Origin of the sequence: Pseudomonas sp. LAMO17WK12:I10 (assembly GCF_900215185.1) — a bacterium.
Classification (GTDB): domain Bacteria; phylum Pseudomonadota; class Gammaproteobacteria; order Pseudomonadales; family Pseudomonadaceae; genus Aquipseudomonas; species Aquipseudomonas chlororaphis.
Genome location: NZ_OBDX01000012.1, coordinates 1 through 55,352 on the forward strand (window position 1 = coordinate 1; position 55,352 = coordinate 55,352).

The window sequence follows — 55,352 nt, forward strand, 5'->3', positions numbered from 1 at the left end:
GCGGTAATCGCGGGCGGGCGTCCGATTCTAGGCATGACTTCGAGGCTGTCCAGGCAGAAGAAATGGTAACTTTAGTTTATTTTGTCTACACCTTCCTAGGCTCTGTACGAAATTCTTTGAAACCTCATTGCAGCCCTTCAAGCACCACCATCCAGTAGAGTCCGCGTCCATCAAAGGCAGGAGCCCACGATGGTCAAACGGTACGAACTTTCCGACGCAGCCTGGGATTTGGTTGCAGATATCTTCAGTGAAACCCGCCGCAACGGACGCCCACGGGCAGATGACCGGCTGATGCTCAACGGCGTGCTATGGGGGCTCTGTTCAGGGGCTGCCTGGCGTGACATGCCCGAGCGCTTCGGCCCTTGGTCAACGGTGTATCAACGCTTTCGCGACTGGCGTAATCACGGGGCTTTCGACCAGATGCTCAAACGACTTCATATCCGGTTGAACGAGCAAGGCCTGATCGACTTGGAAACCTGGATGATCGACTCCACTGCCGTGCGTGCAACCCGAGCCTCATCAGGCGCCGGGAAAAAAGAGGGCCTGAAGAACCGCAAGACCATGCACTCGGGCGCAGTCGGGGCGGTCTGGCGACCAAGATTCACATGTTGTGCGATGCCAATGGCGTGCCGCTGCGCTTTCTATTATCAGGCGGGCAAGCAAGTGATATTGCTTATGCCCAACTGCTGCTGGATGAGGCTTACATCCCAAGCCTGCGCGGTCGCCCCCGTAAGCGCTGTCGCTGGCTGCTGGCCGACAAGGGCTATGACGCCGAAGTCCTGCGCCGCTACTGTGATCGTTCCCGGATGCAGCCAGTGATCCCGTTGCGCAGCATGAAGCGCAAGCCTCGGCCGGGTTTACCCAGACTGTTTGATCGCCCCAAATACCGCCAGCGCAACATCATCGAGCGCATGTTCGGATGGCTGAAGGAGAACCGCCGCATCGTTACGCGCTTCGACAAGCTCGCGAAAAGTTTTGCGGCAATGCTCTCATTGGCCTGTGCCATGCGGTGTTTGCGACAATATTTTTCGTACAGAGCCTAGTGCGCATTTTAAAGGTGTGCTTAATTCTTACTCCAAGTGCTTTATAACCGCTGGGCCAGGTCGGACAAGAATTGATGCGGGCCGTATTTTTGAATCTGATGAGGTCTGTCTAGAGAAGCATAATAGGCTCATAAATTTGCGCAACAAATACGTTGCGTATAGTGATGTTAATGAGTTTGAGTCAGTGACAATTTTAGAAGTGGAAACTTTCGAAGAGTTGGGGCTTAAACTTCAATATGAGATGACTTTTCCTTTTGATCGTCTTTATGAGCTAAAAGAGCTTATTCGACTAGTTGAGATGCATGTTATTGAGCGTCAACAATCCCATCTTGCAGCAGTTCAGGCCGAGGTTGGGAAACCTGTGCGTGTTCTAGAAGGGAGGTAGCTCCTAATCGCCTCCAGCGGCGAAAGACGAAACCAGACGCCTAGTCAGAAAAAGGGGCCTCCAGCGCCAAGTCACCAAGATACGCCAGCGAACGGAAATGTGGGGCTACAGGAGTCGTGTATTTTGATTATCTTTCGGGCAACCCAGGGAAACGAAGCCGACCTTGGGGTTGGCTGGCGCGGTAGGGGTGGACATGTCTAACCTCGGTATAGGTGTCGGGTCGCTCGGCGATCTGGATAAAACCGCTGGCGACGAACGGGCGCTAGGGGCGCCTCTGATCAAAAAGTGCGCAATTCTAGCGATGGCCGACGCACTTGACCAGCTTTATGCAGGGAAATACGACGAGTGCTGCGCTATGCTTCGCGCCGTTGCGCCCAGGTGAATTCTTATAGTCAACAGAACGTCTGTAACTATAAGTAAAAGGGCGCATGCTGCATTGGCATTCACGAGAGTCTTGCAAGCTTGGCGTTGTCTTGAATGTCATGCCTTTTATAAGAAGCCCCGATCTGGGTAGTAGGAGTGGTGGATGGGTCAGGCAAGTAGTCAGGCGGTAGGCAGCGAGCATTCCAGGGCCAGGCCCCTGGGGATGCTGGTGGCGGCAGTCGGGGTGGTTTATGGCGACATCGGGACCAGCCCGCTTTATACCTTGAAGGAGGTATTCGCGGGGCATTACGGGGTTCCGGTCAACCACGACGGTGTATTCGGCATCCTTGCATTGATCTTCTGGTCGCTGATCTGGGTGGTCTCGATCAAGTACGTGTTGTTCATCCTGCGGGCCGACAACCAGGGCGAGGGCGGCATCATGGCCTTGACCGCCCTGGCCCGGCGGGCGTCGACGCCCTATCCGAGGCTGCGGGTGGTCCTGGTCATCCTGGGCCTGATCGGTGCGGCCTTGTTCTACGGCGACAGCATGATCACCCCGGCGATTTCCGTATTGTCGGCGGTGGAGGGGCTGGAGATTGCCTTCGACGGGCTCGAGCACTGGGTCGTACCGATGGCGCTGATCGTGCTGGTGGCGCTGTTTCTGATCCAGAAACACGGTACCGATCGCATCGGCAAGCTGTTCGGACCGGTAATGGTCCTGTGGTTCGTGACCCTGGGCGGGCTGGGGATCTACGGCATCGCCCAGCATCCGGAAGTGCTGCAGGCGCTGAACCCGGTCTGGGGCGTGCGGTTTTTCATCGTGCATCCGGGCATGGGCGTGGCCATTCTCGGCGCGGTAGTGCTGGCATTGACGGGTGCCGAAGCGCTGTACGCCGACATGGGCCACTTCGGGCGCAAGCCGATCGCCCGCGCCTGGTTCGCCCTGGTGCTGCCGGCGCTGGTACTCAACTATTTCGGCCAGGGCGCCTTGCTCCTGGAGAACCCGGAAGCGGCGCGTAACCCGTTCTATCTGCTGGCACCGAGCTGGGCCCTGATCCCGCTGGTGGTCCTGGCGACCCTGGCTACCGTGATCGCCTCCCAGGCGGTGATCTCCGGCGCGTTCTCCCTGACCCGCCAGGCGATCCAGCTGGGTTATATCCCGCGCATGTACATCCAGCACACCTCCAGCGCGGAGCAGGGGCAGATCTACATCGGCGCGGTGAACTGGGCGCTGATGGTCGGGGTGATCCTGCTGGTGCTGGGCTTCGAGTCTTCCGGCGCACTGGCTTCGGCCTACGGCGTGGCGGTGACCGGGACCATGCTGATCACCAGCATCCTGGTGTCGGCGGTGATGCTGTTGTTGTGGAAATGGTCGCCGGTGCTGACGGTGCCGATCCTGCTGGGCTTCCTGCTGGTGGACGGGCTGTTCTTCGCCGCCAACGTGCCGAAAATCTTCCAGGGCGGTGCTTTCCCGGTATTGGCGGGGATTGTGCTGTTCGCCCTGATGACCACTTGGAAACGCGGCAAGGAACTGCTGATGGACCGCCTCGGCGAGGGCGCGTTGCCGCTGCCGATCTTTATCAACAGCATCCGTGTGCAGCCGCCGCATCGGGTCCAGGGCACCGCGGTGTTCCTCACTGCGCGCTCCGACGCCGTGCCCCATGCGCTGTTGCACAACCTGCTGCATAACCAGGTGCTGCACGAGCAAGTGGTGCTGCTGACCGTGGTCTATGAGGATATCCCGCGGGTGCCGAGCCAGCGTCGCTTCGAGGTGGATTCCTATGGCGAAGGCTTCTTCCGGGTGATCCTGCACTTCGGTTTCACCGACGAGCCGGACGTGCCTGAAGCGCTGAAGCTGTGCCATCTGGACGAGCTGGACTTCAGCCCGATGCGCACCACCTATTTCCTCAGCCGCGAGACGGTCATCACCTCCAAGATCGTCGGCATGGCGCGCTGGCGCGAGACGCTGTTCGCCTTCATGCTCAAGAACGCCAACGGCAACCTGCGCTTCTTCAAGCTGCCGGTGAACCGCGTGATCGAGCTGGGTACGCAGATCGAGATGTAAGCGGGCGCGATAGCAGAAGCCCTCGTCACCTTAGCGGTGACGGGGGCTTTTTTGTTGGGGGAAGGTTCTCTTACCGCTGCCTGCCGGGGTGGGTTGGCTGATGCTCCTGCGTGTCTTTGAACTCACTGCAAGCGCGTTTCCAAGGGCATGAAAAAGCCCCCGGTGCCGGTTGGCAGCGGGGGCCTTGTCTGGGCATTCAGATCACTCTTCGGCGACCTTGTCCTTGCCCTGGCGTTTCTCGATGACGTTGACCAGGCGCTGGGCCAGGGCCGGGTAGTTTTCGTCGAAGTGATGGCCGCCCGGCAGTTTCATAGCTTCGCCGACGGCGGTCTTGTCGGTGCAACCGCTTTCGTCGACTTCTTCCTCGCCGTAGATGCACACCACTTTGGCGGCTGGCAGCTTGGCCATTTCCGGGCCGGTGGCGGCTTCCTTGCCGGCGTTGCCCAGCCAGCCTTCGACTTCGATCTCGAAGCTGCCGGTGCGGGCGAAGGCCAGCAGGATAATGGCGTCGACCCGCTGCTGCTCGGCTTCCGGCAGGCGGTTGTAAATGGCCGGCAACACGTCGGCGCCGAACGAATAGCCGGTCAGCACGAAGCGCTTGGTGCCCCATTTCTGCCGGTAGTGCTGCATCAGTTCGGTCAGGTCGGTGGCGCTCTGTTCCGGGGTCTTGTGCTGCCAGTAGTAGCGCAGGGTGTCGATGCCGACCACCGGGTAGCCGATCTTGGCCATCTCGCCGGCTACGTCACGGTCCAGGTCGCGCCAGCCGCCGTCACCGGAGAGGAACAGGGTCACGGTGTCCTTGGCCTGGCCGGCCGGCACTTCGACCACCGGGATGTTCAGGCCGCCATTGTCCGAACCCACCAGCAGCTTGCGCAGCTCGTTGTTCAGCACCTGGGGCAGGTGAATGTCGTAGTCGCTGATGCTGGTGCTGGCATTGGGGGTGTCACGCACGAAGCCGGCGCTTTCGTCATCCGGGTTGTCGTTCCAGGCCACCAGCCAGTGGCCGTGGGCCAGGGTCTTGGGCAACGGGTCGGTGCAGCCCGGGGCCGGGTTGATGGTAAAACCCACCGACACGGCCTGGGCCTTGTCGTTGTTCTGGGTGGCGATCCAGCGCCAGGCCAGGGCGGCGCCAGGGCCTATGCCGCTGACCAGGGTCGCCGGGCCCGCGAGTTGGCCGAGGGCGGTCTGCAGGGCTTGTTCCTGCAGCTTGCAGTCGTCCTTGGGCAGGATCACCTGGACGATCTGCGCCGCGCCGCCGCGGCTCAAGGCCTGGAGTTGGGTATCGGTCAGGGCTTCGTCGGCAAGGACGGCCACGGCGACCCGGGCCTTGGCCTGGGCGGCCGGGGTGACGCGGGTCAGGGTCGAGCCATCGGTCTGGGCCAGGTGTTCCAGGGTCGGTTGTGGTGCCGGACGATTCCAGTACCAATAGCCGCCTCCCGCTATCAGGGCAAACACCACCAGAGTGGCTAATACATACCGCCAGGAGCGTTGAATCATCAGCGTTTCACCAATCCAGTCAGGCCGCCCGCAATCAGGGCGGCGGTATCGGCCAGTGCCACCAGCGGATCCAGTCCGGCGGGCACGGCCATGTAACGAGGTTCCCAGTCAGGCTGGAATTTGTCTTTGAAACGGCGCAACCCTTGGAAGTTGTACAGCTGCTCACCCCGACGGAAAACCATCGATCCAAGGCGCTGGGTCAGTGGCGCGCCACGCCGGGGTTGCAGACCCGACAACGGCACCATGCCCAGACTGAAGCGGGCATACCCATGGTTTTTATAATGCTGGATCAGGCCGACCATCATGAATTCCATGGTCAGCTTGGGAGCCTCCGGGTGGGCGCGCATCAGGTCGAGGCTGGCCAGGTCATGGCTGTAGGTCTCGAGCAGGTTGGCGAAGGCCACCGGACGTCCTTCAAAGCGGATGATCGCGATACGGAAATGCTTGAGGTAGTCCTCGCTGAAACGCCCGAGGGAGAAACCTTTCTCGCGGACATTCTTGCCGGTCAGCCAGGCATCGGAAATGACTTTCAGCTCGTCCATCGGCGCCTGCCCGGCTTCATGGATTTCCAGCGACAGACCGTCGCGGGTACCGCGGTTCCAGGTGTAGCGCAGGTCCTTCATTTCCTTGCCCTTGGCTTCGAGGTCAAAGCGGTTCAGGTCGACCCGGGCTTCTTCGCCAAGCTTGATCGCGGTCAGGCCGATGTCCATGTAGTACGGCAGGTTTTCCGCGCGCACCTGGTAGAACACCGGACGCGCATGGTGGACGTCGCACAGGTCGCGGAACTGCCAGATCATCTCGGCCCGTTGCTGGGTCGGCCCGACCGGGTCGTACAGCGCCACCAGGCTGCGGCCGCGCCGGGCATACATGAGGAAGGCGTCGTCGTTGGGATGGAACAGCAGGGCCTTGTCGCCGGTCAGGGACAGGCCGCCGTCGGGCTGGGAAGAGGCCATGAGGATCTTCGCCGCGCGGTCCAGCTCCTCGCCATTGGGCAGGTGAATCACCGGGCGCGCGGTGCGCAGCAGCCAGGTCAGGGACACCACCACCAGCAGCACCGCGGCCCCCAGCAGCGAGCGCAGGCCCCGTGGGGCATCGGCGTCGAGGGTGAACTGCCACCACAGCTGATGGCTGTAGGGCACGTCCTGATAGGCGAACAGCAGCAGCCAGATCGATGCGCCCAGCACACAGACGCTGGCCACCAGGTACAGCGGCGAGAATGGCAGTTCGGTGAGGCGACTCGGCCGGTAGAAGGAGCGCCGGAAGACCGCCAGCAGGCTGGCGGTCAGGGTCATCAGGCTGGCTTCTTCCCAGTCGAAACCCTTGAGCAGCGAGAGCACGGCACCGACCAGCAGCAGGATGGTGGTCAATATCCAGGCCGCGGACAGGCGCCGGCGCAGGCCCTGGGCCAGCAGCAGGCAAAGCACCCCGACCAGGCTGGCGCCGAAGTGCGAGGCATCCACCAGGCGGTGCGGGATCAGAAAACCGATGTGTTGCAGGCGGGTGTCGATTTCCGGGGTCACGCCGGAAAACAGCAGCACCACGCCGGACAGGAACACCAGCACCGCGAGGATCGGTGCAGCCAGGCCCGAGGCTACCCGCAGCGATTGACGGGTCTGGAACAGGCGCTGGGCTTCATTGATCAGCAGCAGGACGCAGGCCACCAGCATCGGCAGGATCACGTAGATCAGCCGGTACAGCAGCAGGGCGGCGGCCAGTGGCGCTGCACCGAGTTTGTCGGCGAAGGCGGCCAGCAGAATCGCTTCGAACACCCCGACGCCGCCGGGTACATGGCTGAGCACGCCGGCCGCCAGGGCCAGCAGGTAGACCAGCAGGAAGGCGCCGAAGGGCGGTGCCTCGGGCAGCAGCAGATACAGCACGGTGGCGGCGGCGGCGACGTCGAGGGCGGTGATCAGCAGTTGCAGGAGCGTCAGGCGGCGTCCCGGCAGGCGCAGGGTGCGGCGCCCGGCCTTGACCAGCAGGTTGTCCGGCAGTGGCTGTTCGGGCAGGCGGCGCCGATAGATACCGATGGCCAGGATCGCGCAGAGCAGCAGTACGGCGCCGGCAATGCTGGCCAGCAGGCCCTCGGAGAGGCGCAGGGCGGCGGAGGCGGCGGGCAGGTTGCTCAGGGTCGCCAGGGCCGCGAGCGGTGGCAGGGCACAACCCAGGGACAAGCTGGCGAACAGCGTCATATGGGCGACGTCGCCGGCACCCACGCCATGCCGGGCATAGAGGCGGTAACGCACCGAGCCGCCGGAGAGCAGCGACAGGCCGATGGCGTTGCCGATGGCAAAGGCGGTAAAACCCCCGAGGGCCAGGGTGCGCGGCGGCAGGTTCACCCCGGCGTAGCGGCTGGCGGACCATTCGTAGCCGAGCAGGATGACGAAACCGACCACGGTCGCAGCCAGGGCACCGAGCAGGGCCGGCTTGGGCACGTCGAGGATCGAATCATGCAGGGCATACAGATCCAGCTCGCTGAGCAGGTGACGACAGGCAATCAGGGCGATGCCGAACAGCAGCAGGGTCACCACCATGCCGATCGGCTGGCGGTATTTGCTCAATAGCTCCAGCCAGCGCAAGCGGGTGGCCGCAACCGGTTGGTTCGCTGTAACGGTATCGGTGTCTTGTGAGTCAGACGAGTTGGCGCGCATCAATCACCTCGTGGATTGTGCGCGACAGGATGGGGGTATCCAGCCAAGTTACCAATCCCTGCAGAAAAAATAGTTTCAAATATTAACGCGTCTCACCATGGCCCTGCGAGCCCGGACGGCCAGCGTTTTCAAGCGGCAGCCTGGCAATGAGCATAGCGGGTTGGAAAGAGTGGCGGAGGTGACTGACGGTTCACGGGAGGTTGCCAGGTCATTGTTGCGAAAAGATTTTTTCGACAGATACAAAAAAGGCCACTCTTTCGAGTGGCCTTTTTTGTTGTTTGGTTGCGGGAGCCGGATTTGAACCGACGACCTTCGGGTTATGAGCCCGACGAGCTACCAGGCTGCTCCATCCCGCGTCTGTGTGGCGGCATTCTACAGACGAATGCTGGAGTGTCAACCGTTAATGGTCTATTGAGTCAAATAAGTGTTGAATGACTCGCAAGGCGGGTTAAGTCCCGGTACTGCAAAGGGTTTTGTTTTGCGCGACAACAAAACGAGCGCGCACAAAAAAGGCCACTCTTTCGAGTAGCCTTTTTTGATGTTTGGTTGCGGGAGCCGGATTTGAACCGACGACCTTCGGGTTATGAGCCCGACGAGCTACCAGACTGCTCCATCCCGCGTCTGTGTGGCGGCATTCTACAGAGGATCGCCGGCCTGTCAACCGATTAACCGAAAAAACTGTTTTCGTTCAATTGCTTAGCGTGAAAATGCAGCCCTGGATCGGCCTTGAGGGCATGCTGCACAAGGCTTTTAGCTCTATTGAGGGGCTTTGACCGATTGAGAAAATAAATTCATCTTCCGATTCTTCTGGCGGCAGGCGGGAGAAATCAAACTACTGGTGCTATATACAGTTCTCGGTGAGATACTGTCGCCCTGTCTTGTGATCGACCTCTTGCTTCCATGAACTCTGCCTTTATATGACGCAGCGCAAAATCATCCACATCGACTGCGATTGCTTCTACGCCGCTATCGAAATGCGCGACGACCCGCAATTGGCCGGCAGGCCGATGGCGGTGGGCGGCTCGGCGGAGCGACGCGGGGTGATCGCCACCTGCAACTATGAGGCCCGCGCTTTTGGCGTGCGTTCGGCCATGTCCTCGCGGCATGCGCTGACGCTGTGCCCCGACCTGCTGATCGTCAAGCCGCGCATGGAGGCCTACCGGGAAGCGTCGAAAGAGATCCATACGATCTTTCGCGACTACACCGACCTGATCGAGCCTTTATCCCTGGATGAGGCCTACCTGGACGTTTCCGACAGCCCCAACTTTGCCGGCAGCGCCACGCGAATCGCCCAGGACATTCGTCGCCGGGTCTCTAACCAGCTGCATATCACGGTGTCGGCCGGGGTGGCGCCGAACAAGTTCCTGGCCAAGATCGCCAGCGACTGGAAAAAGCCCAACGGCCTGTTCGTGATCACCCCGGACCAGGTCGAGGACTTCGTTTCGGCCTTGCCGGTCAACAAGCTGCATGGCGTGGGCAAGGTCACGGCCGACAAGCTGGGACGCCTGGGCATCGCCAGCTGCGAGGCATTGCGCGAATGGAGCAAGCTGGCGCTGGTGCGCGAGTTCGGCAGTTTTGGCGAGCGGTTGTGGAACCTCGCCCGGGGTATCGATGAACGGCCGGTGCAGAACGACAGTCGCCGGCAGTCCATCAGTGTGGAAAACACCTACGACGTCGATCTGCCCGATCTGCAGAGCTGCCTGGATAAACTCCCGGAGCTGATGCAGACCCTGGCCGGCCGGATCGAGCGAATCGACAGCAGCTACCGTCCGGGCAAGCCCTTCGTCAAAGTGAAGTTTCACGATTTTACCCAGACCACGCTCGAACAGGCGGGAGCAGGGCGGGACCTGGAGAGTTACCGGCAGCTTTTGACCCAGGCGTTCAAGCGCGGGGACAGGCCGGTGCGGCTATTGGGGATTGGTGTGCGTTTGCAGGATCTGCGTGGCGGGCATGAGCAACTGGAGTTGTTCAGCCGTTCCTGAAACAGCATCGCGAGCCAGCCCACCCCCGCAGTGCGGAAACAGGCTGGCTCGCGATGGTTATCCGGTCAGTGGGCGCCGGGGTCGGCGACCAGGCGGCCGGCGTTCTTGGTCAGCGACTTGAGAAATTCGCTTTGCAGCTCCGGATCGTTGCGGGTCAGCTCGATCAGGCTCTGTTCCAATTCGCTGGCTTCTTCTTCCAGGCCCAGTTCGGAGAGACGCTTGACCCGGTGCACCCACTGGCTCACTTCGTCATCTTCGAGGTCGTCGTAGATCAGGTTGTGCGCTTCCAGCAGCTTGCCGCGCAGATTGTTGCTGATGGCCAGCGACGAGTCGGAGTGCACGTCGTCCTGGGCATCCGCGACGCTGATCTGCAGCTTGCCGATGTGGTTCAGGTCCTGTTCGGAAAACGGGCTGTCCAACAGGTTCAGGCGAAGTACGCCGTTGCGGTCGGTGCTCAGCTCGTGGGTTTCCTTGCCGGCCTTGACCTGCACCGGGCGTTCGCTCCAGGGCAGGCTCGAATACTCCACGCGCTTGTCGCGCTGGACTTCATCGATGCCCGCCAGGTTCTGCTGCGCCCGGCCGTGGGACTGCACGTTCATGAACGGGTTGAGCCCGGCCACGCCGTAGCTGATCCAGTCCTTGGTGACGCTGTCCGGCAGGTTGCCCAGGGCAAACACATTGACCACGTTGGCGCCGACACCCGCGACCACGGCTACCGCGCCCAGCGGGATCTCGTAGAGCTCCCGCCAGGGTTGATAGGGCGTGTAGCGATCGTAGCGACGCGTGACTTCGAACTCGGTGACTTCGAAGGTCTTCTGCTCGTGGATGCGTACCCGGCGTTGCGGCAGCTCAAGCACCTTAGGCTCACCGACATCGATCTGCAGGCTGTGATCGAGCAATTTGCGCTCGACACGTTCCTCGTGCTCGCTGCGTTGCGACATCTGGTTGGCACAGCCGCTGAGCAACAGGGCGCCGCACAAGGCGGCGCCACCGAGGCTTAAGGTGTTTCGCTTGAACATGACTTCTCTATCTGGTTTCAGCGACGGATACGGGCTTGGAGGAAGGACAGCACGTCAGCCACCGGCAGCGCTTGCGCCTCGGCTTCGGTACGGCTCTTGTATTCCAGGTTGCCTTCGGCGAGGCCGCGGTCGCTGACCACGATCCGGTGTGGAATGCCGATCAGCTCCATGTCCGCGAACTTGATGCCCGGGCTGGTCTTCTTGTCGCGGTCGTCCAGCAGTACTTCGAAGCCGGCGGCGGTGAGTTGCGCGTACAGCTTGTCGGTGGCTTCGCGTACCTGCTCGGTTTCATAGCGCAGCGGTACCAGGGCGATCTGGAACGGGGCCAGGGTGTCGCTCCAGATGATGCCGTTCTCGTCGTTGTTCTGCTCGATGGCCGCGGCCACCACGCGGGACACGCCGATGCCGTAGCAGCCCATTTCCAGGGTGACCGGCTTGCCGTTCTCGCCCAGCACTTCGCACTTCATCGCCTTGCTGTACTTGTTGCCCAGCTGGAAGATGTGCCCGACTTCGATGCCACGCTTGATTTCCAGGGTGCCCTTGCCGTCCGGGCTTGGGTCGCCGCTGACGACATTGCGCAGGTCGGCGACGGTCGGGACCGGCATGTCGCGTTCCCAGTTGAAGCCGAAGTAGTGCTTGTCGTCGACGTTCGCGCCGATACCGAAGTCGCTCATCAGGGCCACCGAGCGGTCGACGATGATTGGCAGCGGCAGGTTCAGCGGGCCCAGGGAGCCGGCGCCGGCGCCGATGGCGTCACGCAGTTCGGCTTCCGAAGCCATGACCAGCGGGCTGGCGACGCCAGGCTGGTTGGCGGCCTTGATTTCGTTCAGCTCGTGGTCGCCACGGATGATCAGGGCGATCAGCTTGCCGGCTTCCTCGGCGTGCACCACCAGGGTCTTGACGGTCTTTTCGATCGGCAGGTTGTAGCCTTCCACCAGCTGCGCGATGGTTTTCGCGTCAGGGGTGTCGACCAGGCGCAGTTCTTCGCTCGGCGCCGGGCGCGAGGTTTCCCGTGGCACGGCTTCGGCTTTCTCGATGTTCGCCGCGTAGTCGGAGCCGTTGCTGAAAACGATGTCGTCTTCGCCGGACTCGGCCAGTACGTGGAATTCGTGGGAGCCGGCGCCGCCGATGGAGCCGTTGTCGGCTTCGACCGGACGGAACTTCAGGCCCAGGCGGGTGAACACGTTGCAGTAGGCCTGGTGCATGCGGTCGTAGGTGACCTGCAGCGATGCCTGGTCGGCGTGGAAGGAGTAGGCGTCCTTCATGATGAACTCGCGACCGCGCATCAGGCCGAAGCGTGGGCGGATTTCATCGCGGAATTTGGTCTGGATCTGGTACAGGTTGATCGGCAGCTGCTTGTAGCTGCTCAGTTCGTTGCGGGCCAGATCGGTGATCACTTCTTCGTGGGTCGGGCCGGCGCAGAAGTCGCGACCATGGCGATCCTTGAAGCGCAGCAGTTCAGGGCCGTACTCCTCCCAGCGACCGGATTCCTGCCACAGTTCAGCCGGCTGCGTGCTCGGCATCAACACTTCAAGCGAGCCGGCGGCGTTCATTTCTTCACGAACGATGGCTTCGACCTTGCGCATCACCCGCAGGCCCATCGGGAGCCAGGTGTACAGGCCCGAGGCCAGTTTGCGGATCATGCCGGCGCGCAGCATCAGCTGATGGCTGATCACGACCGCATCGGAAGGCGTTTCTTTCTGTGTGGCGAGCAAAAATTGACTGGTGCGCATGGTAGGCCGTTGTCGGTTGCTGAAGACTAGAAATGACGAAGCATTGTACGGGCGAGAACCGTTGGCGTACAGGATTGCGGCCGGGAGAGGTCGGGGCGCCGGATGAAGGCCGGCGTGCTCCGGGGTTTCCTAGGGTTCTTCGCTGACAGCTGTAGCGGGTGGCGTGGCCGGCGGTGTGGCTTCGGGCGCTTGTGGCGGTTCGGCGCGGCGGCTTTCCTGGAACCAGTGCAGGGCGATCAGGACCAGGGTCGGCACGCCGAGCAGGGCGGTGATCAGGAAGAAGTTGTGATAGCCGAACTTCTCCACCATGACCCCCGAATAACCGCCGATCAGGCGCGGCAACAGCAGCATGATCGAGCTGAGCAGGGCGTACTGGGTCGCCGAGAATTTCAGGTTGGTCAGGCTCGACAGGTAGGCGACGAAGGCCGAGGTGGCCAGGCCCGAGCTGAAGTTGTCCAGGGAAATGGTCACCACCAGCATCTGCAGGTTGGGGCCCATGTCGGCCAGCATCAGGAACAGCAGGTTGGTCGCGGCCGAGGCGGCGCCGCCGATGAACAGAATCGGCAGGATGCCGAAGCGCACGATCAGCAGGCCTCCCATGCCGGCGCCGACCAGGGTCATGATCAGGCCGAAAATCTTGCTGACACTGGCGATCTGGTCCTTGGTGAAGCCCTGGTCGATGTAGAACACGTTGGCCATCACGCCCATCACGGTGTCCGACATCCGATAGGTGGCGATCAGGCCCAGCAGCAGCAGGGCTTGCCAGCGGTAGCGCAGGATGAAGTCATTGACCGGCGTCAGCACCGGGGCCAGGCCGCGGCGGCCCATGGCCGACAGGCACAGCGAGGTCAGGATGATGTAGAGAATGGCGCGCAGGAACGCCCGGTCTTCCAGTAGCAGGTCCAGCAGGCTGGCGCCTTCGAACAGCACGCTGGCGAAGTCGGTGTTGTACAGCTGGGTGAACATCGCCGGCACGGACACCAACAGCACGATCAGCACGAATACCGACACCAGCTGATGCACGAAACTGTAGCGCCCGGCCGACAGCTGGGTGCGCAGCGGCACCGGCGGTTCGCGCATGAACAGGGTGGTCAGCAGGGCCGGGATCATCAGCACACCGAACAGCACGTAGGTGCCGGTCCAGGCTGCGTGTTTATAGCTGAAACCGGTGGAGCCGAAACCTTCGGCGAAGAACAGGGCGCCAGCGGTGGCCAGCAGGGCGGCGACGCGGTAGCCGGACATATAGGCGGCGGCCAGGGCGGCTTGGCGGCTGTCTTCGGCGATTTCCAGGCGGTAGGCGTCCACCGCGATGTCCTGGGTGGCAGAGGCGAAGGCGACGATAACGGCGATGGCGATCAGCCAGGACAGGTGCTTTTGCGGATCGCAGAACCCCATGCCGATCAGCCCGAGCAGCACCAGCGATTGCGACAGGACCAGCCAGGAGCGGCGGCGCCCGAGCTTGCCCAACAGGGGCAGGCGCCATTGGTCGAGTAAGGGCGACCAGACCCATTTGAAGGCGTAGGCCAGACCGATCAGGCTGGCGTAGCCAATAGTTTCGCGAGCCACACCAGCTTCGCGCAACCAGACTGAAAGTGTCGAAAACACCAGCATGTAGGGCAGGCCGGCGGCGAAACCAAGCAGCAACAGCACGAGCGTCGAGGGGCTGGCATAGGCGGCGAGCGCGGCGCGCCAGGTTTTACGGGGCATGGGCTGGAGTCTGCCTCAAGAATTACGGAAACAAAGCGCGCACTCTAACCGCTGTGCTCTACCGGACGCCAGCCATGGCGCCGAATATCCACACGATTGTTCAGGATCGAGACACCTTCCATACGCAGTCGCGCGCGCTGTTCGTCGCCCGAAGCGCTGCCCACGGGCAGGCTGATGCGCCCGCCCGCGCCCAGTACGCGGTGCCAGGGCAGGGTGGTGTCGGCGGGCAACTGGCTGAGGGTGCGTCCCACCCAGCGCGCCGCGCGACCCAGGCCCGCCATTTCCGCCAGTTGCCCATAGCTGACTACCTTGCCTTCCGGGATCTGGGCCAGGGTCAGGTAGAGCGCCGTGCGTCGGATTTCGGCGGGGCTTTGGTCGGCGTCGAGCGGTTCGATCACGTTCGGGTTTCCTGATGCAGGCCTGTAAACCGTCTGTAGGACAAAGGGTTTATTAACAATTGAGAATTGAACTCACTATAGATAGTCGAGTCAGTCCCTACCTGAGGTTTTATTCATGTGGATAATGCCGGTTTTTTTCGCGAACTCGAGCCTTGTATCTGTTTATGTTGTCCAGAACCCTGCTGTGCCTTGCCGTTTTCAGTACCGCCACGCCTTTGCTCGCCGATACCGTCTGGTTGAAGAACGGTGACCGTCTGAGCGGCAAGATCAAAGTGTTCGACGGTGGCAAGTTATTGATCCAGACCGAGTATGCCGGGGCCATCCCGATCGACTGGAAGCAGGTCAAGACGCTGGAGAGCGATCAGGAACTGCTGGTCAAGCAGGATGCCTACACCGGCGAGAAGGCCAAGTCCCTGCACGCGGCGGAAGACGGCAAGGTCACCCTGGCCAATGGCGAGGCGCCGAAGACTGTCGAGCTGGCGAGCATCCAGCAGATCATGAAGCCCAAGCCGGTGGTCGAGGATCTGGTGTGGAAGGGCAATGTCGACATGGCGCTGGATTATCAGCGGGCGGAAAAGGACACCGACGACTACGACATCGACTTCAAGACCTCGGCGCGCCACGGCAAATGGCGGCACACGGCGGAAGGCGAGTACAACCGCGAATTCCAGAACGATGTGGTCACCACCGACAACTGGCGCGGCGAATACGCACTGGACCGCTTCCTCACCGATAAATGGTTCTGGCAGGGGCGGTTGAACTACAAGCGTGACAAGGTCGAGGATTTGGCTCGCCAGCGCGTGGTGGGTAGCGGTCCGGGTTACCAGTTCTGGGATAACGAATTGGGGGCGTTCTCCCTGGGTTCGCTGCTCAACCGCACCGACTACGAGTACAAGGATGGTGGCAAAGACAACTTTTATTCCCTGGCCATGAAGTGGGACTACAACCGTTACCTGATTGGCAAGCGGGTCGAGCTGTTTACCAATGGCGAGGTGGGGCGGCCGCTGTCCAATATTGCCGATTACGCCCTGGATGCCGAGATCGGCCTGCGCTACAAGGTCACGGAGTGGGCGTCGCTCAACCTCAAGGCCGAACGGGACATCATCAGTGGCACCAAGGACAGCGATCTCAACAAGACCCGTTATACCGCGGGGTTTGGCGTCGCCTGGTAAGCTCGCAGGCCTTGAAATGAAGAAGTCCCGCGGTTTGCACCGGCGGGACTTTTTTGTTTGGCTGCGGGAAGAGGGCTGTCTCAATAGCGCTGCGTTATGCCCGGCTCAACTGCATGCACCTTGACGGGCGCCTGTCTGGTACTGGCATTCGCTCTGCAGGCTGCCGTCCTCGTTCCAGAGGCGCATCCTGCCATGCTCTTTGCCATTCAGGTAATCGGTAGATGATTCCATCTGACCGCTGTCGTACCAGGTGACGGCGGGGCCTTCGAGTTTCGCGTCCTTGTAGACCTTGTGCTCCTTGAGCTGGCCGTTGTCGTACCAGGCCTTGAAGTCGCCCTGCTCGCGGTGCTGTTCATCCCATTGCCACTGAAGCGTCTGCACGCCCTGTTCGTTCCAGAGGGCATAACTGCGCTGGGTGCCGTGTTCGTCGTTGAATTGCTTCTGTTTTACCTTGCCGTTGGGGTGGTACTGGATTTGCCAGCCCACGGGCTGGTTGTCCACGTAATCGACGGTGCTTTCCAGTGTGCCGTCAGGGTAATAGGACGGGCTGGGGCCGACTTTCTTGCCGGCAGCGAACTGTCCGCTGTCTTTGATCTTGCCATCCGGGTAATAGCTGGTGATCGGGCCGTCCGGCAGATTCGCCCGGTAGGTGATGCGCCCGACCCGCTTGCCGTTCTCGTCGTATTCCAGGTATTCGCCGTCGACGCGTTTGCCCTGGCGCCAGTTGTAGGACTCGGCGACTTTGCCATTGTCGTGGTAGGTGCTCTGCCAGCCCTCGAGGAGACCGTCCCGATAGTTCGAGCGTTTAACCACGACACCGCTCTCGGAGTAGGTCAGCGCCTCTCCCTGGCGTTTGCCATTGAGGTCATAGGCAGCGCTGTGGCGGACCTGGCCGTCCGGATAGTAGGTTTTCGAGGCATGAACGGCCTTGCCCGAAACGAAGTCCTCGGCGCTGACGAAATAGTCCCGGCGCAGGGTGCCTGATTCGACGTAGAAGATTTTCGCGTTCCAGGCTTTTTGCCGCTTGTCGTAGCTCATCGGCATCGTCAGGAAGTACGAGGCCTGGCCTTGGCCCGTCGGCGCATAACGCTCGTCGAGGTAGAGCTTGCCGTCGACCAGGGATGCAGTCAGCTCGCCGCATTCCTGGGCGGTGCAGGGCCGGACCTTTTCGAAAAAGGCTCGTTTTCCGTCGCAGTCCGAGAGGGTCAGCAGGAGTGGGGTCTGGTCATCGATCAGTTGCTGGATTTCTTCCAGGGCCTGGCCGAACGACTCAGCGGGGATGCCTGAGGATTCAGGGGTGAGGTAAACCTCGTTGCTGCCGCAACGATGGGCGCTGGAAAGCTCCAGCAGTACCGCGCGTCGCAACTCGGGTTGTTGTTGCGAGTCCTTGGCAATGTAGCTGGCGCCGCTGTCCATGCCGACGATGATCGTTGGATGGTCGGGGCGAGGTGTGGCGTTGAGTGCGAGAGGGAGGGCGAGTGTGAGCACCGCTGCGCTCAACAACTTCCGGTGTCTGAACGGCATCCTGCAGTTTCCATATGATTGTCCGAGGGGGCGGATCATATAGCCTGGGTGCCATTAAGCAAAAACATCCGGGCACAAAAAAGCCCCGCTTTGAGGGCGGGGCTTTTTACTGTTTCAGTACAAGTTAGATAACTTGAACTTCTTCAGCTTGCATGCCTTTCTGACCGCGGGTAGCGATGAAAGAAACCTGTTGGCCTTCTTTCAGGCTTTTGAAGCCGTCGGATTGGATAGCTTTGAAGTGTACGAACAGGTCGTCACCGGATTGTGGAGTGATGAAGCCGAAGCCTTTTTCATCGTTGAACCACTTAACGGTACCGGTTTGGCGATTAGACATGGTGTATCTCCTTGGACAAAGTTAACTGCGACTCAGGAAAAGCCCTGGCCGAGACTGAGTGCAAAGAGCAGGAAAAATTCTTGGAGATGGTTGGATCGAAATTCAACATCGTGTAGAGATTCTCAGTGACACAAGCAGCACAGTGGCGCCACCTTAACCCTTTTTCCGGAACCTGCCAATGTTCTTTGCGATGGATTCGCGCTTTTAGTGACTGGCGGTGCCGTACATACCTTCCAGCCCGCAAGTATTGCGGCTTTCAGCGAGAAAAGCGGCCCAGACTTTGAACCCGCAGGCGCACCCCGGTAAGATGCCGGACAGAATTTTTCCACCTCGCTATTTCAGGACACCCGCCATGAGCATCAAATCGGACAAGTGGATTCGCCGCATGGCGCAAGAGCACGGCATGATCGAGCCTTTCGTGGAGCGCCAGATGCGCGGCGAAGGCGCGGAGCGGCTGATTTCCTTCGGTGTGTCGAGCTACGGCTACGATGTGCGTTGCGCCGATGAGTTCAAGGTGTTCACCAATATCAATTCGGCCACCGTCGATCCGAAAAACTTCGACGCCGGCAGCTTCGTCGATATCAAGAGCGACGTGTGCATCATTCCGCCGAACTCCTTCGCCCTGGCCCGCACGGTCGAGTACTTCCGCATTCCGCGCAACGTGCTGACCATCTGCCTGGGTAAAAGCACCTACGCCCGTTGCGGCATCATCGTCAACGTCACTCCCCTCGAGCCTGAGTGGGAAGGTCATGTGACGCTGGAGTTCTCCAACACCACCACCTTGCCGGCGAAGATCTACGCCAACGAAGGCGTGGCGCAGATGCTATTCCTGGAGTCCGACGAAGAGTGCGAAGTGTCCTACAAGGACCGTGGCGGCAAATACCAGGGCCAGCGTGGCGTGACCCTGCCGCGTACCTGAGTCGTTCATCTGACAAATAGCGGGAATTCCTCAGCGGGCAGATACTCTAACCAGAGACTGCCCCGGTTTGCGCACAGCGGACCGTGCTTAGCTCAGGAGTGCCCCATGAAGATCGATCCGCTTATAAGCGCCACACTTGCCAGACTTGAGCCCAATCAGGTCGGCGTCCTGGCCTGGTCATTGCTGGCGCACCCCAGCGCGGCAGGCGGCATTCCCGGTCAACCCGACCCGGACACCCCACAACCCGCCGAGCCGACCGAACCTGGCGAACCAACCTTGCCGGACGAACCGCCTCCCGCTCCTGTGGCCTGATTGACGCCAACCCATAAAAAAGGCCAGCCCGCCGGACTCCATCGGCGGGCTGGCCTTTGTCCATAGCGGCGCCTGGCCTACTTCAGGTTACCGCTGAGGAACTGCTGCAAGCGTTCGCTCTTCGGATTGCCCAACACCTCTTCCGGCGCGCCTTCCTCTTCCACCAGGCCCTTGTGCAGGAACAGCACCTGGCTCGACACCTTGCGGGCGAAGCTCATTTCATGGGTGACCATGATCATGGTCCGGCCTTCCTCGGCCAGGCCCTGGATCACCTTGAGCACTTCGCCCACCAGCTCCGGATCGAGGGCCGAGGTGGGTTCGTCGAACAGCATCACTTCCGGCTCCATCGCCAGAGCCCGGGCAATTGCCACCCGCTGTTGCTGGCCACCGGAGAGAAAGGCCGGGTACTGGCCGGCCACGCGGGCGGGCAGGCCGACCTTGTCCAGGTAGCGCCGGGCGCGGTCTTCGGCGTCCTTCTTGCTGATCCCCAGCACCCGGCGCGGCGCCATGGTGATGTTCTCCAGCACCGTCATGTGGCTCCACAGGTTGAAATGCTGGAACACCATGGCCAGGCGGGTGCGAATCCGTTGCAGCTCGTCGGCGTCGGCCACGTGCATGCCATGGCGGTCCTTGACCATGCGGATCGGCTGGTCGTCCAGGCTCATGGCGCCGTCGTCCGGGGTTTCCAGGAAGTTGATGCAGCGCAGAAAGGTACTTTTGCCCGAGCCGCTGGCGCCGATCAGGCTGATGACGTCGCCGGTCTTCGCCTTGAGCGAAACACCTTTGAGCACTTCATTGTCGCCGTAGCATTTATGCAGGCCTTCAATGGTCAGTTTGTACATGGGGCATGCATCCTCAAGGCGAAAGTAGGTAGCCGCTGCGATAGGCTTCGCGGCCGGCGACATGGGCGATCACCATGCCGGCGGTGGCCATGCGGCGCAGCGAGCGGGCATAGAGCAGGCCGGCGCAGCTGCAATGAATGGGGGTGACGCGATCGTTGATCGGGTCGATGACTTCGGCCACCTGTTGCCCGGCTTCCAGGTACTCCCCGGGCAGGGCGGTGAACACCAGCAGGCCGCCCACGGGCGTGGCCACCGGTTCCACGCCGGCCAGCGGGGTGGCCGGGTAGGGCAGCTCGGGCATGGGCGGAGCCTCGCCGCCGATAGCGCCGAAATGGCTCAGATAATCCAGTATGGCTTGGCAATCCCGGCTGGCCAGGTCGTGGTTGACGTCGCCCTGGCCGCGCAGCTCGACGGTGACCGAGAAGCTGCCGTGGGGAATGACGAAGCGCTCGCCGAAACGCTGCTGCAATTGCCACCAGAGCAGGGTGAAGCATTCGTCGAACGACTGGCCGCCGGAATCGGTGGCCAGCAGGCAAGCTTGCGAGCCGATGTAGCGGGCCAGCGGTTCGACCTGCGGCCAGGCCTCGGGTGTGGTGTACAGATGGGCCACGGCTTCGAAATCGCAATGCAGGTCCAGCACCATGTCCGCGTCGCAGGCCAGGCGCTGCAGGGCCAGGCGCTGGGACTGCAACTGGGTGCCGGCGGTCTGCCGCGCGAGGGCGCTGCGCAGGCTGGCGCGGATGATTTCACGGTTATGTCGCGGATCGTCGCCCAGTTGGCCTTCGATGTCGTTGCCGACCTCTTCGCCGAGGTCGAGGAACCAGCGATTGAAGTTCTGCCCGCTTTCCAGTTCGTAGCGGCCCAGCGGCACGTCCATCAGCACCTGTTCCAGGCCGGCCGGGTTGGCCACTGGCACCAGGACGATTTCGCTGCGCAGGCGGCCCTGGGCCTCCAGTTCCGCCAGGCGTGCCTTGAGGTGCCAGGCCACGAGCATGCCCGGCAGTTCATCGGCGTGCAGCGACGACTGGATGTAGACCTTGCCTTCGGCCTGCTCGGGGCCGAAGTGAAAGCTGTGGATCTGGCGCGAGGTCCCCGGCAGCGGGGCGAGCAGATCATGAGTCTGTTGGCGCATGGATGATGATTTGCCTTGTTCTAGTGAGTCGGCCCGAGGAAGGCCAGCCAGCGGCGTTCGGCGAGGCGAAACAGGCCGACCAGGGCGAAGGTCACGGTGAGGTAGATCAGCGCGGCGATGCCGAAGGACTCGAAGGTCATGAAGGTGGCCGAGTTGGCGTCGCGGGCGACTTTCAGCACATCCGGGATGGTCGCGGTGAAGGCCACGGTGGTCGAGTGCAGCATCAGGATCACTTCGTTGCTGTAGTAGGGCAGCGAGCGGCGCAGGGCCGACGGCATGATCACATAGGCGTACAGCTTCCAGCCGCTGAGGCCGTAGGCCTTGGCCGCCTCGACCTCGCCGTGGGCCATGCTGCGGATCGCCCCGGCGAAAATCTCCGTGGTGTAGGCGCAGGTGTTCAGGGCGAAGGCGAGGATGGTGCAGTTCATCGCGTCGCGAAAGAACGCATCGAGCATGGGCTGGGCGCGGATCGCGGCGATGCTGTAGATCCCGGTGTAGCAGATCAGCAACTGGATATAGAGCGGCGTGCCGCGAAACAGGTAGGTGTAGAACTGCACCGGCCAGCGTAGGTAGAGCTTGGGCGAGACCCGGGCGATGGACAGCGGGATCGACACCAGGAAACCGATGAAGATCGAGGCGCTGAGTAGCCACATGGTCATGGCCAGGCCGGTGATGTTGTAGCCGTCGCTGTAGAGGAAGGGTTTCCAGTATTCCTGCAGGAGCTCGATCATCGCACCGCCTCCCGCGAGCCCGCGGCATAATGGCGTTCGAGCCAGCGCAGGACGACGTTGGAGGCGCTGGTGATGACCAGGTAGATCAAGGCTGCCAGCACCAGGAAGTAGAACAGTTGATAGGTACTCTTGCCGGCATCCTGGGCCGCCTTGACCAGGTCGGCCAGGCCGATGATGGACACCAGCGCGGTGGCCTTGAGCATCACCATCCAGTTATTGCCGATGCCCGGCAGGGCAAAACGCATCATCTGCGGAAACACCACGAAGCGAAAACGCTGGCCGCGCTTGAGGCCGTAGGCGGTGGCGGCTTCTATCTGTCCGCGCGGCACGGCAAGAATGGCGCCACGGAAGGTTTCGGTGAAGTACGCCCCATAAATGAAGCCCAGGGTGATGACCCCGGCGCTGAACGGGTCGATCTCGATGTATTCCCATTCCATGAAGTTGGTGAAGGTGGTCAGCCAGGTTTGCAGGCTGTAGAAAATCAGCAGCATCAGCACCAGGTCCGGTACGCCGCGGATCAGCGTGGTGTAGAGCTGGGCGGGCAGGCGCAGCAGGCCCAGCCGCGAGAGTTTGGCGCTGGCGCCGAGCAGGCCGAGCAGGACACTGAGTAACAGCGACAATACCGAGAGTTTGATGGTCATCCAGGTGCCTTCCAGCAACAACGGACCGAACCCCTTGAGGCTGAAGGCGGAAAGCCCAAGGGTTTGCAGAAGTTCTTCGAACATAAATCAGAGACCTGTGGCGATAAAAAAGGCGCCCATCGAGGATGGGCGCCAGGACCTTATTTACCGCTGTAGAGATTCAGATCGCCAAAGTGCTTTTTCTGAATGGTGGCGTAGGTGCCATCGTCGTGTAACGCTTTGATACCTTTATCCAGAAGCGCCTTGAGCTCTTTGTTACCTTTCGAGATACCGACAGCTGTCTTGGCCGGCAGCAGCGGGCTGTCCACCGGTTTGCTCACTTCGTAGTCGGCGCCTTGTGGCGACTTCAGGAAGCCCAGTTCGGCTTGCAGCATGTCCTGGATCGAGGCATCGAGACGCCCGGAGATCAGGTCGGCATACACCTGGTCCTGGTTCTGGTAGGCCTGGGTTTTCACTCCGGCCTTGTCCAGCACGGCCTTGGCGTAGGCTTCCTGGATGGTGCCCTGCTCGTAGCCGACAGTCTTGCCCTTGAGCGAGGCGGTGTCTTCGGTCAGGCCGGAACCTTTCTTGAACACGAAGGAGGTCGGGCCGGAGAACAGTTCGTTGGAGAAGTCGATGACTTTCTCGCGGGCCGGGGTGACGGTCATGGATGAGATCACGCCGTCGAATTTATTGGCTTTGAGGCCCGGGATCATGCCGTCGAAGTCGCTTTCGACCCATTTGCACTTGACCTTCAGTTCGGCACAGATGGCATTGCCCAGATCGATGTCGAAGCCGACCAGGCTGCCATCGGCGGCCTTGGATTCAAAAGGTGCGTAGGACGGGTCAACGCCGAAGCGCAGTTCCTTGTATTCCTTGGCCAGCGCGGAACCGGCGGCCATGCAGAGAGCCAGTGCAGAAAGGGTCAGCAATGCTTTTTTCATTATTCAATCCCTAAAAACCAATATGAGCGCTTGTGGCGCATTAGTACTGTTACTGCAAAGCGTCAGACTCAATGAAAGTAGCAATTTCCGAACCAGAGTCCCGAACAAGTGTTTTAAAAGGTGGTGCGAGAGCCTGTCATGGGTCGGCAGCGCCCCAAAAAAGAGCGTGCGCAAGGCCTTGCATCAATAGGGCGCGTGAGAGATTTCGGGCAGGAAAGGGCGTGGCTGCCGAGAGCGTGGCTGGGAGGGATCAGCGAGGGGGGTGAGGCGTTACCGGGCGCCAGCCCGCCCCTTGTGCAGAGGGGCGGGCTGGCCGGTATTACTTGCCTGGCGCCAGGGTCAGGCGGGTCTTGCCGTAGAGGCGGTCGAAGTTCTGCGGTTGCAGCGGCAAGCTCAGGTACTGGCCCTTGAGCCAGGCGTCGATGCCGTTCAGGTAGTTCGGGCTGGCCGGGTTGCCGGACTGGCCGCTGCTGTTCATCACGCTCAGCGGTTCGCTCTGGCTGAAGTCGACGATCAGCCGTAGCGCCGGCGCCTGGGTCACATTGAAGTCCTGGCCCCAGCGGTACGGCGAACTGTTCAGGGTGCTGTGATCGCCACCGGCCGGCAGCGGCCCGCGAATCACCTGGCCACTGGCGTTCTTCCAGTTGTAGCTGTGCAGCTTGCCCCACTGCCAGGCCCGGCGATCGCCACCCAGCTGGCTTTCACCTGCGTTGATGGCGGCGGCCAGGCTGCGGGCGAGGATAGCCGGCTTGTCTTCTTTCTGCGGGGTGCGGCTGTCATCCCAGAACGGGCTGTCTTCCTGGCCCAGCAGGTGATCGGCCTGGGCCGAATAGGACAGCGCGCCGTTGGCCACCAGGGCTTTCCAGGCCGGGCTGGACTCCGGGCCCAGTTTGTCGAGGAAGATCTGCCGGGCGCTTTCCTGCAGGAACAGCTCATAGATCGCCGCATCGGCCGACACCGGGCTGAGTTTGCCGTCGAACGCCATCAGGCGGCTGTAGGCCTCGCGGGCCTTGCTGCGGTCTGCTTCGGGCAGGGCGTCGATGGCTTTCTTCAGGGGCTGCGCCATGCCGGGGGCTTCGAACATCTTCTTCAGCTTGGCGGCGAAGGGAGTGGTTTGGTCGTACTGCATGGCGATCATGCTGCGCCCGTCGTGCTTGCCGCTGCCGGCCAGCTCGGCCAGGCGTTCGCCACGCTCGGGGTAGTACCAGGAGTTGGACAGCTGCATGCCATAACCGTGGGGAATGATCCGCTGGTTGGCGGTGCCCAGCCAGCCCTGGGCCGGGTCCTGGTCATAGGGGTGGAGCATCGGGTCGGCATAACCGTCCCAGTCGTAACGGCCTTCCCAGCCCGGCGATGGCAGCAGGCCTTCGCCTTCACGGCGGTTGGGGAAGCGGCCGGTGACCTGCCAGCCGATATGGCTGGCATCGGCGAACAGCATGTTCAGGCCGATGGCGCGAATCTCGCGGCTGGCGTCGGAGGCCCGTTCCACGTTTTGCGCCCGCGTCAGGTCGAAGAACGCATCCAGGCTCTTGTCGTCCGCGAGGTCCGGCTGTTGCAGGGCCAGGCCGTAGCCGGCGTTGAGGTTGCTCGAGCTGTTAAGCAGGGCGCCGTGACGGGTTTCATAGACCGCCTCGCGAATCGGCCGCTGGCCTTTGACGAAGTAGGTTTCGTTGCGCACCACGGCCGGCAGCCATTTGCCGTTGGCTTCGTAATACAGCGCATTGCCCTGGCGCTTGAGTTTTTCCAGGAACAGGTCCTGGTTGTCGCCGGCGACCGAGGTCATGCTCCAGGCCACCTGGCCGTTGAAGCCCTGGACGATCATCGGCAGGCCGGCGATCGAAGCGCCCGCGGCCTGGTACTTGGGCGCGCGGATCTGCACCAGGTTCCACGCCGGCGAGTGGCTGTCGGCGGCCAGCAGGCTTCTGCCGCTGCGGCTGCGCTGTGGCGCGATGGCCCAGTTGCTGGCACCGGCCACGCTCAGCGGGTTGAGTTCGCCGAGCTTGCCGGCGGCGCTGCTGATTTCGCTCAGGCCCGGGACATTCAGGTTGAGGCCCTTGAGTTTGTCGCTCTCGGCCAGCGGCAGCGCTTCGTCCGGGTAGCTCGGGGTCAGCCAGGCGAGCTTGTCGGCGCCGACTTTCTGCGCCAGCACCAGGGCGTTGATTTCTTCCGGCAGGTTGGCCGACTGGCTGAAGTTCAACAGGCAGAAAATCAGCGCCGAATCTTCCGGTTTCCAGTATTCGGGCTTGTAGCCGGTGGCGGCCAGGTCCGGCGGCAGCTTGTCGCGGTAGCGGAACAGGTAGGCGTTGACCCCGCGGGCGTAAACCTCGAAGAAGCGCTTGATCCGTGGGGACGAGGCCTTGTACAGCTCGCCGGCACGGTTCTTCAGGTTGACCGCGCGCATGTAGCGGTCGACGTCCAGCGCATCGGCGCCGGACATCTCGGCCAGCCGGCCCTGGGCCAGCAGGCGCAGGGTCACCATCTGGTTGATCCGGTCGCTGGCGTGCACGTAACCCAGGGCGAACAACGCATCGTGGAAGGTGTTGCTTTCGATCAGCGGCATGCCCATGGCATTACGCCGCACCGAAACGTTCTGGGCCAGGCCCTTGAGCGGTTGCACGCCGGAGGTCGGCGGCAGGCTGTCCTGGGTGTTCCATGACTGGCAACCGGCCAGGCTGAGAACGCCGGCCACTGCCGCGGCAACGCCGAACCGGGGAAGAAAATGTGAGAAGGCTGGCGAGGCCATGGCAAAGCTCCTGCGGGGGGTAGCGTCGATAAAGGCGCTACGTTAGTGAGCAGGCGAGTGCCGCGCAAGCGGGGGCCGAGAGTATTTCTGCGTTGCCGGATAAATAGCCCGCGCCGGCCGCCCGGTGGCTGCCCGAAGCGGAGCAGTCACCGGGGTTTTCCGGCCGGCGATGGGCTGTCGGGCCTCAGGATTTGGGCGGGTTGATACGGGCGGCGATGGCGTAGGCGCGCGCGGTCGCCGGGCGATCGAGGATGCGGTTGAACCAGCGGTGCAGGTTGGGGAAGTCTTCCAGGTTCTGGCTTTGCCACTTGTGGGACACGATCCACGGATAAATCGCCATGTCGGCAATGCTGTATTCGCTGCCAGCGACGAAATCCCGGTCCGCCAGGCGCCGGTCCAGCACCCCGTACAAGCGCGCGGTTTCATCGACGTAGCGTTTGATCGCGTAGGGGATCTTCTCCGGGGCGAACTGGCTGAAATGGTGGTTCTGCCCGGCCATCGGCCCCAGGCCGCCCATCTGCCAGAACAGCCACTGCAGGGCTTCCTGGCGGCCACGCAGGTCCCTGGGCAGGAACTGCCCGGTCTTTTCCGCCAGGTACAGCAGAATCGCCCCGGACTCGAACAGCGACAGCGGGGCGCCGCCGTCGGCCGGCTGATGGTCGACGATGGCGGGGATCCGGTTGTTCGGCGCGATCTTCAGGAACTCGGGCTTGAACTGCTCGCCCTGGCCAATATTGACCGGGTGCACGCTGTAGGGCAGGCCGGTTTCCTCGAGGAACAGGGAAATCTTGTGGCCGTTGGGGGTGGTCCAGTAATACAGATCGATCATGGAGCTCTCCAGGTAAACGAAGGACATTCTGCTACGGACAGCAAACAGCGGTATTCGGTGGTCCGGTCTACATTCGACGGCTTGCCTGTCGGGAGAGGTGATGTTGAAGTGCGTGGAATTCAATGACCCAGCGTGAGAAAAGTTAGCATGGAGCTTCAGACCAATGCGGCGCTGATCCTGATCGATCAGCAACAGGGCATCCTGCATCCCCGGCTCGGGCGGCGTAACAACCCCGAGGCCGAGGAACGCATCGCCGAGTTGCTGGCTTACTGGCGCCAGACGGCGCGGCCGTTGATCCATGTGCAGCACCTGTCCCGCGGCGAGCAGTCGGTGTTCTGGCCGGGGCAGTCGGGAGTGGAGTTTCAGCAGCGGTTCATGCCGCTGGGCACTGAGGCGGTGATCCAGAAGCAAGTGCCGGATGCCTTCTGCGCCACGATCCTGGAGGCCGATTTACGTAAGGCCGGGATCGGCCAGCTGGTGATCGTCGGCGTGGCGACCCACAACTCGGTGGAGTCGACGGCGCGGACCGCCGGCAACCTGGGGTTCGATACCTGGGTGGTGGAGGATGCCTGCTACACCTTTGACAAGGCCGACTTTTTCGGCCAGGCCCACAGCGCCGAGGAGGTGCATGCCATGTCGCTGGGCAATCTGCATGGCGAGTACGCGACGGTGACCACGACCAGGCAGATCCTTCACTCGCCCTTATAGGAGAGAAGCTTGCTCGCGATCAGAACGTCTTGGCACCGCAAGGTCCGAGGCGCCTGCATCGCGAGCAAGCTTCGCTCCTACAGAAGATAAAGGCCGGGCGTCACGCCATCAGGCGCCGTGGCACTTCTTGAATTTCTTGCTGCTGCCACATGGGCAAGGGTCGTTGCGGCCGACATCTTTCAAGGCGTTGCGCACCGGCTCCTGGTGAGCGTGGTTGCAATGCGGACCGTGAACATGGCCGTGGTCGTGATCGTGGTGGTCATGATCGTGGTTGCAGTCAGGGCCATGGACATGGGGTTGCTGGGTCATCGAGGTTGCTCCGGAATAAAATCGGCGGGAATTATCTCGCCTTTGCGCGCCAGGTGCACGTCATGGCCGATGAATAATCCGGTTTCCAGCAAACCGTCCAGGCGATAGGGGATTGGTTGCTGCGGTTCCTTCAGCCATTTCACCACCTGGCGTATCTGCGGCCACAGGTTGGTGCGCACGGGGACCTGGAAGTAGGCGCTGTGCTTGGGGCTGATGGTGAACCAGTGTTCATGTTCCCCCTCCGCCAGCAACACGTCGCCGAGATGAACCCGGTATTCCAGGGCGCGGACGGTCAGGTCGGCATCGTTGGGGTTGTCGACCCGAAAGTGCAAGAGCAGGCGCTGCTCCAGCAAATTAGCCTTGATCACCTCGACCTTGACCAGGTGCACCTGCGGGTCGAGGGTGTCGTCGACGAACCACGAGGCGCAACCCGAAAGCGCCAGCACCGTGAGCAGTCCGAGGGTCCGTAGTGCACGCAGCTGAACGACCATGGGGGTTACTCCGTTTGAGCTCCCAGTCTAGCAACCATGGAGCGCACGCGAGGACAGGCTCAGGGGCGGGTATTCAGCTGGCGAAGTAGCTGGCGCAGCACTTCTTGAATTTCTGCCCGCTGGCGCAGGGGCAGGCGTCGTTGCGACCGGCCTTGAGTTGCACGGTCGGGTCGATGAAATACCAGTGCCCGCTGTTCTGCACGAAGGATGAGCGTTCGCGATGGCTGTGTTCGCCCTGGCTGTCGTGCCAGCGCGCGGTGAAAGTGACGAAGGCATGCTCCGGTTGGCCGCCGAAGACTTCCGAGCTTTCGACTTCCAGGCCCAGCCAGGTGCTTTGCGCGCTCCAGTCGCCGATGGACTGGCGGTCCAGGCCGCTCTGTTGCGCCGGCAGCGTGGTGGCCACCAGATAATCCACCAGGCCCAGCACGTAGGCGCTGTAGCGCGAGCGCATCAGAGCCTCGGCGCAGGGCGCGGGGTGGCCGGCGTGGTAGTGGCCGCAGCAGGCATCCAGCAGGTTGCCGCTGCCGCAGGGACAAATAGAGGTACTCATTGCATTACCACCAGTACTTTCCGAAGTTTTCCGGATTCGCCCAGAACCTGGAATTGAGCCAGTCGGGCACTTGTTTGTATTCAAGCAGATCGTAGGTGAACAGGGTCAGGACCTGTTCGTCGCGCTGGAAACGTTCGCTGGCCTGCAGGGCCAGGGAGAAAAAGTCGGTCTCCTGCCAGCCGCAGGCATTCAGGTCAGCCAGTACCGCGATGCGGCTGGCGTTGAGGTTGCGGATGCCGCCGAGCAGGTTCAGGCCGTCGCGCTTGGGCAGATGCTCCAGGCAGTCGACCGCCAGCGCCAGGTCGAAACGGCGCGCCGCCAGTTCCGCCGGCAAGGGGCCGGGCGCGGTCTGGGCAATGACGGTTTCGGGGTGCGCCTGGCGAAACGCCTCCAGGGCCGGAAACCCGCTGGCGCCGATCAGCAGCAGCTGTTGCGGGGCGTAGCGATCGAGCAGGGCGGCCAGGGCCTGCTGGGGCGTGCGCGAAGAAATACCTGCGGTCATCGAAGTTCCTCACTCTTTGAGTGGCAAAGACTAGCCTGCCCGGACCCGCGGGCCTAGAGCCGTTTTGTCTGAAATGACAGCCGATCCAGGGGAAATCCAGGGGCAAAGCCCGCCAGCCTGATGCTGGCGGAGATTTAAAGCCAGGTCTTTACTCCCCCAATCGGTTCTAAGCCGATTCCCTCAGGAGATAACTAGATGAGCATAGTTCGGACAGCATTACCCTTGGTTCTGCTAACCAGTGTGTTGACTGGTTGCGCAGGTTTGCAGAAAACCGACTGGCCGACCTGCGCCGCTGTCGGGGGCGTCGGCGGGGCCGCGTTGGGTGCGATTGAAAGCTCGTCCTGGGCAGGCTACGGCGCCTTGCTGGGGGCTGGTGTCGCGGCCGGTTATTGCTGGGTGCACGGTGATGGCGACGAAGACGGCGATGGCGTGCCGGACAGTCGCGACAAGTGCCCAGGCACGCCTAAAGGCGTGCAGGTGGACGCCAACGGTTGCCCGCCAGAGCCTGTGGCGGTGGTCGAGGAAGCGGTGGTGGTCAAGGAAGAGACCATTGTCATTCGTGATGTGCACTTCGAGTTCGATTCGGCCAGGCTGACCGCTGCCGACAAGGCCAAGCTCGACACCATCGCCACGCGCCTGAAGCAGGAAGCGCCAAGTGCGCAACTGCGGGTGACCGGGTACACCGACAGCGTGGGCAGCGATACCTACAACCAGCGTCTCTCGGAAAAGCGCGCGCGCTCGGTGACCGAGTACCTGATCAGCGCGGGCGTACCCCGCAGCAGTTTCGTTTCGGTCGTCGGGGCCGGCGAGAGCCAGCCGGTCGCGGATAACAAGACCGCCGACGGCCGGGCGATGAACCGTCGCACGGAAATCAAAATCAACCGCTGATTGCCCGGCGTGATTGCCTGGCATGGGCGGCTTGTGCAGCCGCCCATGCGGGTCTTTACTCCTGTGTGACCGGTATGGGCCGGTGACACAGGAGCATTCATGATGAGTCTTCTCTCGCGAGCCGCCTTGCCGGTTCTACTGCTCGGCAGCCTGCTCACAGGCTGTGCTACCCACAGCGACGGCACTGCCCCCCTCAACCAGCGTACGTGGCCAGTCTGTAGCCTGCTCGGCGGCCTGGTGGGCGGCGGCCTGGGCGCCATTGAAAGCGGTGGCTGGGCCGCGGGTGGCGCGGCACTCGGCCTGGTGACCGGCGGCTTGATCTGCTACGCCCAGGATGGTGACAAGGACGATGACGGCGTGTTCGACCGCCGTGACCGTTGCCCGGACACCCCGGCCAATACCCCTGTCGACAACCGCGGCTGTCCGCTGCCGCAATACCCGGCTGCGACACCTCCGGCAGCCGAGCCGGCGGCGCAATCCGAGGTGATAACCCTCAGCGATCAGGGCGATGTGCTGTTTGCCTTCGACTCGGCGCAGCTGACCCCCGAAGCCCAAAACCAGTTGCAAGGGCTGCTGGCCAAGCTGCAGGGCGCCGACGTGCAGAGCATCAAGGTCATCGGTCACACCGACAGCCAGGGGACGGATGAATACAACCAGAAACTCTCCGAACGCCGCGCCAGCAGCGTCGTCGCCTTCCTCCTGAGCCAGGGCCTGACGCCGGACAAACTGACCAGCCAGGGCAAGGGCGAGAGCGAGCCGGTCGCTGATAATGACACCGAAGAAGGGCGGGCGCAGAACCGCCGGGTGGAGTTGCATATTCAGCGTTGAGCACCAGGCGCCAGGGCGGCTTGGCAGGGGCGGCGGGAGAATTTTCGCCGCCCTCTGGCTTATCCCTCGCCGAAGTCGTTACTGTGCGCGCAAAGAAAAATTCGCAAGGGGGGCATATGAAGGTGTTTTGGGGGCTGGGCAAGCTGTTGACGCTGCTGTTCTGGTTGCTGGTGCTATTTAATCTGGTCAGCCCGCTGATCAATCCGATTCATCTGTTGCTCAATCTGGCAGGCAGCCTGTTGCTGCTGACCCACCTGATGGAGCTGCTGCTGTTCAACGGCAGTCTCAAGGGCCGTGCCCACCCTTGGCGCGATCGCCTGCAGATTCTCCTGACCGGCATTTTCCACCTGCAGACCTTCAAGGCGGCGAAGCCCGCGGAGGTCGGCCATGCGTAAGCTCTGCCTGCTCGCGGTACTGTGCAGCCCGCAGGTTTTGGCCCAGGTGGTGACAGTCGAGACCCACTCCCTGATGCGCCTGCCCAACACCACCAGCAGCCTGCAACTGGAGCGCCTGGAAGTGGCCGACTACGGCACCTTGCTGATTCCGTCCACGGTCACCGAGGTCAAGGTCGGCGAGTTGCGTCTGGGGCGCGAGGCGCGGATCGCTATCGTTCCGGCTGAACAAAGCCTGCAACTGGACATCGACCATGCCGATCTGGAGGCCGGCAGCCAGATCACCTCTCGCGGGGCTCCGGGGACCTATGAGAAGGCGGCCAAGCCCGGACGCAACCTGACGCTGCGCATCACCTCGCTGCAGGCCGGGGAGCTCTCGGTGGATGCGCGCGGCGGCACCGGCGCGCCGGGTTATGTCGGCCTCGATGGCGCCAACGGCGAGGAGCCGGGTTGCACCTGGGGCCAGGCCGGGCGTGGCGCCGATGGCGACAATGGCGGTGATGGCCAGCCGGGAGCGGCGGGCGCCCAGGTGCGGGTCGAACTACCGCGGGATTACCCGGCGGAGCAGATCAAGGTCTTAGTCGATGGTGGGGCCGGCGGTCCGGCCGGTGCGGGCGGCAAACCCGGGGCCGGGGGCAAGTCCAAAGGCTGCTTCGTCTATCGCGCCGACGGTGGCAAGAGCGGCCGTCCTGGTGCCGAAGGCCATGCAGGGCCGGCAGGCCCCGCGGGTTCGGTAACCGTGCAACGCCTGTAGGCGGCCTTCGAACAGGCGCTGCTGACTCTGACGCTATCGCGGGCAAGCCTCGCTCCTACACCATTGTGCTGTCTGTAGGCGCGAGGCTTGCCCGCGATGCTTTTTCCGGTATCGGCTTTTAGAACATCGGCCGGGCCGCCGCCACCGCCACCAACAACAGACCAATGATCAGATTGATCCCCACCAATTTCCGAATATTGCCCAGGGTCGTGGCCCCCGTCGGCCAGTCCTCGGCCGCCACCGCCTGACGCAGCGCTGGCAGCTGCAACGACTGGATCCGGATAAACAGCGCGGTCATCACCACATACAGGCCCATCATCACCTGCACATAACGCGGCGCGGTCTCGAAGCCGCTGAAACGCAGGTGGATCAGGCCGACGCCGCTGATCGGCAACAGCACCACCGCGACCCAGACCCAGACGAAAAACCGTGGGAACACTTCTGCCCACAGCTTCAATCGCGCCGGCCCTTCAAGGGCCGCCACCGCCGCGGGGCGCAGCACCATCCAGGCGAAAAACATGCCGCCGACCCAGACCAGGGCGGCCAGGACATGCAGGGTGTAGGCAAGGGCAAAGGCTGTCATTCGGGTACTCCGTTCTGCGCGGGATGAATTAGCGGGGTATGATAGCGGCCGATCCGAACCACTGAAAATTTATCCAGCGTTTCTCGCGCCCGAAGAACCATGATCAGCAACGAACTCAAAACCACGATCCAGGGCGCCTACTCGCGTTTTCTCGAAGCCAAGAGCCTGAAACCGCGTTACGGCCAGCGCCTGATGATCGCCGAAGTGGCCAAGGTCCTGGGCGATGTCGATACCGACGACGAAGGCCGGCGTTCTGGCGACCCGGCTGTGGTGGCCGTGGAGGCGGGCACCGGTACCGGCAAGACCGTGGCCTACAGCCTGGCCGCGATCCCGACCGCCAAGGCCGCCGGCAAGCGCCTGGTGATCGCCACCGCCACCGTCGCCCTGCAGGAGCAGATCGTCTACAAGGACCTGCCCGACCTGATGCGCAACAGCGGGCTGAACTTCACCTTCTCCCTGGCCAAGGGCCGTGGCCGCTACATGTGCCTGTCCAAGCTCGACATGCTGCTGCAGGAAGGCCACGCGCAAACCGCCACCGCCCAGCTGTTCGAAGAAGAAGGCTTCAAGATCGAGGTCGACGAGGTCAGCCAGAAGCTGTTTACCAGCATGATCGAGAAGCTCGCCGGCAATAAATGGGACGGTGACCGCGACAGCTGGCCCACCGCCCTGGAAGACTCTGACTGGGCGCGCCTGACCACCGACCATAGCCAGTGCACCAACCGCCATTGCCCGAACTTCGGCCAGTGCGCCTTCTACAAGGCCCGCGAAGGCATGGGCAAGGTCGACGTGATCGTCACCAACCACGACATGGTCCTGGCCGACCTGGCCCTGGGCGGCGGCGCGGTGTTGCCGGACCCGCGCGACACCCTCTATGTGTTCGACGAAGGCCACCACCTGCCGGACAAGGCCATCGGCCACTTCGCCCATTACACTCGCTTGCGTTCCACCGCCGACTGGCTGGAGCAGACCGCCAAGAACCTCACCAAGCTGCTGGCCCAGCACCCGTTGCCGGGCGATCTGGGCAAGCTGATCGAGCAGGTGCCGGAGCTGGCGCGGGAGATCAAGACCCAGCAGCAGTTCATGTTCACCGCCTGCGAACAACTGGCCGACTTCAAGACCGGCGAAGACATGGAGGGCCGCGAGCGGCCGCGCCACCGTTTTGTCGGCGGGCTGATCCCCGACCATATGCGCGAAATGGGCATCGAGCTGAAAAAAGGCTTCTCGCGCCTGACCGACCTGTTCACCCGCCTGACCGACCTGCTCAAGGAAGGCATGGACGGCGAGGTCAATATCGGCATCGCCAGCAACCAGGCCGAAGAGTGGTACCCGCTATTCGGCAGCCTGCTGTCGCGCGCCTCGGGCAACTGGGAACTGTGGACTGCCTTCACCACCGAAGACCCGGAAGACAATCCGCCGATGGCACGCTGGCTGACCCTGGCGGAAAGCGGCTCGCTGTTCGACATCGAGGTCAACGCCAGCCCGATCCTCGCCGCGGAAATGCTCCGTCGCAACCTGTGGAACGTGGCCTATGGCGCGCTCGTGACCTCCGCCACCCTGACCGCCCTGGGCAGCTTCGATCGCTTCCGCATGCGTGCCGGGCTGCCGAAAAAGGCCGTGACGGCGGTGGTGCCCAGCCCCTTCCATCACGCCGACGCCGGGGTGCTGCGCGTCCCCGACCTGCGCGCCGACCCACGGGATGCGCCGGCCCACACCGCGGCGATCATCCGCGACCTGCCGGAGCTGGTGGAGGGCTCGCGGGGCACCCTGGTGCTGTTCTCGTCGCGCAAGCAGATGCAAGACGTGTTCGACGGCCTCGATCGCGACTGGCGCAAGCAGGTGTTCATTCAAGGCAACCTGTCGAAACAGGAAACACTGAACAAGCACAAGGCGCGGGTCGATGGCGGCGATTCCAGCGTGCTGTTCGGCCTGGCCAGTTTTGCCGAGGGTGTGGACCTGCCCGGCGCCTACTGCGAGCACGTGGTGATCGCCAAGATCCCGTTCTCGGTGCCGGACGATCCGGTGGAGGCCGCGCTGGCCGAGTGGATCGAAGCCAGGGGCGGCAACCCGTTCATGGAAATCTCGGTGCCGGACGCCTCGCTCAAGCTGGTCCAGGCCTGCGGTCGCCTGCTGCGTACCGAACAGGACCGCGGCACCATCACCCTGCTGGACCGGCGCCTGGTCACCCAGCGTTATGGCAAGGCTATTCTCAATGCGTTGCCGCCGTTCCGCCGGGAAATTTCCTGAGCGCGGCCGGCCTGTGGGCCGGTCGCGTTGTCCATTGCATATCCCTCTGATTGCACACAGGCCGCTCATCGGCCGTTAAGGAGCACCAGGTCTCTATGATTCGCCGTTCGTTACCCGCTGTAATCTTTGCTCTGCTGTTCGCCACGCCGCTGCTCGCCGCGCCCGCGGGGCAACAGACGCTGTTCAACTTTGTCCGGCCTGCCGATGTGGTGCAGGTGGCGACAGTGGATGCCAGCCTGCCGCAAGCCAACACGGAGCAGACGGCCGAGGGCGAAGTGCTGCGCCGGGTGACCTTCAATCCGGCGATTCAACCCAGCCTGCGCCTGACCCCGCAGACCGGTGCCTGGGATTGGTCGCAGTCCGGGGTCATGAGCCTGCGGATCCAGAGCGCGATGAACTGGGCCCTGACCCTGTACGTGAAGATCCAGAGCAATGACGGCAAGACCCTGGTCAGTCGCATCGACCTGCCGGCCGGCCCGGCGCAGACCCTGCTGGTGCCGCTGGTTGCCAGTTCGCCGCTGAGCCAGGGCATGAAGGCCGGTCCGCCGATGCCGATGACCTTCGAAGGCCAGCGCGTGCTGCTGGCCAGCAGCGAAGGCGAGCTGGACCGCAGCCAGGTGGTCTCGGTGACCTTGTCCATGGATCAACCGAAAGCCGCCCAGAGCATCCTGCTCGAACGTTTTGGCGTGCAGGACGGCGAGGCGGTGGTCAAGGCGGCCTACGGTGGTCTGGTGGATGCCTACGGCCAGTCGACCCGCGCCAAGTGGCCGGAAAAGATCGCCAGCGACGAGCAGCTCAAGGCCGCGGCGAGCAAGGAACAACAGCAATTGAAAACCTGGCTGGCCGAACGTGAGCGCGCCTCCCTGGACACCTTCGGTGGCTGGAGCAACGGACCGGCCTTCAAGGCCAGTGGTTTCTTCCGTACCGAGAAGCGCGATGGCCGCTGGTATCTGGTGACGCCCCAGGGGCATCCGTTCTATTCCCTGGGGGTCAATGCGGTCGCCGCGGACGACAGCCAGACTTATATCGTCGGCCGTGAATGGATGTTCGCGACACTGCCCAACGTCGGCGAGCCGCTGGCCGGTTATTACGGCGAAGGCGACAACCGCGGCGGCAATGGCGCCGACCAGGGCCGCGCCTACAACGCCGGTCGCTGGTACGACTTCTATGGCGCCAACCTGCAGCGCACCTACGGCGTGCCTTGCACCCCGGGCAGCGAAACCAAGGCCGGTGTGGCGGACGCCGCCAAGGCCGACGCTCAGGGGGCCCAGGCCGGTCCGGGCACCGAGCCGCCAGCCGCGGTAGCTTGCCCCGCCGCGGCCCTGGATCAGAAACGCTGGGCCAGCCACACCCTGGATCGCCTGCAAGCCTGGGGCTTCAACACCATCGGCAACTGGAGCGCGCCGGCGCTGGGCCTGAACGACCGCGTGCCCTACACCTTGCCGCTGTCGATCGTCGGCGACTATGCAAGCATCAGCACCGGTACCGACTGGTGGGGCGGCATGCCCGATCCGTTCGATCCGCGTTTTGCCATGGCCACCGAGCGCGCCGTGGCCATTGCCGCCCGCGATCACCGCGACGATCCCTGGCTGATCGGCTACTTCGCCGACAACGAACTGGCCTGGGCCGGCCCTGGCGATGACCCCAAGTCGCGTTATGCCCTGGCATACGGCACGTTGCGCATGACCACCGACGTGCCGGCCAAGCGTGCGTTCCTCAAGCAACTGCGCGACAAGTACCGTAACCAGGAGGGCCTGTCGAAGGCCTGGGGCATCAACCTGACCGCCTGGGAACTGATGGAAGACCCGGGGTTCGAGCCGCCTTTGCCTAGCCCGGAACACCCGGAGATCGAAGCCGACTTCAAATACTTCCAGAAGGTCTTTGCCGACACCTACTTCAAGACCATCTCCGATTCGCTGAAATGGCACGCGCCGAACCACCTGCTGCTGGGCGGACGCTTCGCCATCAGCACCCCCGAGGCCGTGGCGTCCTGCGCCCAGTATTGCGATGTGTTGAGTTTCAACATGTACACCCTCAAGCCACAGGACGGTTACGACTTTGCCCGGCTGAACACGCTGGACAAGCCGGTCCTGATCACCGAGTTCAACTTCGGCTCCCGGGATCGCGGCCCATTCTGGGGTGGCGTGACCGAGCTGGTGCGGGAGGAGGATCGCGGCCCGGCCTATGCCCAATTCCTCAAGCAGGCGTTGAGCGAACCGTCGATTGTCGGCGTGCACTGGTTCCAGTACCTCGATCAACCGGTCACCGGCCGTCTGCTGGACGGCGAGAACGGCCATTTCGGCCTGGTGGGCATCACCGATGTGCCGTTCCAGGGTTTTGTCGACAGCGTGCGCAAGAGCAACCTGCAGGCCCTTGAGCAGTTGGGCAAGGAAGCCGGGAAGGCCAAGGCAGAGGCCGACAAGACCGCGGGTCATGCCGATGGTGGCAAGCCGGGCCATGATGGCAAGGGCGCAGGGCAGGGCGGCGGCCATGCGGGTGGGCATTCGGCGAATGGCCATTGATCGCTGAACCGCGCCTTTAGGGTACGGCTTCCCTCGCGCGGGCCGGTCCGCCTCTACACTCACGTAGGGGTTGGCCGGCCCGCGCTGCGTTCAATGTCCGTCGATTTCTGAACAATTCTTCCGGTGGATCGCCACCGGGCTCGCTTCTGTTCCCAAAACCCTCAAGGGCTGGAACAATGCGCACCACTTTGTAGAGCATGGTCTGGGGGAGTCACGGGTGCAGATTCAGGGTCATTACGAGCTTAAGTTCGAGGCGGTGCGCGAAGCCTTCGCGGCACTCTTCGAGGATCCCCAGGAGCGCGGCGCGGCGTTGTGCATTCAGATCGGCGGGGAAACCGTGCTCGACCTCTGGGCCGGCACCGCCGACAAGGACGGCAGCGAGGCCTGGCACAGCGATACCATCGCCAACCTGTTTTCCTGCACCAAGACCTTTACCGCAGTCACCGCCCTGCAACTGGTGGCCGAAGGCAAGTTGCAGCTGGACGCGCCGGTTGCCCGGTATTGGCCTGAATTCGCTGCGGCCGGCAAGGAAGCGATTACCCTGCGTCAGTTGCTCTGCCATCAGGCCGGGCTGCCGGCCTTGCGTGAGCTGCTGGCGCCGGAAGCGCTCTACGACTGGCAAACCATGGTCGATGCCCTCGCGGCGGAGGCTCCTTGGTGGACACCGGGTGAAGGTCATGGTTATGCGGCCATTACCTATGGCTGGCTGGTGGGTGAGTTGCTGCGGCGGGCTGACGGGCGTGGTCCCGGCGAGTCCATCGTGGCACGGGTCGCCAGGCCGCTGGGGCTGGATTTCCATGTCGGCCTGGCGGACGAGGAGTTTTACCGCGTGGCGCACATCGCCCGGGGCAAGGGCAATGTCGGCGACGCGGCCGCGCAGCGCCTGCTGCAAGTGACCATGCGCGAACCCACGGCCATGACCACCCGGGCGTTCACCAACCCGCCGTCGATCATGACCAGTACCAACAAGCCGGAATGGCGGCGCATGCAACAGCCAGCGGCCAATGGCCATGGCAATGCCCGCAGCCTGGCCGGGTTCTACAGCGGCCTGCTCAATGGCAGCCTGCTGGAAGCGGACATGCTCGAAGAGCTGGCGCGCGAACACAGCGTCGGCATGGACAAGACCCTGTTGACCCAGACCCGTTTCGGCCTGGGTTGCATGCTTGATCAGCCGCAGGTGGCCAACGCGACCTTCGGTCTCGGCCCACGCGCCTTCGGCCATCCGGGAGCGGGTGGCTCCATCGGTTTTGCCGATCCTGAGTACGATGTGGCCTTCGGTTTTGTCACCAATACCCTGGGTCCGTACGTGCTGATGGATCCAAGGGCGCAGAAGTTAGTGAGGGTTCTGTCGGATTGTCTGTAAAAAAGTTGCTGTCAGGAATTTTTTTGCCTAAACATGAGTAAAAGCATCAGCAAGGAACCCTGTGGCTTTTATACTTTCAAAGCGTCTGTTTGTACGGTTCGTAGAGACCGTAATTTTTCATCTCATTTTGTGGATATCCCATGTCGTCGAACAAGTCTTTAGCCTTGGCTCTTTGCCTCACTGTCACCGGTTGTGCACAAACTCCACAAAATGACGTAGAAGGTGGGCATTGGTGGTCTTTCGGTTCCGATAAGACCGCCAGCAAGGAAGCGGTGCAACCGGCAGCAAAAGCAGCTGCCAACGAGGTTTCCGCGGTCAAGTCCGCCGCCACATCCACCGCCAAGTCCGCGACCGCTCCTGCCGCAGCCAAGGTCGAAACCGCAACCGCTTCCGTCGCTGCTCCGGCCGCCAAGGCCGAGACCACCAACTGGTGGTGGCCGTTCCCTTCCAAGGACACGAGCAAAGACGCAGTCAAAGAGCCAGTAGCCGACGCCAAAGCCAAGGCGGATGCCGCGACCGCGGCTCCGAAGGTCGCCAAGACCGAGACCGGCAACTGGTGGTGGCCGTTCAATCAGCAGCCCAAGTCTCCGACCAAGGCAGATGTGAAAGACATCCCGATGCCGGATCCAAAAATCACCCAGGCCTGGCTGGACGACTACGAGCCGCGCCTGCGTGAAGCCATCAAGGACAGCCGCCTGCAACTGGAGCGTCGCGAGAACACCCTGGTGGTGATCGCCCCGGTCGACGGTTCGTTCAATCCGGATCGCCCGGCCATGTTGCTGCCGGTCACCCTGAGCCCGTTCACCCGCGTGGCCAAGGCCGTGGGTACCGACGCCAAGACTTCCGTGCTGGTACTGGGCCATGCCGACACCACCGGTGCCGCGGCGGCCAACCAGAAGCTGAGCCGTGACCGTGCGCAGTCCGTTGCCGCGATTTTCAGCCTCACTGGCCTGAAGCGCGATCGCCTGATGCTGCGCGGCATGGGTTCGGTGATGCCTCGTGCGGCCAACGACAGCGCCGAAGGGCGTGCGCTGAACCGTCGCGTGGAAATCATCGTCACCCAGCGCAGCACCATGCTGGCCCTGCTGAGCAAGTACAACCAGCCGACTCCATCCGAGGCTGAACTGGTTGCCGTACAGGATGTGAAACCAGTCGTTCCTGCTGCTTCCTCGAAGAAAGCCGTCGCCGCGAAGAAAGCCGCTCCGGCGAAAAAAGCCCCAGCCAAGAAGCCTGTAGCGAAGAAAGAAACCGCCAAGAAGACCACCACTGCCAAGGCTCCGGCCAAGGCGAGCGAACAGGCGAAGAACTGATTCATCAGGCATCGGGCAAAAGGAACCTGCAATGACCCAGGGACTGGCGGACATGCGCCGCGACTACACCCGTGACGGACTGACCGAAGCCCAGGCTCCGGTCGAGCCCTTCACGCTGTTTCACCGATGGTTCGCGGAGGCGGTGAAAACCGAGCAGCCGCCGGTCGAGGCCAACGCCATGACCCTGGCGACCGTTGACGAAGAAGGGCGCCCCCATTGCCGCATCCTGCTGCTCAAGGGGCTGGATGCGCAGGGGTTCACCTTTTTCACCAACTACGACAGCGCCAAGGGGCAGCAACTGGCCGCACGGCCTTTTGCCGCCATGACCTTCTTCTGGCCGGCCCTGGAGCGTCAGGTGCGTATCGAGGGGCGGGTGGTCAAGGTCACCGCCGAGGAGTCCGATGCCTACTTCCAGGTCCGCCCGCTGGGCAGCCGCCTGGGCGCCTGGGCATCGCCGCAGAGCCAGGTGATCGCCGATCGCCAGGAGCTGGAAGCCTTGCTCAAGAACACCGAGGAGCGCTTCAGCGATACCCAGCCCCATTGCCCCGAGCACTGGGGTGGTTATCGCCTGTTACCGGAGCGCATCGAGTTCTGGCAAGGGCGCGCGAGCCGTTTGCACGATCGCCTGAACTACCGCCTGCAAGGTGCCGACTGGGTGCGTGAGCGCCTGGCCCCCTGAACCAGGAATCAGGTCATTCGCCGGGATAACCGGCCGCGGCGGCTTCTAGCCACTGTGGCAGGTCCCGGCGTTTTACTTTCTGGCGATGGGCATTCGCCAGCTGTTGCAGCATGAAGGATTTCTTCTTCTCGTCCCCGTGGGCCAGTGACAGCGCCAGGTCCCGGTCCATCCAGCGCTTGATCCGTACATACAGCCACCAATGGAAGTACAGGCCGGCAACGGTGGTCACGACAATGATGAAGTAATCCATGGAAAATCCTTTGGCCGGTGGCGCAACTCGGGAAATAAGCGCTACCGTGTGAAGAGTTTTTATATTCAAGCAGTCTGTACTGCTGCTGAATGGAACCCATTTTATCCGGGCGACGCCGTGACAGGCGTCAAGCTGCGGAGTTTAATGATTATCTGTCCTTTGGAGTTGATCCTATGCGTAAGTCTGTTTTGCTGGTTGCTTCCTTTTCCACGATGGCCATGTTGCTCACCGGTTGCCAATCCAATCTGTCCGGTGACTCTTACTCCCGTGACGAGGCGCGTCGCGTACAGACCGTTCGCATGGGCACCATCGAATCTCTGCGTCCGGTGAAAATCGAAGGCACCAAGACCCCGATCGGCGGCCTCGCCGGTGCAGCGGTCGGCGGCGTTGGCGGTAGCGCCATCGGCGGCGGCAAAGGCAGCATCGTGGCGGCGGTCATCGGTGCGGTGGCGGGCGGCCTGATCGGTTCCGCCACCGAGGAAGGTCTGACCCGTACCCAGGGCGTGGAAATCACCGTGCGTGAAGACGACGGCAGCATGCGTGCCTATGTACAACAGGTTGAACAAAACGAAGTGTTCCGCGTTGGCGAGCGCGTACGCATCATGAGCGTCAACGGCACCAGCCGTGTCGCCCACTAAGCGTTAACCGCGACAAAACAAAACCCCGGCCAGGCAACTGGTCGGGGTTTTGTGTTTTCAGCCCTGGCAACGCCGGCGGTTATGCCGGCAGTTGTGGATTCTTGCGGCTGGCCGCGGCTGTCACCGCGTAGCCGATCAGGGCGGCGAAGAGCGAGCCGGTGAGGATGCCCATGCGGTCCATGCCGGCGTATTCGCTGCTGCCGGGCACAAAGGCCAGGGAACCCACGAACAGACTCATGGTGAAGCCGATCCCGCAGAGGATCGCCACGCCCAGCACCTGGCCCCAGTTGGCGCCGGCGGGGAGGGCGGCCAGCCCCATCTTCACCGCCAGCCAGGTCAGGCCGAATACACCGACGGTCTTGCCCAGCAGCAGGCCGATGGCGATGCCCATGGGCACATAGTGGGTGAAGCTTTCCACGGTGATGCCCTGCAGCGACAGTCCGGCATTGGCGAAGGCGAACAGCGGCAGGATGCCGTAGGCGACCCACGGATGCAGCGCATGTTCCAGGCTCAGCAGCGGCGAAGGCTCGGCATTGCGGGTGCGCAGCGGGATGCAGAACGCCAGCGTCACGCCGGCCAGGGTTGCGTGGACGCCACTCTTGAGCACGCAGACCCAAAGGATCAGGCCGATGATCAGGTACGGCCCGAGCTTGACCACCCCCAGGCGGTTCATCGCCACCAGCGCCACCAGGCAGGCAGCCGCGAGTACCAGCGACAGGGTCGACAGGGCGCCGGAGTAGAAAATCGCGATGACGATGATGGCCCCTAGGTCGTCGATGATCGCCAGCGTCATCAGGAACAGCTTCAGCGACACCGGAACCCGCTTGCCCAGCAGGGCCAGCACGCCGAGGGCGAAGGCGATGTCGGTGGCCATGGGGATCGCCCAGCCGCTGAGCGCGGGCGGGTTGTCCTTGTTGAGGAACCAGTAGATCAGCGCCGGCACTACCATGCCGCCGATGGCGGCGGCGCCCGGCAGGACGATCTGCGAAGGCTTGGACAGGTGGCCGTCGAGGACCTCTCGCTTGACCTCCAGGCCGATCAGCAGGAAGAACATGGCCATCAGGCCGTCATTGATCCACAGCAGCAGCGGCTTGGCGATTTTCAGGGCGCCGATCTGGGCGACCACGGGAGTGTCCAGCAGGCCGTTGTACAGCCAGGACAGCGGTGAGTTGTTGATGATCAGGGCAAGCACGGCAGCGGCAATCAATAACAGACCGCTGGCAGCTTCCAACTGAAAGAAACGCGTGAAAGTGCTACGCAGAGGCAAGGTCGCTCTCCATCAGAAAACTAAAAAGGTGGCACACCCTAACCCGTACTGTTAGTTGTTAAAACAAAAGTTATATTCTTTTTTGTTATATGCAGCAGAGCAGCGGCCTGCTGGAAAACCAGCCTAGCAGTTGTGTATCCAATTGATTCAAAACTGTACCTGTGAGCGACCAGGGATGTTTCCTAACATGTCCGGCCCCAGCCCGACGGGCCGGGGACTTTTGCCTGTTGCAGCGCCCGATTTTCCTTGTGCCTGGATCGCCTATGCTGGGTGCACTTCATCTTTCGGCGTCCATGTGGCGTTCGAGCCAACGAGAAAACACCATGAGCGACAACCGTCAGTGGGCCCGCGAGGCCATCCGGATCATCGAAGCCGACTTCCAGCGCAGCGCCGACACCCACCTGATTCCCTTGCCCCTGCCGGGCCTGCCGGGCATCGAGCTGTATTTCAAGGACGAGTCCAGCCATCCCACCGGCAGCCTCAAGCATCGCCTGGCGCGTTCGTTGTTCCTCTATGCGCTGTGTAACGGCTGGCTCAAGCCCGGGGCGCCGGTGATCGAGGCGTCAAGTGGTTCGACGGCGATTTCCGAGGCCTATTTCGCGCGCTTGCTGGGCTTGCCGTTCATTGCGGTGATGCCGGCCACCACGTCCCAGGAAAAGATCGCGCAGATCGCCTTCTACGGCGGCAAGAGCCATCTGGTGCAGGACCCGACGCAGATCTACGCCGAGTCGGAGCGCCTGGCCCGGGAGGGCGGCGGGCATTTCATGGACCAGTTCACCTACGCCGAGCGCGCCACCGACTGGCGGGCGAACAACAACATCGCCGAGTCGATCTTCCAGCAGCTGCGCTTCGAGCGTTACCCGGAGCCCAAATGGCTGATCTCCAGCCCGGGCACTGGCGGCACCACCGCCACCCTGGGGCGTTATGTGCGGTATCGCCAGCATTGCACCCGGGTGCTGTGCGCCGACGCCGAGCGTTCGGTGTTCTTCGATTACTACCAGAGCGGTGATGCCAGCCTGCGCCTGGATTGCGGTTCGCGCATCGAAGGGATCGGCCGGCCACGGGTCGAGGCGTCGTTCCTGCCCAAGGTGATCGATGCGATGGTCAAGGTGCCGGATGCCCTGTCGCTGGCGGCCATGCATTACCTGGCGCAGCGCCTGGGGCGGCGGGTGGGCGGTTCCAGTGGTACCAACCTGATCGGCGCGCTGATGGCGGCGCAGCAGATGAAACAGGCCGGGGAGAGTGGCTCGATCGTCGCCATCCTGTGTGACGGTGGCGAGCGTTATGCGACCACTTATTACGATCAGGCCTGGCTGGCCGCTCAGGGCTACGAATTGAGGGAGTTGATCGAGAGCGTGGCGGCGAGTGTGGAGCGTGGCGAGGCGTTGCCGGCCAGCGTATTGCGCGCCGGCATCTGAGCGTGCAAGCCCGCTCCCCTGAGGAGCGAGCCTGTTTGTGACAAGGCCCCTGTAGCAGGGGCCTTTTTTTACGCCTCGATCCCGAGGATATTGCGCGCCACGGCTTCGGCGATGCGGATCCCGTCGACTCCCGCCGACAGAATGCCGCCGGCATAACCGGCACCTTCACCGGCCGGGTATAGGCCTTTCACGTTCAGGCTCTGCATCGATTCGTCACGGGTAATGCGCAGCGGCGACGAGGTGCGGGTCTCGATTCCGGTCAGCACCGCGTCGTGCAGGGAGTAACCCTTGATCTGCCGCTCGAAAGCCGGCAGCGCTTCGCGGATCGCCTCGATGGCGAAGTCCGGCAGGGCCAGGGCCAGGTCGCCCAGGGCGACGCCCGGCTTGTAGGACGGCTCGACGCTGCCCAGGGCGGTGGACGGCTTGCCGGCGATAAAGTCGCCGACCAGTTGCGCCGGGGCTTCGTAGTTGCTGCCGCCGAGCACGAAGGCGTGGGATTCCAGGCGCTCCTGCAGCTCGATACCGGCCAGCGGGCCGCCCGGGTAATCCACTTCCGGGGTGATGCCGACCACGATGCCGGAGTTGGCGTTGCGCTCATTGCGTGAGTACTGGCTCATGCCGTTGGTGACCACGCGGTTTGGCTCGGAGGTCGCCGCCACCACGGTGCCGCCCGGGCACATGCAGAAGCTGTAGACCGAACGGCCGTTCTTCGCGTGGTGCACCAGCTTGTAGTCGGCGGCGCCGAGCTTCGGGTGACCGGCGTACTTGCCCAGGCGTGCGCTGTCGATCAACGACTGCGGGTGTTCGATGCGGAAACCCACGGAGAACGGCTTGGCCTCCATGTACACGCCACGGCCATGGAGCATGCGGAAGGTGTCGCGGGCGCTGTGGCCGAGGGCCAGGATCACGTGTTTCGAGTGAATCTGTTCGCCGCTGTTGAGCTCGACGCCGACCAGCTGGCCGTCTTCGATCAGCACGTCGGTAACCCGTTGCTCGAAACGCACTTCACCGCCCAGGGCGATGATCTGCTGGCGCATGTTCTCGACCACGCCGGTCAGGCGGAAGGTGCCGATGTGCGGCTTGCTGACGTAGAGGATCTCTTCCGGCGCGCCGGCCTTGACGAACTCGTGCAGGACCTTGCGGCCGTGGTGTTTCGGGTCCTTGATCTGGCTGTACAGCTTGCCGTCGGAGAAGGTCCCCGCGCCGCCTTCGCCGAACTGCACGTTGGATTCCGGGTTGAGCACGCTTTTGCGCCACAGGCCCCAGGTGTCCTTGGTGCGCTGGCGCACTTCCTTGCCGCGCTCGAGGATGATCGGCTTGAAACCCATCTGCGCCAGCAGCAGGCCGGCGAAAATCCCGCAGGGGCCGAAACCCACCACGATCGGGCGCTGCGCCAGGTCGGCGGGCGCCTGGCCGACGACCTTGTAGCTGACATCCGGCGCCGGGTTGACGTTACGGTCGTCGGCGAACTTGTGCAGCAGCCTGGCCTCGTCGCGCACGTTCAGATCGAGGGTGTAGATGAAGCACAGCTCGGACGACTTCTTGCGCGCGTCGTAGCTGCGCTTGAACAGGGTGAAGTCGAGCAGGTCCTCGTTGGCGATGCCCAGGCGCTGCAGGATGGCAGGGCGCAGGTCTTCATCGGGATGGTCGATCGGCAGCTTGAGTTCGGTGATTCGTAACATGACAGGGTCCGGTTCGCGGGACGCACCAATGCGTCAGGGCGGTTTTACAAACCGGCGATTATAAGCCGCAAAGCCCGGACCCCGTGAGGTTAAAACGGTTGCCCGTCGCCTCAGTCGCTGCGCGAGCCGCCGAAATAGGCGCAACCGCGCTGGATCTGGCCATCGACCCGCAGTTCCGCCGTCAGGTGCTGCACGCTGCCGGTCTTGCTGTCCACGCAGCGCTGCGGCGCGACCCAGAGTTCGACATGGCGGTTGTTGGCTTCGCTGCTGAGGTTGAAACGGCCGTCGCCCAGTTGCTCTTCCAGGTAGGGCAGCGCTAGCGCCGGCTGGCCGGCGCGTTCGATGCGCATGCCCTTGGCGCTGACGTCGACGTTCCAGTCCGGGGCCTTGCCACTGGCTCGCAGGATCAGGCGGGGGAAGTCGGGATCGCTGCAGGCGTCGTTCGAGCGTTCGACGCGGTACAGCTGGCTCAGCGCCACTTCACTGTCGGCGCCGCCGGACTTGCTCGGGGAGAAATGCCCACGCAGGTCGGCGAACAACGTGCCCTGCTGGTCGGCCAGGCTGGCGGCTTCCTGGAGGATGCTGGTACCGCCGTTGTCCTTGACCACATAACGCTGCTCGCCGACGCAGGGCTTGAACAGCAACTGGCCGTCGGCGGCGGTCAGCGTGCCCTGCATGCGGGTCTGGCCGGCCTGGGACTGCGTCCGGGACTGGCCATCGAACACCGACAGCATCTGGCAACCGGCAAACAGGGGGAGCAGGGCAATACAAACAAGGGAACGGGCGGCACGCATCGTCGGGTCTCCAATCAAGTGCCGCCACGTTACGCAGCCTGACCGTTCATCACAACCCTGGATCCATTTACGTCTCTGTAGGAAGGCGCTGCGGTGTGCCGGGTGCAGCGCTATCGCGAGCAAGCTTCGCTCCTGCAGAGGCGTGGGTCAGCCGACGATAAAGGTCTGGCCAGTCTGCAGGCCTTCCACGCTCTTGGCATAGGCCAGCGCCACATCGGCGCCGGGAACCGGTTTGTAGCCACGGAAGTACGGGGCGTAGCTGTCCATGGCTTCTTCCAGCACGGTCGGGCTTACCGAGTTCACCCGCAGGCCGCGTGGCAGTTCGATGGCGGCGGCGCGGACGAAGCCGTCGATGGCGCCGTTGACTAGGGCCGCCGAGGCGCCGCTGCGGATCGGGTCGCGGTTGAGGATGCCGGAGGTGAAGGTGAACGAGGCGCCGTCGTTGGCGAACTCGCGGCCGATCAGCAGCAGGTTGACCTGGCCCATCAGCTTGTCCTGCAGGCCCAGGGCGAAGTGCTGGGCGCTCATCTCGCCCAGCGGCGCGAAGCTGACATTGCCCGCGGCGCAGATCAGCGCGTCGAACCGGCCGGTTTGCTCGAAGAGCGCGCGGATCGAGGCGCTGTTGCTGATATCCACCTGGAAGTCACCGCTAGTGCGGCCGATGCGGATGATTTCATGGCGTTGCGACAGCTCTTTGTCGACGGCCGAACCTATGGTGCCGTTGGCGCCGATCAGAAGGATTTTCATGGGGCGGTTCCTCGCGTGGGTTGAACGAGGTTGCAGTCTAGTGCTGGTTTTTCCTGGTGATTAGCGCGCTAATAGGCAACCTTTGGTTTTTAAATGGAAACAATCCATGAGCGAGATGGATGACCTGGCGGCGTTCGCCGTGCTGATCGAGGCCGGTAGTTTCACTCTGGCCGCCCAGCAACTGGGGTGCAGCAAGGGGCAATTGTCCAAGCGCATCAGCGCCCTGGAGACGCAGTTCGCGGTGGTGCTGTTGCAGCGCACCACACGCCGCTTGAGCCTGACCGCGGCGGGCGCCGCCTTGTTGCCCCAGGCCCAGGCGCTGCTGGTTCAGGTCGAGCGGGCGCGCCAGGCGCTGGCGCGGCTCAAGGACGACATGGCCGGGCCGGTGCGGCTGACGGTGCCGGTGTCCCTGGGCGAGACCTTCTTCGAAGGCCTGCTGCTGGAGTTTTCCCGGCAGTACCCCGAGGTGCAGATCGAGCTGGAGCTGAACAACAACTACCGCGATCTGTCCCGGGACGGTTTCGACCTGGCGATCCGTTCGGAAGTGGCCAATGACCAACGACTGGTGGCCAGGCCGCTGCTGGCCTGGCACGAAATGACCTGCGCCAGCCCGGCTTACCTGGAACAGTATGGCGAGCCACAGGTGCCCAGGGACCTGGCCGAGCATCGCTGCCTGCTCAACAGCCATTACAGCGGCCGTGAGGAGTGGCTCTATCACCAGCAGCACGAACTGTTTCGGGTACGGGTTTCGGGACCTTTCGCCAGCAATCACTACAACCTGCTGAAAAAGGCCGCGCTGGTGGGGGCGGGGATCGCCCGGCTGCCGTCCTACCTGCTGCAGGCGGAACTGGCCGACGGGCGTTTGCGCGGGCTGTTGCGCGACTACCAGACCCGCAGCATGCCGATGTACCTGGTGCATCCGTATCAGGGCGGGTTGCCCAGGCGCACCCAGGTCCTGGCCGATTACCTGATCGGCTGGTTCAAGCGCAGCGGCGAAGCGCTGGATCGCCTTTGACCTGACGGTTTGTGCCTGTAGCCGCTGCCGCAGGCTGCGATAAGGCCGAAGGCCTTCAGCGATCTCAAGACCTTGCGTCCCCTTCGGGGCCGATCGCAGCCTGCGGCAGCGGCTACAGCGCTATAGCGGCATCTAGCGATAGCGTCGGGCGATCAGGTGGTCGATGGACAACTTGCCGGGGCCGCGGGCCATCAGGTACAGCAGCACCGCCGCCCAGGTGCCGTGGGCCGGGTAGGCGTCGGGGTAGACGAACAGCTGGATGGTCAGGGTCATGCCCAGCAGCGCCAGGGCCGAGAAGCGCGTGGCGAAACCGACCAGAAGCAGCAGCGGGAACAGATGCTCGGCGAATGCCGCCAGGTGCGCGGCCAGTTCGGGGGAGAGCAGCGGTACCTGGTACTCGCTCTGGAACAGCGGAATGGTCGAGTCGGCCAGGCGCGGCATACCGAGCTCGAACGTTCCGGAGAACAGGTCGATGGCCAGGCCCTCGATTTTGGTCTGGCCGGACTTCCAGAACACCGCGGCAATGGAGAAGCGCGCGATAAAGGCGATCAGGCTGTGGGGAATACGCTCCAGCAGCTGGATGAGTCGGTTCACCCCATGGCTGAGCGGGTGGTGCTTGGTGCAGTGGGTGTGCATGTTCAGACCTCGGAATGGGGGGACAGGCGAGTGATGGCGCCGCGACCGATCAGCAGCGCCAGGGCCTGGCTCGGCTCGAACGCCGGATCGACAGCCAAGGCATTGGCCGCGGCGACTTGCAGCGGCTGTAAGTAGCGCAGGGCATGGATGAAGCAGGCGACCCCGGCGTCGATGGCGAACACTTCGACCTCCAGCTCATGACGCAGCACCAGGGCGCTTTGTCCTTGGCCCAGGTCGATGCTCTTTAGGTCGACGCCTTGCCCGTCGCCATCGCCCTGGTGGGCGGCCCATATATCGACCACCGGATAGGGCGAGTTCAGCAGGCCGAGCGAGGGATGCAGTTCCAGGCGCAATTGCCCCAGGGTTTGCGGCTCGGCCATGGCCGTGGCGATCTGCTGCGGTTGTACCGGGCAGGCATCGGCGGCGTGATAGGCGGTGACCCGCAGGCGCTCCAGGCGCGCGACATCCGCCAGGTAAGGCACGCCGGCGGCGGGAGGGAAACCGCCGATGAAGTCGGCGAAGTCATGGCCATAGTCGCTAAGCACGGCGCTGGTGGGCGGGAAGCGCCTGACGTAGAGCGCGGCCATGGCCCGGAAGAACTCATCGCCCACCAGTTGCGCCACCACCGGATAGGCATCGGCCAGGGCGTTGATCAACGAGCTCTGCACATTGTTGCGGTACACCGCGAAGCGGCTGGCCGGGTCGGCGCCGTTGCCGCAGTACAGGTCCGCAGGGCAGGGCTGCTCGGAGTCGAACAGGGCGCTGGCGAAGCTGGCTTGGGTGTTCATGGCAGCCTCCTGGCGCATTGCAGCAGCTCATCCGCCTGGCGCGCCTCGGCCTGCAGCACGGAAAACGCCGGCACCTGGTTGTCGCGCTCGATCAGGGTCGCGGTCGGTCCGATCCGTTCCAGCAGCCGCAGGTACAGCGCCCATACGGCGTTATCGATCGGCGCGCCGTGATCGTCGATCAACAGCCGGTCGCCCAGGCTGTCGCTGTCTTCGGCAAACCCGGCCAGGTGGATCTCGCCCACCGCGTGCAGCGGCAGGGCATCGATATAGGCCAGCGGGTCGCGCCGGTGGTTGATGCACGACACGTAGACATTGTTCACGTCCAGCAACAGGCCGCAGCCGGTGCGGCCTATCACTTCGCGGATGAACTCGGCCTCGGCCATGCTCGACTGGCGAAACTCCAGGTAGGTCGCGGGGTTCTCCAGCAGCATGGGGCGGCGCAATGTGCTCTGCACCTGGTCGATGTGTTCGCAGACGCGGTTCAGCGTCGGCCGGTCATAGGCCAGGGGCAGCAAGTCATTGAGAAACACCGGGCCATGGCTGGACCAGGCCAGGTGTTCGGAAAAGGACTGGGGTTGATACCGCTCGATCAGCGCGGCCAGGCGCTTGAGGTGCTGTTGGTCCAGCGGACCTTCGGCACCGATCGACAGGCCGACGCCGTGCAGCGACAGCGGATACTGTTCGCGGATCAGCCCCAGGTAGTGATGGAACGGCCCGCCAGCGACCATGTAGTTTTCCGCATGGACTTCAAAGAAGCCGATATCGGGCTGTTCCTTCAGGACCTGGCGAAAGTGCTCGGTCTTGAGCCCCAGCCCGGCGCGTTGCGGCAGGCTGGAGGCGGTCGCCTGAGTGGCGGGATGCAGGGGGAGTGGTACGGCCATGTTCATCATCGACACTCAGGCAGGTTGCTTACGACTTGGCTTTGTAGGCTTGCAGCTGGCCGAAACCGGTAGGCGAGGTGCTGCTGGCGGTTTTCTCGCAGGTGCCTTTAGGAACCAGCTTCCAGGCGTTGGCCTGGTGGTCGACCTTGGCGGTACCGGCACAAGTGGTGCCCGCGCCTGCCGCGCAATCGTTCTTGCCCTTCATGGCGACGCCAAAGCATTTCTCCATGTTGTCGGCGGCCTGGGCGGTGGTCGGCAGCGCGGCGATGCTCAAGGCAGAACCGAGGGCCAGGGCCAGGGCGGCGGCGGACAGGGTGCGAGTGGTAGCGGTCATGGTGTTTCTCCAGAAAAGGTAGTGGTGTAGGCAGGCATTCGTGCCTGCTTACCCCTCTAGAGAAAGGTCGCTGGGGTTTGTTACAGCCCAGGCGAAAAAAATCCAGTTGTAGCCGCTGCCGCAGGCTGCGATCGACGGCGAAGCCGGCGCATTCACTGGCAGCACGGTGTACCGAGCCTTCCGAGTGGTCAGCCTGTGCGGGGCGTTGCCCCGATCGCAGCCTGCGGCAGCGGCTACAGGAGGGGGAGATTTCCAGGCGAAAAAAAACGGCCCCGCAGGGCCGTTCCTTTTTTGCCGCAGGTGCTCAGCCGCCCAGATAGGCTTCGCGCACCTTGGGGTCGGTCAGCAGAGCTTCGCCGGTGCCTTGCATCACCACCCGGCCGTTTTCCAGTACATAGGCACGGTCGGCGATCTTCAGCGCCTGGTTGGCGTTCTGTTCCACCAGGAACACCGTCACGCCGTCACGGCGCAGCTGTTCGATGATGTCGAAGATCTGCTGGATGATGATCGGCGCCAGGCCCAGGGACGGTTCGTCGAGCAGCAACAGCTTGGGCTTGCTCATCAGCGCGCGGCCGATGGCGAGCATCTGCTGTTCGCCGCCGGACATGGTGCCGCCGCGCTGGTTGAAGCGTTCCTTGAGGCGCGGGAACAGGCCCAGGACCTTGTCCATCTGCTCCTGGTAATCGCCCTTGTCGGTGAAGAATCCGCCCATGGCCAGGTTCTCCTCCACGGTCAGGCGGGCGAACACCCGACGACCTTCCGGCACCACGGCAATGCTCTTGCGCATGATCTGCGCCGAGGTCTGCCCCACCAGCTCTTCACCCAGGTAACGGATGCTGCCGCTGTGGGCCTGCGGCGAACCGCAGAGGGTCATCAGCAGGGTGGATTTACCGGCGCCGTTGGCACCGATCAAGGTGACGATCTCGCCCTGGCGGATCTCGACGTTGACGCTGTGCAGCGCCTGGATCTTGCCGTAGAAGGTGGAAACGTTTTCGAACTGCAGCATTTACGCTTCCCCCAGGTAGGCTTTGATCACTTCAGGATTGTCGCGGATCTGTTCCGGCGTGCCGTCGGCCAGGGGCGTGCCCTGGTTGATCACGACGATGTGGTCGGAAATGCTCATGACCAGCTTCATGTCGTGTTCGATCAGCAGCACCGTGGCGTTGTGCTCTTCGCGCAGCACGCCGATCAGCGCCTTGAGGTCTTCGGTTTCCCGCGGATTGAGGCCGGCGGCCGGTTCGTCGAGCATGAGGATCCGCGGACGGGTCATCATGCAGCGGGCGATTTCCAGGCGCCGCTGCTGACCGTAGGCCAGGGTGCCGGCGGGACGGTTGGCGAACTCCTTGAGGTTGACCTTTTCCAGCCAGTACTCGGCGTATTCCATGGCCTCGCGCTCGCTCTTGCGGAACGCCGGGGTCTTGAACAGGCCGGCCAGGAAGTTGGTGTTCAGGTGACGGTGCTGCGCGATCAACAGGTTCTCGACCGCGGTCATGTCCTTGAACAGCCGCACGTTCTGGAAGGTGCGCACCACACCCTTGAGGGCGATCTTGTGCCCGGGCAGGCCCTGGATCGGCTCGCCGTCGAGCAGGATGCTGCCGGCGGTGGGTTGGTAGAAACCGGTCAGGCAGTTGAACACCGTGGTCTTGCCGGCGCCGTTCGGGCCGATCATCGATACCACTTGTTTCTCTTTGACGGTCAGGGCCACGCCGTTGACCGCCAGCAGGCCGCCAAAGCGCATGCTCAGGCCCGTTACTTTGAGGATCTCACGGCTCATTTGCGCAACTCCATGTGTGGGCGTTGCATGGGCAGCAGGCCTTGAGGACGCCAGATCATCATCAGCACCATCATGGCGCCGAACATCAACATGCGGTATTCGCTGAATTCGCGCATCAGTTCAGGCAGCAGGATCATCACGGTGGCCGCCAGGACCACGCCCAGCTGCGAGCCCATGCCGCCCAGCACGACGATGGCGAGGATGGTCGCGGACTCGATGAAGGTGAAGGACTCCGGCGTCACCAGGCCCTGGCGCGCGGCGAAGAAGCTGCCGGCGAAACCGGCGAAGCAGGCACCCAGGGTGAAGGCCGACAGCTTGATCACGGTCGGGTTCAGGCCCAGTGCGCGGCAGGCGATTTCGTCTTCGCGCAGGGCTTCCCAGGCACGCCCCAGGGGCATGCGCAGCAAGCGGTTGATGACGAACAGGGCGAACAGCGCCAGCAACAGCGCGACCAGGTAAAGGAAGATCACCTTGTTGATCGAGTTGTATTCGATGCCGAAGTACTCGTGGAAGGTCTGCAGGCCCTCGGCGGCCCGGCGTTCGAAGGTCAGGCCGAAGAACGTCGGTTTATCGATGTTGCTGATACCGTTCGGACCACCGGTGAGGTCGGTCAGGTTACGCAGGAACAAGCGGATGATCTCGCCGAAGCCCAGGGTCACGATCGCCAGGTAGTCACCGCGCAGGCGCAATACCGGGAAGCCCAGCAGGAAGCCGAAAGTGGCCGCCATCAGGCCGGCGATAGGCAGGCAGATCCAGAAGCTCAAGCCGTAGTAGTGCGACAGCAGCGCGTAGCTGTAGGCGCCCACGGCGTAGAAGCCGACGTACCCCAGGTCCAGCAGGCCGGCCAGGCCGACCACGATATTCAGGCCCAGGCCGAGCATCACGTAGATCAGCACCAGAGTGGCGATGTCCACCGCGCCGCGGGAGCCGAAGAACGGCCAGACCAGCGCACCGATGATCAACGCAATGATGATCCAGCGCTGGGTGGTCGGCAGGGTCAGGAAGTTACTGGCCTTGGCCGGGATCACCGGCATGTTGGGCGAGGACTTCCAGGCCGCGCTGATCTGCTGGTCGAACAGCACCCGCAGGAACATCAGCACCGAACACGCGGCGATGATCATCAGGGTGGTGGGGCTGGTGCCATGGACTTCCAGGTTGATGCCGACGATGGTCAGTTTCAAACCGAGTATCGGGTAGGCGACGGCCCACACCAGCAAGGCGCTGAAGAACGCCTGTCGAAGATTCCTAGTCATACTTTCTCAACCTCCGGACGGCCCAGCAGGCCGGTTGGCCGGAACAACAACACCAGAACCAGCAGGCCGAACGCCACGACGTCCTTGTACTGGTCGCCGAAGATATCGGCACCGAAGGCTTCCGCCACCCCAAGTACCAGGCCGCCCAGCATGGCGCCTGGAATGCTGCCGATGCCGCCCAGTACCGCGGCGGTGAAGGCCTTGAGACCGACCAGGAAGCCGGCGTTGGGGTTGATCACTCCGTATTGCATGCTCAGCAGCACGGCCGCGATCGCCGCTAGCGCGGCACCGATCACGAAGGTCAGGGCGATGATGTTGTTGGTGTTGATACCCAGCAGGTTGGCCATCTTGATGTCCTCGGCGCAGGCACGGCAGGCGCGGCCCAGGCGGGAACGGGAGATGAACAGGGTCAGGCCGAGCATGGCGATGAGGGTCACCACGAACACCACGATTTGCATGTAGGAGATCAGCACTTCATGTGCGCCACCTGGCCCGATGGAGAAGTTGCCCGGGATCAGGTTGGGGATGGATTTGTCCTTGGAGTCTTGCGCCAGCAGAACCGTGTTCTGCAGGAAGATCGACATGCCGATGGCCGAGATCAGGGGGATCAGACGGTTGCTGCCGCGCAGGGGGCGGTAGGCGATCCGTTCGATGCTGTAGCCGTAGGCACTGGTAACGACGATGGTCGCGATGAAGGCCGCGGTCATCAAGAGCGGGACACTGTCGAGTCCCATCATGGTCAGGCCCGCGATGGCGATGAACGCCACATAGGAACCGATCATGTACACCTCGCCGTGGGCGAAGTTGATC

The 55,352-nt window shown here is 62.9% G+C and carries 53 protein-coding genes and 2 tRNA genes (1 of these 55 running past the window's edge); 20 read left to right on the plus strand and 35 right to left on the minus strand.

Annotation, left to right across the window (positions count from 1 at the left end; translation table 11 throughout):
* Positions 1-189: 189 nt before the first annotated feature.
* The 3 genes from CRO75_RS14595 to CRO75_RS14605 all read left to right on the plus strand — a co-directional run bounded on the left by CRO75_RS14595 (position 190) and on the right by CRO75_RS14605 (position 3,856).
* A protein-coding gene (locus CRO75_RS14595; protein WP_097136398.1) for an IS5 family transposase occupies positions 190-1,043 on the plus strand; the annotation gives its coding sequence in 2 pieces (ribosomal slippage) (positions 190-531 and positions 534-1,043; 852 coding nt in all).
* Positions 1,044-1,227: 184 nt separating this feature from the next.
* The gene (locus CRO75_RS32545; protein ID WP_143503936.1) at positions 1,228-1,428 is read left to right on the plus strand and encodes a hypothetical protein; all 201 of its coding nucleotides are present in this window, start codon (positions 1,228-1,230) and stop codon (positions 1,426-1,428) included.
* A 526-nt stretch (positions 1,429-1,954) separates the two neighbouring features.
* Positions 1,955-3,856 carry a potassium transporter Kup gene (locus tag CRO75_RS14605; RefSeq protein ID WP_097136402.1) on the plus strand — a complete coding sequence of 634 codons (1,902 nt, stop codon included), beginning with the start codon at positions 1,955-1,957 and terminating at the stop codon, positions 3,854-3,856.
* 201 nt (positions 3,857-4,057) lie between these two features.
* Here CRO75_RS14605 and CRO75_RS14610 read toward each other — a convergent pair whose 3' ends face one another.
* From CRO75_RS14610 to CRO75_RS14625, 4 genes are all read right to left on the minus strand, one after another.
* Positions 4,058-5,353: an AcvB/VirJ family lysyl-phosphatidylglycerol hydrolase gene (locus tag CRO75_RS14610; RefSeq protein WP_097136404.1), complete on the minus strand. Its 1,296-nt coding sequence runs from the start codon at positions 5,351-5,353 to the stop codon at positions 4,058-4,060.
* Complete coding sequence (mprF, locus tag CRO75_RS14615; RefSeq protein ID WP_097136406.1) at positions 5,353-8,001, minus strand: bifunctional lysylphosphatidylglycerol flippase/synthetase MprF; 2,649 nt, start codon at positions 7,999-8,001, stop codon at positions 5,353-5,355. The genes CRO75_RS14610 and mprF overlap by 1 nt, the downstream gene beginning before the upstream one ends.
* A gap of 279 nt (positions 8,002-8,280) precedes the next feature.
* Positions 8,281-8,357 (minus strand) — tRNA-Met (locus CRO75_RS14620).
* A gap of 187 nt (positions 8,358-8,544) precedes the next feature.
* A tRNA-Met gene (locus CRO75_RS14625) sits at positions 8,545-8,621 on the minus strand.
* Positions 8,622-8,918: 297 nt separating this feature from the next.
* On the opposite strand from CRO75_RS14625, the gene dinB reads away from it, so the two are divergent.
* Positions 8,919-9,983: a DNA polymerase IV gene (gene dinB / locus CRO75_RS14630; RefSeq protein WP_097136408.1), complete on the plus strand. Its 1,065-nt coding sequence runs from the start codon at positions 8,919-8,921 to the stop codon at positions 9,981-9,983.
* Positions 9,984-10,048: 65 nt separating this feature from the next.
* On the opposite strand, the gene CRO75_RS14635 is transcribed toward dinB, so the two are convergent.
* The 4 genes from CRO75_RS14635 to CRO75_RS14650 form a co-directional block, all read right to left on the minus strand.
* Positions 10,049-11,002 carry a hypothetical protein gene (locus tag CRO75_RS14635; RefSeq protein WP_097136410.1) on the minus strand — a complete coding sequence of 318 codons (954 nt, stop codon included), beginning with the start codon at positions 11,000-11,002 and terminating at the stop codon, positions 10,049-10,051.
* Positions 11,003-11,019: 17 nt separating this feature from the next.
* Positions 11,020-12,735, minus strand: a complete 1,716-nt coding sequence (locus CRO75_RS14640) for a proline--tRNA ligase (RefSeq protein ID WP_009042453.1) — start codon at positions 12,733-12,735, stop codon at positions 11,020-11,022.
* Positions 12,736-12,864: 129 nt separating this feature from the next.
* Positions 12,865-14,442, minus strand: coding sequence for an AmpG family muropeptide MFS transporter (locus CRO75_RS14645; RefSeq protein WP_097136412.1), 1,578 nt, complete (start codon positions 14,440-14,442; stop codon positions 12,865-12,867).
* Positions 14,443-14,486: 44 nt separating this feature from the next.
* The gene (locus tag CRO75_RS14650; protein ID WP_097136414.1) at positions 14,487-14,840 is read right to left on the minus strand and encodes an MGMT family protein; all 354 of its coding nucleotides are present in this window, start codon (positions 14,838-14,840) and stop codon (positions 14,487-14,489) included.
* A gap of 164 nt (positions 14,841-15,004) precedes the next feature.
* Here CRO75_RS14650 and CRO75_RS14655 point away from each other — a divergent pair, with 164 nt between their 5' ends.
* Positions 15,005-16,012 carry a DUF481 domain-containing protein gene (locus tag CRO75_RS14655; protein WP_097136416.1) on the plus strand — a complete coding sequence of 336 codons (1,008 nt, stop codon included), beginning with the start codon at positions 15,005-15,007 and terminating at the stop codon, positions 16,010-16,012.
* Between the two features lie 105 nt (positions 16,013-16,117).
* On the opposite strand, the gene CRO75_RS14660 is transcribed toward CRO75_RS14655, so the two are convergent.
* Both CRO75_RS14660 and CRO75_RS14665 read right to left on the minus strand, forming a co-directional pair.
* A complete protein-coding gene (locus CRO75_RS14660; protein WP_239990586.1) occupies positions 16,118-17,500 on the minus strand; it encodes a toxin-antitoxin system YwqK family antitoxin in 1,383 nt (460 codons plus the stop codon).
* Between the two features lie 160 nt (positions 17,501-17,660).
* Entirely contained in the window at positions 17,661-17,870 is a 210-nt protein-coding gene (locus CRO75_RS14665) for a cold-shock protein (protein WP_002554837.1), read from the minus strand.
* A gap of 352 nt (positions 17,871-18,222) precedes the next feature.
* Here CRO75_RS14665 and dcd point away from each other — a divergent pair, with 352 nt between their 5' ends.
* Both dcd and CRO75_RS14675 read left to right on the plus strand, forming a co-directional pair.
* Positions 18,223-18,789 carry a dCTP deaminase gene (gene dcd / locus CRO75_RS14670; protein ID WP_007923906.1) on the plus strand — a complete coding sequence of 189 codons (567 nt, stop codon included), beginning with the start codon at positions 18,223-18,225 and terminating at the stop codon, positions 18,787-18,789.
* A 105-nt stretch (positions 18,790-18,894) separates the two neighbouring features.
* Positions 18,895-19,101, plus strand: coding sequence for a hypothetical protein (locus CRO75_RS14675; RefSeq protein WP_007923905.1), 207 nt, complete (start codon positions 18,895-18,897; stop codon positions 19,099-19,101).
* A gap of 77 nt (positions 19,102-19,178) precedes the next feature.
* Here the strand turns inward: CRO75_RS14675 and CRO75_RS14680 are convergent, their stop codons facing one another.
* The 7 genes from CRO75_RS14680 to CRO75_RS14710 form a co-directional block, all read right to left on the minus strand.
* Positions 19,179-19,943: an ATP-binding cassette domain-containing protein gene (locus CRO75_RS14680; protein ID WP_097136420.1), complete on the minus strand. Its 765-nt coding sequence runs from the start codon at positions 19,941-19,943 to the stop codon at positions 19,179-19,181.
* A gap of 13 nt (positions 19,944-19,956) precedes the next feature.
* Positions 19,957-21,075: a succinylglutamate desuccinylase/aspartoacylase family protein gene (locus tag CRO75_RS14685; RefSeq protein WP_097136421.1), complete on the minus strand. Its 1,119-nt coding sequence runs from the start codon at positions 21,073-21,075 to the stop codon at positions 19,957-19,959.
* Between the two features lie 20 nt (positions 21,076-21,095).
* Positions 21,096-21,806, minus strand: a complete 711-nt coding sequence (locus CRO75_RS14690) for an ABC transporter permease (protein ID WP_097136423.1) — start codon at positions 21,804-21,806, stop codon at positions 21,096-21,098.
* Positions 21,803-22,531 carry an ABC transporter permease gene (locus tag CRO75_RS14695; RefSeq protein WP_097136424.1) on the minus strand — a complete coding sequence of 243 codons (729 nt, stop codon included), beginning with the start codon at positions 22,529-22,531 and terminating at the stop codon, positions 21,803-21,805. The genes CRO75_RS14690 and CRO75_RS14695 overlap by 4 nt, the downstream gene beginning before the upstream one ends.
* 56 nt (positions 22,532-22,587) lie before the next feature.
* A complete protein-coding gene (locus CRO75_RS14700; protein ID WP_053277706.1) occupies positions 22,588-23,370 on the minus strand; it encodes a transporter substrate-binding domain-containing protein in 783 nt (260 codons plus the stop codon).
* A gap of 319 nt (positions 23,371-23,689) precedes the next feature.
* Complete coding sequence (locus tag CRO75_RS14705; RefSeq protein ID WP_097136426.1) at positions 23,690-26,113, minus strand: penicillin acylase family protein; 2,424 nt, start codon at positions 26,111-26,113, stop codon at positions 23,690-23,692.
* A 184-nt stretch (positions 26,114-26,297) separates the two neighbouring features.
* The gene (locus tag CRO75_RS14710) at positions 26,298-26,942 is read right to left on the minus strand and encodes a glutathione binding-like protein (RefSeq protein ID WP_097136428.1); all 645 of its coding nucleotides are present in this window, start codon (positions 26,940-26,942) and stop codon (positions 26,298-26,300) included.
* 147 nt (positions 26,943-27,089) lie between these two features.
* On the opposite strand from CRO75_RS14710, the gene CRO75_RS14715 reads away from it, so the two are divergent.
* Positions 27,090-27,650, plus strand: coding sequence for a cysteine hydrolase family protein (locus CRO75_RS14715; protein WP_097136430.1), 561 nt, complete (start codon positions 27,090-27,092; stop codon positions 27,648-27,650).
* Between the two features lie 108 nt (positions 27,651-27,758).
* Here the strand turns inward: CRO75_RS14715 and CRO75_RS14720 are convergent, their stop codons facing one another.
* The 4 genes from CRO75_RS14720 to CRO75_RS14735 all read right to left on the minus strand — a co-directional run bounded on the left by CRO75_RS14720 (position 27,759) and on the right by CRO75_RS14735 (position 29,502).
* Positions 27,759-27,959: an SEC-C metal-binding domain-containing protein gene (locus CRO75_RS14720; protein WP_007923047.1), complete on the minus strand. Its 201-nt coding sequence runs from the start codon at positions 27,957-27,959 to the stop codon at positions 27,759-27,761.
* The gene (locus CRO75_RS14725; protein ID WP_097136431.1) at positions 27,956-28,450 is read right to left on the minus strand and encodes an LEA type 2 family protein; all 495 of its coding nucleotides are present in this window, start codon (positions 28,448-28,450) and stop codon (positions 27,956-27,958) included. The genes CRO75_RS14720 and CRO75_RS14725 overlap by 4 nt, the downstream gene beginning before the upstream one ends.
* A gap of 73 nt (positions 28,451-28,523) precedes the next feature.
* Complete coding sequence (locus CRO75_RS14730; RefSeq protein WP_097136433.1) at positions 28,524-29,000, minus strand: YchJ family protein; 477 nt, start codon at positions 28,998-29,000, stop codon at positions 28,524-28,526.
* A 4-nt stretch (positions 29,001-29,004) separates the two neighbouring features.
* A complete protein-coding gene (locus CRO75_RS14735) occupies positions 29,005-29,502 on the minus strand; it encodes a DUF6231 family protein (RefSeq protein WP_007923053.1) in 498 nt (165 codons plus the stop codon).
* Between the two features lie 195 nt (positions 29,503-29,697).
* On the opposite strand from CRO75_RS14735, the gene CRO75_RS14740 reads away from it, so the two are divergent.
* From CRO75_RS14740 to CRO75_RS14755, 4 genes are all read left to right on the plus strand, one after another.
* Entirely contained in the window at positions 29,698-30,390 is a 693-nt protein-coding gene (locus CRO75_RS14740) for an OmpA family protein (protein ID WP_097136435.1), read from the plus strand.
* 102 nt (positions 30,391-30,492) lie between these two features.
* Positions 30,493-31,218, plus strand: a complete 726-nt coding sequence (locus tag CRO75_RS14745) for an OmpA family protein (RefSeq protein ID WP_097136437.1) — start codon at positions 30,493-30,495, stop codon at positions 31,216-31,218.
* A gap of 116 nt (positions 31,219-31,334) precedes the next feature.
* Positions 31,335-31,613 (plus strand): DUF1145 domain-containing protein, encoded by a 279-nt coding sequence (locus tag CRO75_RS14750; RefSeq protein ID WP_085529995.1) that lies wholly within the window; start codon positions 31,335-31,337, stop codon positions 31,611-31,613.
* A complete protein-coding gene (locus CRO75_RS14755; RefSeq protein WP_097136439.1) occupies positions 31,606-32,364 on the plus strand; it encodes a hypothetical protein in 759 nt (252 codons plus the stop codon). The genes CRO75_RS14750 and CRO75_RS14755 overlap by 8 nt, the downstream gene beginning before the upstream one ends.
* Positions 32,365-32,482: 118 nt before the next feature.
* Here the strand turns inward: CRO75_RS14755 and CRO75_RS14760 are convergent, their stop codons facing one another.
* Positions 32,483-32,947, minus strand: a complete 465-nt coding sequence (locus tag CRO75_RS14760; protein WP_087089239.1) for a DUF2269 family protein — start codon at positions 32,945-32,947, stop codon at positions 32,483-32,485.
* 99 nt (positions 32,948-33,046) lie between these two features.
* On the opposite strand from CRO75_RS14760, the gene dinG reads away from it, so the two are divergent.
* The 5 genes from dinG (at position 33,047) to pdxH (ending at position 41,065) form a co-directional block, all read left to right on the plus strand.
* The gene (gene dinG / locus CRO75_RS14765; RefSeq protein ID WP_097136441.1) at positions 33,047-35,191 is read left to right on the plus strand and encodes an ATP-dependent DNA helicase DinG; all 2,145 of its coding nucleotides are present in this window, start codon (positions 33,047-33,049) and stop codon (positions 35,189-35,191) included.
* Between the two features lie 95 nt (positions 35,192-35,286).
* Entirely contained in the window at positions 35,287-37,713 is a 2,427-nt protein-coding gene (locus CRO75_RS14770) for a beta-galactosidase (RefSeq protein ID WP_097136443.1), read from the plus strand.
* A 217-nt stretch (positions 37,714-37,930) separates the two neighbouring features.
* A complete protein-coding gene (locus CRO75_RS14775; RefSeq protein ID WP_097136445.1) occupies positions 37,931-39,076 on the plus strand; it encodes a serine hydrolase domain-containing protein in 1,146 nt (381 codons plus the stop codon).
* A 140-nt stretch (positions 39,077-39,216) separates the two neighbouring features.
* The gene (locus CRO75_RS14780) at positions 39,217-40,386 is read left to right on the plus strand and encodes an OmpA family protein (protein WP_097136446.1); all 1,170 of its coding nucleotides are present in this window, start codon (positions 39,217-39,219) and stop codon (positions 40,384-40,386) included.
* A gap of 31 nt (positions 40,387-40,417) precedes the next feature.
* Positions 40,418-41,065, plus strand: a complete 648-nt coding sequence (pdxH, locus tag CRO75_RS14785; protein WP_007923081.1) for a pyridoxamine 5'-phosphate oxidase — start codon at positions 40,418-40,420, stop codon at positions 41,063-41,065.
* A gap of 13 nt (positions 41,066-41,078) precedes the next feature.
* Here pdxH and CRO75_RS14790 read toward each other — a convergent pair whose 3' ends face one another.
* On the minus strand, positions 41,079-41,315 hold the full coding sequence (locus tag CRO75_RS14790) for a hypothetical protein (protein WP_097136448.1): 237 nt from the start codon (positions 41,313-41,315) through the stop codon (positions 41,079-41,081).
* Between the two features lie 173 nt (positions 41,316-41,488).
* Here CRO75_RS14790 and CRO75_RS14795 point away from each other — a divergent pair, with 173 nt between their 5' ends.
* Positions 41,489-41,953 carry a glycine zipper 2TM domain-containing protein gene (locus CRO75_RS14795; RefSeq protein ID WP_007923357.1) on the plus strand — a complete coding sequence of 155 codons (465 nt, stop codon included), beginning with the start codon at positions 41,489-41,491 and terminating at the stop codon, positions 41,951-41,953.
* Between the two features lie 79 nt (positions 41,954-42,032).
* Here the strand turns inward: CRO75_RS14795 and nhaA are convergent, their stop codons facing one another.
* Positions 42,033-43,220, minus strand: coding sequence for a Na+/H+ antiporter NhaA (gene nhaA / locus CRO75_RS14800; RefSeq protein ID WP_009042476.1), 1,188 nt, complete (start codon positions 43,218-43,220; stop codon positions 42,033-42,035).
* 323 nt (positions 43,221-43,543) lie between these two features.
* Here nhaA and CRO75_RS14805 point away from each other — a divergent pair, with 323 nt between their 5' ends.
* Positions 43,544-44,638 (plus strand): PLP-dependent cysteine synthase family protein, encoded by a 1,095-nt coding sequence (locus CRO75_RS14805; protein WP_097136450.1) that lies wholly within the window; start codon positions 43,544-43,546, stop codon positions 44,636-44,638.
* A gap of 68 nt (positions 44,639-44,706) precedes the next feature.
* Here the strand turns inward: CRO75_RS14805 and CRO75_RS14810 are convergent, their stop codons facing one another.
* From CRO75_RS14810 to CRO75_RS14820, 3 genes are all read right to left on the minus strand, one after another.
* Positions 44,707-46,320, minus strand: coding sequence for an NAD(P)/FAD-dependent oxidoreductase (locus CRO75_RS14810; RefSeq protein WP_097136451.1), 1,614 nt, complete (start codon positions 46,318-46,320; stop codon positions 44,707-44,709).
* Positions 46,321-46,430: 110 nt separating this feature from the next.
* On the minus strand, positions 46,431-47,114 hold the full coding sequence (locus CRO75_RS14815; protein WP_097136453.1) for a hypothetical protein: 684 nt from the start codon (positions 47,112-47,114) through the stop codon (positions 46,431-46,433).
* Positions 47,115-47,261: 147 nt separating this feature from the next.
* On the minus strand, positions 47,262-47,861 hold the full coding sequence (locus tag CRO75_RS14820) for a short chain dehydrogenase (RefSeq protein WP_097136455.1): 600 nt from the start codon (positions 47,859-47,861) through the stop codon (positions 47,262-47,264).
* Between the two features lie 106 nt (positions 47,862-47,967).
* Between CRO75_RS14820 and CRO75_RS14825 the strand changes: the two genes are divergently transcribed.
* Positions 47,968-48,876 (plus strand): LysR family transcriptional regulator, encoded by a 909-nt coding sequence (locus CRO75_RS14825; protein WP_062823474.1) that lies wholly within the window; start codon positions 47,968-47,970, stop codon positions 48,874-48,876.
* Positions 48,877-49,008: 132 nt separating this feature from the next.
* Here CRO75_RS14825 and CRO75_RS14830 read toward each other — a convergent pair whose 3' ends face one another.
* The 8 genes from CRO75_RS14830 to livH all read right to left on the minus strand — a co-directional run.
* Positions 49,009-49,512, minus strand: coding sequence for a DoxX family protein (locus CRO75_RS14830; RefSeq protein ID WP_097136457.1), 504 nt, complete (start codon positions 49,510-49,512; stop codon positions 49,009-49,011).
* Between the two features lie 2 nt (positions 49,513-49,514).
* Positions 49,515-50,300, minus strand: coding sequence for a DNA-binding domain-containing protein (locus tag CRO75_RS14835; protein ID WP_097136459.1), 786 nt, complete (start codon positions 50,298-50,300; stop codon positions 49,515-49,517).
* On the minus strand, positions 50,297-51,181 hold the full coding sequence (locus tag CRO75_RS14840; RefSeq protein WP_239990587.1) for a DUF692 domain-containing protein: 885 nt from the start codon (positions 51,179-51,181) through the stop codon (positions 50,297-50,299). Before CRO75_RS14840 ends, CRO75_RS14835 begins: the two co-directional genes overlap by 4 nt.
* A 28-nt stretch (positions 51,182-51,209) precedes the next feature.
* Positions 51,210-51,515, minus strand: a complete 306-nt coding sequence (locus tag CRO75_RS14845) for a DUF2282 domain-containing protein (protein ID WP_009042485.1) — start codon at positions 51,513-51,515, stop codon at positions 51,210-51,212.
* Positions 51,516-51,819: 304 nt separating this feature from the next.
* Positions 51,820-52,521 (minus strand): ABC transporter ATP-binding protein, encoded by a 702-nt coding sequence (locus CRO75_RS14850; RefSeq protein WP_007926621.1) that lies wholly within the window; start codon positions 52,519-52,521, stop codon positions 51,820-51,822.
* The gene (livG, locus tag CRO75_RS14855; protein WP_007926620.1) at positions 52,522-53,289 is read right to left on the minus strand and encodes a high-affinity branched-chain amino acid ABC transporter ATP-binding protein LivG; all 768 of its coding nucleotides are present in this window, start codon (positions 53,287-53,289) and stop codon (positions 52,522-52,524) included. It lies immediately after the preceding gene.
* A complete protein-coding gene (locus tag CRO75_RS14860; protein WP_009042486.1) occupies positions 53,286-54,542 on the minus strand; it encodes a high-affinity branched-chain amino acid ABC transporter permease LivM in 1,257 nt (418 codons plus the stop codon). Before CRO75_RS14860 ends, livG begins: the two co-directional genes overlap by 4 nt.
* On the minus strand, positions 54,539-55,352 hold the 3' portion of the coding sequence (gene livH / locus CRO75_RS14865; protein ID WP_007926616.1) for a high-affinity branched-chain amino acid ABC transporter permease LivH. The gene runs 110 nt beyond the window's last position; only the last 814 of its 924 coding nucleotides appear in the window; its start codon lies off the right edge, out of view — the gene reads right to left on this strand; it ends in the stop codon at positions 54,539-54,541. The genes CRO75_RS14860 and livH overlap by 4 nt, the downstream gene beginning before the upstream one ends.

What these genes read in the sequence shown, in the direction of transcription:
- pdxH (WP_007923081.1), top strand. Translation starts at nt 40,418, where the DNA reads ATGACCCAGGGACTGGCGGACATGCGCCGCGACTACACCCGTGACGGA.
- CRO75_RS14720 (WP_007923047.1), bottom strand. Translation starts at nt 27,959, where the DNA reads ATGACCCAGCAACCCCATGTCCATGGCCCTGACTGCAACCACGATCAT.
- CRO75_RS14745 (WP_097136437.1), top strand. Translation starts at nt 30,493, where the DNA reads ATGAGTCTTCTCTCGCGAGCCGCCTTGCCGGTTCTACTGCTCGGCAGC.
- CRO75_RS14790 (WP_097136448.1), bottom strand. Translation starts at nt 41,315, where the DNA reads ATGGATTACTTCATCATTGTCGTGACCACCGTTGCCGGCCTGTACTTC.
- CRO75_RS14695 (WP_097136424.1), bottom strand. Translation starts at nt 22,531, where the DNA reads ATGTTCGAAGAACTTCTGCAAACCCTTGGGCTTTCCGCCTTCAGCCTC.
- CRO75_RS14635 (WP_097136410.1), bottom strand. Translation starts at nt 11,002, where the DNA reads ATGTTCAAGCGAAACACCTTAAGCCTCGGTGGCGCCGCCTTGTGCGGC.
- CRO75_RS14825 (WP_062823474.1), top strand. Translation starts at nt 47,968, where the DNA reads ATGAGCGAGATGGATGACCTGGCGGCGTTCGCCGTGCTGATCGAGGCC.
- CRO75_RS14770 (WP_097136443.1), top strand. Translation starts at nt 35,287, where the DNA reads ATGATTCGCCGTTCGTTACCCGCTGTAATCTTTGCTCTGCTGTTCGCC.
- CRO75_RS14715 (WP_097136430.1), top strand. Translation starts at nt 27,090, where the DNA reads ATGGAGCTTCAGACCAATGCGGCGCTGATCCTGATCGATCAGCAACAG.
- CRO75_RS14705 (WP_097136426.1), bottom strand. Translation starts at nt 26,113, where the DNA reads ATGGCCTCGCCAGCCTTCTCACATTTTCTTCCCCGGTTCGGCGTTGCC.
- CRO75_RS14805 (WP_097136450.1), top strand. Translation starts at nt 43,544, where the DNA reads ATGAGCGACAACCGTCAGTGGGCCCGCGAGGCCATCCGGATCATCGAA.
- CRO75_RS14710 (WP_097136428.1), bottom strand. Translation starts at nt 26,942, where the DNA reads ATGATCGATCTGTATTACTGGACCACCCCCAACGGCCACAAGATTTCC.
- CRO75_RS14840 (WP_239990587.1), bottom strand. Translation starts at nt 51,181, where the DNA reads ATGGCCGTACCACTCCCCCTGCATCCCGCCACTCAGGCGACCGCCTCC.
- CRO75_RS14815 (WP_097136453.1), bottom strand. Translation starts at nt 47,114, where the DNA reads ATGCGTGCCGCCCGTTCCCTTGTTTGTATTGCCCTGCTCCCCCTGTTT.
- CRO75_RS14690 (WP_097136423.1), bottom strand. Translation starts at nt 21,806, where the DNA reads ATGATCGAGCTCCTGCAGGAATACTGGAAACCCTTCCTCTACAGCGAC.
- CRO75_RS14740 (WP_097136435.1), top strand. Translation starts at nt 29,698, where the DNA reads ATGAGCATAGTTCGGACAGCATTACCCTTGGTTCTGCTAACCAGTGTG.
- dinB (WP_097136408.1), top strand. Translation starts at nt 8,919, where the DNA reads ATGACGCAGCGCAAAATCATCCACATCGACTGCGATTGCTTCTACGCC.
- CRO75_RS14820 (WP_097136455.1), bottom strand. Translation starts at nt 47,861, where the DNA reads ATGAAAATCCTTCTGATCGGCGCCAACGGCACCATAGGTTCGGCCGTC.
- CRO75_RS14655 (WP_097136416.1), top strand. Translation starts at nt 15,005, where the DNA reads ATGTTGTCCAGAACCCTGCTGTGCCTTGCCGTTTTCAGTACCGCCACG.
- CRO75_RS14850 (WP_007926621.1), bottom strand. Translation starts at nt 52,521, where the DNA reads ATGCTGCAGTTCGAAAACGTTTCCACCTTCTACGGCAAGATCCAGGCG.
- CRO75_RS14700 (WP_053277706.1), bottom strand. Translation starts at nt 23,370, where the DNA reads ATGAAAAAAGCATTGCTGACCCTTTCTGCACTGGCTCTCTGCATGGCC.
- CRO75_RS14795 (WP_007923357.1), top strand. Translation starts at nt 41,489, where the DNA reads ATGCGTAAGTCTGTTTTGCTGGTTGCTTCCTTTTCCACGATGGCCATG.
- CRO75_RS14760 (WP_087089239.1), bottom strand. Translation starts at nt 32,947, where the DNA reads ATGACAGCCTTTGCCCTTGCCTACACCCTGCATGTCCTGGCCGCCCTG.
- CRO75_RS14835 (WP_097136459.1), bottom strand. Translation starts at nt 50,300, where the DNA reads ATGAACACCCAAGCCAGCTTCGCCAGCGCCCTGTTCGACTCCGAGCAG.
- livG (WP_007926620.1), bottom strand. Translation starts at nt 53,289, where the DNA reads ATGAGCCGTGAGATCCTCAAAGTAACGGGCCTGAGCATGCGCTTTGGC.
- CRO75_RS14640 (WP_009042453.1), bottom strand. Translation starts at nt 12,735, where the DNA reads ATGCGCACCAGTCAATTTTTGCTCGCCACACAGAAAGAAACGCCTTCC.
- CRO75_RS14780 (WP_097136446.1), top strand. Translation starts at nt 39,217, where the DNA reads ATGTCGTCGAACAAGTCTTTAGCCTTGGCTCTTTGCCTCACTGTCACC.
- CRO75_RS14730 (WP_097136433.1), bottom strand. Translation starts at nt 29,000, where the DNA reads ATGAGTACCTCTATTTGTCCCTGCGGCAGCGGCAACCTGCTGGATGCC.
- CRO75_RS14810 (WP_097136451.1), bottom strand. Translation starts at nt 46,320, where the DNA reads ATGTTACGAATCACCGAACTCAAGCTGCCGATCGACCATCCCGATGAA.
- mprF (WP_097136406.1), bottom strand. Translation starts at nt 8,001, where the DNA reads ATGCGCGCCAACTCGTCTGACTCACAAGACACCGATACCGTTACAGCG.
- CRO75_RS14830 (WP_097136457.1), bottom strand. Translation starts at nt 49,512, where the DNA reads ATGCACACCCACTGCACCAAGCACCACCCGCTCAGCCATGGGGTGAAC.
- CRO75_RS14860 (WP_009042486.1), bottom strand. Translation starts at nt 54,542, where the DNA reads ATGACTAGGAATCTTCGACAGGCGTTCTTCAGCGCCTTGCTGGTGTGG.
- CRO75_RS14755 (WP_097136439.1), top strand. Translation starts at nt 31,606, where the DNA reads ATGCGTAAGCTCTGCCTGCTCGCGGTACTGTGCAGCCCGCAGGTTTTG.
- CRO75_RS14675 (WP_007923905.1), top strand. Translation starts at nt 18,895, where the DNA reads ATGAAGATCGATCCGCTTATAAGCGCCACACTTGCCAGACTTGAGCCC.
- dcd (WP_007923906.1), top strand. Translation starts at nt 18,223, where the DNA reads ATGAGCATCAAATCGGACAAGTGGATTCGCCGCATGGCGCAAGAGCAC.
- CRO75_RS14665 (WP_002554837.1), bottom strand. Translation starts at nt 17,870, where the DNA reads ATGTCTAATCGCCAAACCGGTACCGTTAAGTGGTTCAACGATGAAAAA.
- dinG (WP_097136441.1), top strand. Translation starts at nt 33,047, where the DNA reads ATGATCAGCAACGAACTCAAAACCACGATCCAGGGCGCCTACTCGCGT.
- CRO75_RS14735 (WP_007923053.1), bottom strand. Translation starts at nt 29,502, where the DNA reads ATGACCGCAGGTATTTCTTCGCGCACGCCCCAGCAGGCCCTGGCCGCC.
- CRO75_RS14725 (WP_097136431.1), bottom strand. Translation starts at nt 28,450, where the DNA reads ATGGTCGTTCAGCTGCGTGCACTACGGACCCTCGGACTGCTCACGGTG.
- CRO75_RS14750 (WP_085529995.1), top strand. Translation starts at nt 31,335, where the DNA reads ATGAAGGTGTTTTGGGGGCTGGGCAAGCTGTTGACGCTGCTGTTCTGG.
- CRO75_RS14605 (WP_097136402.1), top strand. Translation starts at nt 1,955, where the DNA reads ATGGGTCAGGCAAGTAGTCAGGCGGTAGGCAGCGAGCATTCCAGGGCC.
- CRO75_RS14845 (WP_009042485.1), bottom strand. Translation starts at nt 51,515, where the DNA reads ATGACCGCTACCACTCGCACCCTGTCCGCCGCCGCCCTGGCCCTGGCC.
- CRO75_RS14680 (WP_097136420.1), bottom strand. Translation starts at nt 19,943, where the DNA reads ATGTACAAACTGACCATTGAAGGCCTGCATAAATGCTACGGCGACAAT.
- CRO75_RS14685 (WP_097136421.1), bottom strand. Translation starts at nt 21,075, where the DNA reads ATGCGCCAACAGACTCATGATCTGCTCGCCCCGCTGCCGGGGACCTCG.
- CRO75_RS14610 (WP_097136404.1), bottom strand. Translation starts at nt 5,353, where the DNA reads ATGATTCAACGCTCCTGGCGGTATGTATTAGCCACTCTGGTGGTGTTT.
- CRO75_RS14645 (WP_097136412.1), bottom strand. Translation starts at nt 14,442, where the DNA reads ATGCCCCGTAAAACCTGGCGCGCCGCGCTCGCCGCCTATGCCAGCCCC.